Source organism: Xanthomonas sp. 4461, assembly GCF_024806475.1.
Taxonomy (GTDB): domain Bacteria; phylum Pseudomonadota; class Gammaproteobacteria; order Xanthomonadales; family Xanthomonadaceae; genus Xanthomonas; species Xanthomonas arboricola_F.
Window position 1 is genome coordinate 1,654,089 of the sequence record NZ_JANTYV010000001.1, and the last position, 56,815, is coordinate 1,710,903.

Sequence of the window (56,815 nt, forward strand, 5' to 3'; positions counted from 1 at the left end):
TTCTGGTCGCGCTCGGCAGCGCGCGACCATCGGCGTGCTGTCAGAGGCGCGTATGCCATCCGATCTGGCGTTGGCCGGACTGCATGGGTGTCGATACGGAAACTGCCGATCAATGTCAGCTGCGCCCACGACGCACGCACACCCTCTGCCGCATGGACGCATTGGCCGCAGCCTGATCCATCACCAGCATCGTCAGCCCGGCATGCGACCCGCTTGCCGACGTCGCTGGCCCCGCTGGACGCAATGGCCCGGGCCGTACCGCCGGCGTTTCCGGCGCCTACACCGCCCTGCGTGGCAGCCGCGCCAGCAGCTTGTCCAGGGTGATCGGATAGTCGCGCACGCGGATGCCGGTGGCGTTGTAGACCGCATTGGCCAGCGCCGGCGCCACGCCGGTCAACCCCAGCTCGCCCACGCCCTTGGCCTTCAGCGGCGACATGGTGGGGTCCACCTCGTCGATGAAATGCGCTTCCAGGTGCGGGATATCCGCATGCACCGGCACCTCGTACCCGGCCAGATCGTGATTGACGAACAGGCCCAGCCGCGTGTCCACCGCCATCTCTTCCATCAACGCCGCACCCACGCCCATCACCATGCCGCCGATCACCTGACTGCGCGCGGTCTTGGGGTTGAGGATGCGCCCGGCCGCGCAGACCGCCAGCAACCGGCGCACGCGAATTTCTCCGGTATCGGCGTCTACCGCCACCTGCGCAAAGTGCGCGCCGAAGGTCTGCTGCGCGTAGCGCTGCTTGAGCGTGCCGTACTCCATGGCGTCCTCGGCCACCAGCTCGCCGTGCTCGGCCGCCTGCGCCAGCGGAATGGCGCGCGCGCCCACCTGCACCATCCCATCGGCAAAGCGGGCCTGGTCGGCGGCAATACCCAGGCGCTGCGCCACCGCCTCGCGCAGCTGCATGCAGGCGGCATACACGCCGGCGGTCACCGAGGCGGCGCCCTGCTGCCCGCCCGAGCCGGGCGTCTGCGGAAAGCTGGAATCGCCCAGCCGCACCACCACCTGCTGCAGCGGCACACCGAGCAGTTCGGCCGCGGTCTGCGCCACGATGGTGTAGCTGCCGGTACCGATATCGGTCATGTCGGTTTCGATCGTCAGCGTGCCGGTGCGGTCCAGCCGCGCACGCGCACCGGCCTTGGCAATCGGCGCGCCGCGAATGGCGCTGGCCATGCCCATGCCGATCAGCCAACGCCCGTCGCGCACGCTGGCCGGGACGGGATTACGTTGCGACCAACCGAAGCGTTGCGCGCCGCTGCGCAGGCAGGCCACGAACGGCCGCGTGGAGAACCGGCGCTGCGGTTGTTCCGGGTCCACCTGGGTGTCGTTGACGATGCGCAGCTGCACCGGGTCCATGCCCAGGCGTTCGGCCAGTTCGTCCATGGCCACTTCCAGCGCCATCATCCCCGGCGCTTCGCCGGGCGCGCGCATGGCGTTGCCTTCGGCCAGATCCAGCACTGCCAACCGCACGCAGGTCATCCGGTTGGCACCGGCATACAGCGCGCGGGTGGACAAGGTGGTCGGCTCGCTGCGACCGCCACGCAGATTGCCCGACCAGCTCTCATGGCCGATCGCGGTCAGCCGCCCGTCGGCCGTGGCCCCCAGGCGCAGGCGCTGGATGGTGGCGGGCCGGTGGATGGTGCTGTTGAACATCAACGGGCGCTGCAGGGCCAGCTTGACCGGTCGCGCGGTGATGCGTGCGGCCAGCGCAGCCAGCACCAGGTCCGCCTGCGCGGTGCCCTTGCCGCCGAAGCCGCCGCCAATGAACGGCGACAGCAGCCGGATACGCTCCTTCGGCACGCCGAGCGCCTTGCCCAGGTCGCGTGTGCCCCAGTTCATCTGCTGGATGGCGGTGTGGCAGATCAGGTGATCGCCTTCCCAGCGCGCGATGGTGGCGTGCGGCTCCAGCATCGCGTGCGCCTGGTCGGGGGTGCGGTAAGTGGCATCCACGGTGAACGGTGCGGCGGCATAGGCGGCGGCGAAATCGCCTTGCGCAGTCTGTGGCGGTCCACCGAACGGGGCCTGCGGCGCCACCGGAGCGCTGGCCTGCTGGGCGGCCAGGTCGTACTGCCCACGCTCGCGCGCATAGCGCACCCGCACCAGCGCCGCGCCGGCACGGGCCTGCTCGAAGGTCTCTGCCACCACCACTGCCACCGCCTGGTGGTAGTGGTCCACCTGCGGCGCGGCCAGAAACCGCTGCACATAGAACTCGCCGGTGCCCAGCGTGGGCACGTTCTGGTAGGTGAGCACGGCGATCACCCCGGCTGCCGCCAGGGCGGCGGCGGTATCCAGCGCGGTGATGCGGCCCTTGCCGATCGCCGCTCCGACTAGATAGCCATACGCCATCTGCCCGGGCTGGTCGTGCCATTCGTATGCGTAGCGCGCCTGCCCGGTCACCTTGAGCGGCCCGTCCACGCGGTCGACCGGCTGGCCAAGCACCTTGAGTCGGTCGCTGGGGTTGCTGCCTGCGGGGGTGTCGAACTTCATGCGGATGCCTCCTCGAAGAATGCGGGCGAACGGCGCGTCTCGGGGCATCTCGGCCGTGACGCCAGACCCGGCCCCGGCGATCGCCCATGCCGGCGGTGCGTATCGGTTGTAGCAAACCCCGGTGCCGTGCGATGCCATGCAGGCGGCATGCGCTCATGAAACCTGCTCACGAATCGGCGCAAGCGCAGGCACCGCGGGCGATTCACCTTGCCGCACCTGCTTGCCGCACCTGCTTGCCGCACCTGCGCGACCTTGCCGCGGGCCGCCTCGCTGCCGACGCTCCGGCTCGCCAACCGTCCCGCCCCCGACTGCCCTAGGCTCCACCAGTCCCGCCCCACCATGAACGTCACCAGCCACCGCAGCGCCCGCCCCGCCGCACCGGCAGACCCGCTGTCATTCCCGTGTAAAATGCGCGGTCTTTGACCGGAACAATGGCGAAGTCTGCTCCACGGGCGCCCCTCTCGGGCCCGGCGTTCATTCGCCTGCTCGCACGCCTCAGCGATGTCCGCGTCGCCCAGTCCAACCATGCGCTGGCCGACCGGCTGAGCCAGTGGATCGACTGGACACGCGCGGTGGCCGTGTCCAAGGCGCTGGATGGCAAGTTGCCCGACATCGACGACCTTCCAGAACCGCGTCCGCTCGATGCCGAAGCCTGCGCCCGCGTGCGCGCCGGCCTGGCGACCAGCAGCGTGGCCGATCTGGATGCGCTGGTCGCGCGGCTGCGCAGTCAGGCAGGTGACGCCACCGACACGGATGCAGCGCCGCCGGTGCCCGACTACGCACCGTTTCGGCAGCATTACCTGGCGATGCAGCGTGCCATGCGCACTGCCACCGGCGATCTGCGCGGGCGGCTGCGCGACCTGCTGACGCTGGCGTCCGGCGACATGGCACGGCTGGCCGAAGTGGATGCAGTGATGGAGCTGACCCTGAGCCCACGCGAGCAAAGCTTGTTGAACACCGTGCCAGGCCTGCTGGGCACGCATTTCGAACGCCTGCGCGAGGCCGCGTACGCGCACGGCGCGCCAACCGAGCAGGAGATCGCGCCGCGCGCGGTGTCCGATGGTTGGCTGGATGTATTTCGCAAAGACATGCAGAGCGTGTTGCTCGCCGAACTGGATGTTCGTTTTCACCCGATCGAAGGCCTGCTTGCAGCGCTTCGTACCCGCTAACTGGGACGTCATGTTCAAAACTCTTGTACACGTGTGTGTGTTTCTCGTCGGCCTGTTGGCGGTTTGCTGGGTCGGGTTCGGCTATCTGGGCAACAACCCGCTGGGCGCGTGCGTCTCAGCGGTGATCGGCGCGTGTTACCTCGCCGGTGCGCTGGAGCTGTATCGCTACCGCCAGGCCAGCGCCACCCTGGACAGCGCAGTGACCGGGCTCACCGCTGCGCCATCGGCACTGGACGCGTGGCTGGAGCAGTTGCACCCGAGCCTGCGCAATGCGGTGCGTCTGCGCATCCAGGGTGCGCGTGTGGCGCTGCCGGCCCCTGTGCTGACGCCGTATCTGGTCGGTCTGCTGGTGCTGCTGGGCATGCTCGGCACCCTGCTCGGCATGATGGCCACGCTCAAGGGCACCGGGTTTGCGCTGCAGAGCGCCACCGACCTGCAGGCCATTCGCGGTTCGCTGGCCGCACCGGTGGAAGGGCTGGCATTCGCCTTCGGCACCTCCATCGCCGGCGTCGCCACCTCGGCCATGCTGGGCCTGTTGTCGGCGCTGTGCCGCCGCGAACGGCTGCAGGCCGTGCAGCGGCTGGATCTGAAGATCGCATCCGAGTTGCACACGCACTCGGATGCGCACCAACGCAGCGAGGCGTTCAAGCTGCAGCAGCAACAAAGCACATTGATGCCGGCGCTGATCGATCGCCTGCAGGCCTTGATGGGCAGCATCGAGCAGCAGAGCATCGCCGCCGACGCACGTCTGGCCACGCAGCAAGCCGAGTTCCACGCCAGGACCGAAGCGGCGTATGCGCGGCTGGCCACCTCGATGGAGCAATCGCTTCAGGCCGGCGTCGCAGAGAGTGCGCGCGCGGTTGGCGCGGCGTTGCAGCCTGCGATGGAGGCCACCATGGCCAGCATCGCGCGCGACACCGCCGCGCTGCACACACAGCTCACCCAGGCCCTGCAGCAGCAGCTGGACGGCATCAGCAGCGGGTTCGATCGCAGTGCCAGCAGCGCCGCGCAACAATGGACCACCGCGCTCACCGCGCAGGAACACGCACAGCAGGCGCTCAGCACGCAGCTGCAAACCACGCTGGAGCAGATCGCCCAGCACACCGCTGGATTGCAGGAGCGCGTGAGCACCGCGGTGCAGCAGCAACTGCATGGGCTCGACGCCGGCTTCAAGGACAGCGCACGCCTTGCGGCCGAGCACTGGCAGGCGGCGCTGGCCGCACAGGAGCGCGCGCAGCAGGCGCTCAGCGAGCAGATACAGGCCATGCTGGCGCAGGTCGAGCAACGCAGCAGCGCCCTGCAGGACAGCGTCGGCACCGCCGTGCAGCAGCAATTGCATGCACTGGATGACGGCTTTGCGCGCAGCACCGCCGCCAACGCCGAGACCTGGGCATCGGTGCTTGCCGAACAACAACGCGCCACCCACTCGCTCGGCACGCAGTTGCATGCCACGCTGGAACAGCTGGCCCAGCAGACCACCGCCTTGCAGCACGGCGTGCAAGAGGCCGTGCAACAGCAGCTGGACGGGGTGACCAGCGGATTGGAGGCCAGCACCGCCGCCACCGCCGCCAGCTGGACCGCTGCGGTGGCCGAACAGCAACGCGCCAACCATACCCTCACCCACGACCTGCAGAACGCACTGACGCAGTTCGCCAGCACCTTCGATGCGCGCTCCAACGCGCTGGTGGATGCGGTGTCCAGGCGCATGGAGCAATCCAGCAGCGAAACCGCCACTGCCTGGAGCGACGCGCTCGCACAGCAGCAACACGCCAGCGCCGCGTTGGCCACCCAGCACCAGGATGCGCTGGCCGCGGCAACCGCCAGCTTCGACACGCATGCCGCAGGCCTGGTCGACACCCTGCGGCAATCGCATGCCGAGCTGCAGGCCGCACTGGAAGCGCGCGATGCACAGCGTCTTGCCCTGTGGAGCGAGCGCTTTGCCGCGATGAGCGCCACCTTGGCCGCGCAATGGGAACAGACCGGCGAACGCGTCACCCGGCAACAACAGGCAATCTGCGACACCCTGGCCACGACGGCCGGCGAACTGTCCACCCAGGCACAGGCGCAGACCAGCGCCACGATTGCCGAGATCTCGCGCCTGATGCAGATCGCCTCCGAAGCTCCCAAGGCCGCGGCCGATGTGGTGGCCGAGCTGCGCCAGAACCTGTCCGAAAGCATGGTGCGCGACACCGCCATGCTGGAAGAACGCAGCCGCCTGCTGGCCACGCTGGATACCTTGCTCAACGCGGTCAATCACGCCTCCACCGAACAACGCCAAGCCGTCGACGCACTGGTCACCACCTCGGCGGACCTGCTGCAACGTGTGGGCAGCCAGCTCACCGAACAGATCGGCAGCGAAACCGGCAAGCTCGGCGCGGTGGCCGCGCACGTCAGCGGCAGCGCGGTGGAAGTGGCCAGCCTGGGCGAAGCCTTCGGCATGGCGGTGCAGATGTTCAGCACCTCCACCGGCGAGCTCAACGAACGCCTGCAACACGTGGCCACCGCGCTGGATGCGTCGCTGGCACGCAGCGACGACCAGCTGGCGTATTACGTGGCGCAGGCGCGTGAGGTGGTCGACCTCAGCATGCTGTCGCAGAAGCAGATCATCGAAGAACTGCGTCAGCTCGATGGCCAGCGTCGCGATGCTGGCGCAGCGGAGCCGGCATGAGCGACGAGATCGAAAGCGACGGCGAATCGGGCACGCCGATCTGGGCCGCATTCGGCGACCTGATGTCGGTGCTGCTGGGCGCATTCGTGCTGATCCTGGTCGGGGTGATCGGCGTGCAGCTGCAGCTGTCCAGCCGTCTGGATCAGGAGGTCAAACAACGCCAGGCAGAGGCGCAGCGCCGCAAGACGCTGGAACAGGCGCTGGCCGCACCGCTGGCTGCCGGCCGCGTGACGTTGGTCGATGGCCGCATCGGCATTCGCGGCAACGTGCTGTTTGCATTCAATTCCGATGAGCTGCAGCCGGAAGGACGCGAGGTGTTGAAGTCGCTTGCTGCGCCTTTGGCGCAGTACCTGAGCGCGCGCGAGGAACTGCTGATGGTCAGCGGGTTTACCGACGACCGCCCGGTGCTGGGCGGCAACCGCCGTTATGCCGACAACTGGGAGCTGTCCGCGCAGCGCGCGCTCACCGTGACCCGCGCGCTGATCGCCGAGGGCGTGCCGGCCGCATCGGTGTTCGCTGCGGCGTTCGGCTCGCAGCAACCGGTGGATTCCAACGCTGACGAGGCGCGCCGCGCCAAGAATCGCCGGGTGGAAATCGCACCGATCGCACGTCCGTCCGGCGCGCAGCACACGGCCCCCGCGCAGGCCGCCGCCACACGATGAGCACCCCGGCTTCCGCACGCGCGCGCCTGGAGCGTTGGCGCAGCCAGGGCGCCGACCGGCTGGACCCGGTGCGCTTCCATCTGATGCAGACGCTGGCGACGCGTGCCGAAACGCAGGCCGACGCGGTACGTGCGGTGCTGGAAGAAAAGCTTGCCGGCCTGGTCGATGCGTATGCGGCCACCATCAAGAAAACTGCGCGTGGTACGCGTGCCGGCGTCGCATCGCCCGCAGTGCAGCGCAGCCCGCTCGGCGCCCTGACCGATCAGCTGGCAGGCCACGCCGCGCTGATGGAAGTGGACAGCAGAAAGACCGCGGCCGCCGATACGCAGCTGTTTCCGGAGCTGCCGGCGCTTGACGATTTTCGTCGTACCTGGACCACCGTACGCACCGCCAGCCAGGTGCGTCAGTCGCTGCAGGACGCGCCCAAGGATGCCGGGCCACTCAATTCCAGCGTGCTGGTGCATCGCTGCATCTCCTTGATGCGCGAGCGCTCGCCCGGCTATCTGCAGCACTTCCTCGGCTATGTCGATGCGTTGTCGTGGCTGGAGCAGATGCAGCACGGCGGCGTACTGGCCGACGAAACGGCCGCACCGCTGGCCGCCGGCAAGAAGCGCAGCCGTAGCGGCACATCGAAGCGGCGTGGCATTGGGTGATTGCGCCCGCGTAGCAGTCGGTGCAGGCGATACTTGCGACCGCAGCGCGTCATGCGATGCATATGACTCAGCGCCAGAAGCTGTTGCTCGATGCGCTGACCCTTCGACGTGTACGGCTGATAGAGACGCCGGCCGATCGAAAGACCGGAACCAACCGCATCGTTACGCAACGCACAACGCATGCAGACATCGCAGCGACCTCACAGAGCGGCTGAGCATGGTGCGCCGTCCTCGGCTCGGTGTGGGCGGTGCGTTCGGAACCAGAGCGTACCAGTGAGGCACGCCGCGCCGAGCAGCGGCTGCACCCGCCCGATGGTGGGTGCAGTCGTTTCGTCAGCCGCGCTTAGCTGCGCTGCGGCACCGGCGTTGCGGCAGCATCGAAACGTGGCGCACGCTGGAAGTCGTCGCCTGTAAACGGCCGGTCGCGGAACAGGTACCCGTAGTAGAACGCACGCAATGCCTGGTGATAGGCGCGAATGCGATCCTGATAGGCCAGCTGCGCCTGCAGGTCGGTGCGTGCCAGGCGCGTGAGCGCGGCCTGCACTGCCACCGGCGGCAACACACTGGCCACGCGCCAGGCTAACCTTTCCCGGCGCAGCAAACCCTGGCGATAGGCCGCCACCTGCGGGGCGACCTGCTGATCGCCGTTTTCATGGAAGGCGAAATACCACTTGTAGTGAAACGCACCGGTCAGCGCAGGCGAATCTGCCCACTGCGGATCGCTCGCGTAGAACCGCTGCATGGTGGCCTGGCGCGGAATATCCCAGGCGTGGTTCACCGCCTCGCGTTGCAGCCGGGCGATCTCGGCGCCCTGATTGACCGGCACGGCCTGATTGATCGCCACATGTGCCAGGGCCGGCGCCACCAGTGCCAGCACCACCCAACAGGTGGCCAACGTGGTGGCATGCGCGGCAGGTCGCCAATGGAGGCGGCCCACCGCCACTGCCAGCAGCACCCAGAACAGCAGATACAGGCCCGTCAGCGCCAGCACCGCCAGTTGCTGCAGCAACGGTACCGCGTTGAACGTTGCGGCCAGCGCGAACGGCACGCTCAGACAGGCCAGCACCGCAACCGCGCGCACCACCACGCGCCGCACCAGCAATGCGGTGCCGGCACCTGGTAGCGCGGCCAGCATGCGCGCACGCCCGGCCTCGCGCTCGCCGGAGCGCAGGTCGAACAGCAACGCGATCACGAACAGCGGCAGCAGGAACACCAGCACGAAGGCGTAGTCGAAGCGTCCGGCCAGCGCCAGCTCGGGGTTATAGCTGTCGCCATCGTAGATTTGCGCCTCCAGGCCCAGCGCGCGTATCCGCAGGATGTAGGGCGCCACATCGCGCATCCCCACTGCGGCAAAAGCCAGTGACGACGGCGCATCCCAGGTCGGGTGGAAACTGTAGTACGCCGCGCTGCCGGCATCGTTGGAGCGCGCGACATAGGCTTGCACGGCCGCACTGTCTTCCTGCTGCAGCGGGGCGATGCGCGCGATGTTGGCGCGTTGCGCGTCGATGACGTGCTGCCCCGAGACCAGGCTGCACACCGTCAACAGGGTGAGCAGCAGCAACCCCGCCACGGCCGCGCGTGCGCGTAGCAACAACAGCAGTTCGTATTTCCACAGCACCATCAGCGTGCCACTCCCACGCGCCGCCCGGCGGCCAGCAACATGCACCAGGCGGCCAACATCCACGCCGCAATCAGACCCAGCGGCACAGCTGCCGCGCGTACGACCTCGGCATTGGACGCCGGAGTAAAGGTAAACACCGGGATGCGCTGCCAATGCGCCGCAGAGATGCGCTTGCGCTGGTCGGCACCGGCATCCTGCGCGGTGTCGTCGGCCATGCGTACCGCATCGGCCTGCAACTGGTTGAGCCGTTGCACCAGCATGTACCGGTACCGCTCTGCCTGCGCCAGGAAGCGTTCGTGCGCGCGCAGGTCGGTTTCTGCCAAGCTCATCGACACCTCGCGCAATGCCACGGTCGGGCTCAGCACGGCAAACATGCGCACCAGCAGATTCTGGCGCTGCTGGATGCGTGCATCGCGCCCCGCATAGCGCTCGAACAGGCTGGCAGTGAGTCGCTCGCCTTCCAGCGCCAGCAGCCCCTTGTAATTGACCGGCAGGTCTTCCACGCGTTGCACGCGGTAACGCGCCAGCACCTGTTGCTTGAACTGCGCAAAGTGCGGGTCGTCCGGATTGTGGCTGTCGCCTAGCGTGCGCAGATCGCGCTGGATGGCCACGTCGGTCTCCAGCCGCGTGGGCAGCCGGTACGCCGCACTGGCCACATCCGGCGCCACGCGCGGCACCAGCAGGGCCAGCCACACCCATAACGCCAGCGACACCAGCAACGCATCGCGGCCGCGCCGGCACAGCATCGACACCACCAGCACCAGGCCACACCACACCAGCAGATAGATGCCATACGCCAGCACCAGCAACGCCACCAGCACTGCCTGGCCCGGCGACAGCGCGATCGGTATCAGGCCGACCAAGGCCGGTAACAGACACGCGCCGGCCACGGCGGCCAGCGCGAGATATTTGCCGCCGAGCAGTTGCCGGCGCGTGGCGCCCTGCAGCAGCAACACGCGCAGCGTGCCGGTCTCCTGTTCGCGGGCCACGGCGCCATAGCCCAGAAACACCAGCATCAGCGGTGCCAGCACCTGCAGCACGAAGGCCGGTGTCAGTTGACCGAAACGCACCAGCAGCGAGCTCTGACGGACATCGCCAAAATTGGCGGTGTTCTGACGATGGCCTTCCAGAAACATGCTGTTGCCGGTGAAGGCATCCACGCCCGAATCGAATGCAGCCAGGGCCGGCAACGGGCGATAGATGAAATGCCCGTAATGCACCACCCGATGCGGATGACGGTCCGGCTGCGCATCGAACGCCTGCTGGGCAGCCTGTTGCTGGCGCGCACGGAACGCGGTGACCTCACGCTGGTGATGCGCGGCGGTCAACGCCGCCGCCAGGGTCAGCAGCATCAGCAACACCACGCCGATGGCGGCGGAGCGACTGCGTGCCATGAAGCGCAGTTCCTCGCGCGCGACCAGCCACACAGCACTCATGCATGCACGCTCATGCGGCGCGCTCGGGCGGTCGGGCAAAGCGCGCGTGCAGGCTGCGCACATCGAAGCCGCCGTCGCCAGCGCCGATGTCTTCGACGATGCGCCCGTCTTCGAGAAACCCGATCCGGTCGGCCACGTCCACGGCGCCCAGCAGATCGTGGGTGACCATCAGCACCGCGCCGCCGCGCTCGCGCACGCCGTTGACCAACTGGTTGAAGTCGGCAATGGCGCGCGGGTCGAGTCCGGAGGTGGGCTCATCCAGCAGCAGCACCGGCACCTGGCGCAGCGTCGCCACGGCAATGGCCACCTTCTGGCGCATCCCCTTGGAAAAGCCGGCAAGGCGCTGGCTCCATGCCTCGCGCTGCAACCCTGCAGCGGCGAAGGCGTGGCCGATGTCGGCCTGGCTGCAGCGCTGCCCGGCCAGCGCAAGCAGGTAGTCGGCATTTTCCAGCGCGCTCAGATGCTCGTAGAGCGCGACGTTTTCCGGCAAATATGCCAATCGTGCGCGTGCCCTGCCGGGCGCGGCGACCGGATCGATGGCGTCGACCCGCACGCTGCCTGAAGTAGGTTTGACGAAGCCCAGCAGCGCCGACAGCGTGGAGGATTTGCCCGCGCCGTTGCCACCGAGCAGCGCGTACACGCTGCCGGGCGCGATGTGCAGGCTCAGCCCCTTCAACACGGCGCGGCCGTGGTAGGCCACATGCAGGTCGGAAATTGCGATCGCGCAAGGCGTGGGAACGCTGCTGGACATGAAGGCGCAGATGATGACCAATTGATACGTTATCACATTGCTCAAGCAGCCCGGATCCGGTGAGCCAGACAGCGGTGCCCAAGGCGCAGTGGCGATGCGCGTACTGGCTTGCGTCAGGCCTTTTTCGGCGACACCCACATCGAGATGCGTGCGCGTAGCACCAGCGTGCCCGCGACGTCGCTGACCAGCACGTCCACCTGGTACTCACCGGCCTGGTCGAAGCTGGGGTTTGCCACCACTGGCTGCGCAACCGCGACCACCGAGCGCTCGGCCTTTTTCAGATACTCGACCTGCATGCCGCGCGGAATCCAGCGATGGGTGGCCGGAACCGTCACTTCCGTCATCGTGCCGCCGGCCAGCTCGGCCAGGTTGCACATGGCGATCGCATGCACGGTGCCGATGTGGTTCAGAACGCGCCTGCGCTTGCGCAATGCGACTTCGCAAAATCCCGGCCGCAGGGCAACGAACTGCGGCGCGATCGTTCCGAAGTAAGGTGCCTTCAGGCACAGCAGCCGCGAAAACAGCCACTTGCCACCGGGCTTGTCCTGGAGACGGTTCCAGATGTCGATCGTCCGCCGCTTGCCGGCCATGCGCTGTTGTCCGCTGAGTTCTGGAAGCATGACCATACCACCAGGTATGGACGACACCCAACGACTGTCTCCCGGCAAGGTGTTACGCCGTGCCGACCGAAGCACCCTCGTGCAAATGTTATTCTATTACGTATCCACTTCCGCACTTGTGGCGACCCTGCGGGCCGATGCGCGCTCACGCCGTCCCTGCGCACCGGTGCTCAGCGCCGCCGTCGCATCCGTGCCCCATCCATCCGCGCCCGGTGCGCCGGCGCTGTACTCCGGTATCGGCCCAGACCACTGCCCCCATTCGAGATCCTCACGCCCCACATGACTTCCGTTACGCGCCACGTTCTCCCGCACGACACGCTGCATGCGTTCCACCGATACGCTCCCGACAACGCCAACGCCTGCAGCACATCGCGCAGCGCCCGACGCGCTGCCACCACCTTGCTGGCCGCAACGCTGTTGAGCGCCACACCGCTCGGCGCGCAGCCCATCGACACCGCCGCGCTGCTGCCGCCGGTACGCGCATGGCACGGCGCGAGCGAGGCAGCGATCGCCGCGCCGGGCGACCCGTGGCGCACGCCGGTGGAACGCAGCGATTTTGCCAGCACGCCCAGCTATGCGCAGACACGCGCATGGCTGGAGCGCCTGGTCGCCGCCTCGCCGGTGTTGTCGCTGGAAGTGTTCGGCACGACCGGCGAAGGACGCGAGTTGCTGCTGGTCCGTGCGCACAAGGGCAGGCCCGGCAAACCGGTGGTGTTGGCGCAGGCAGGCATCCACGGCGGCGAGATCGACGGCAAGGATGCCGGGCTGATGCTGTTGCGGGATATCGCACAGCATGGCAAGGACCATCTGCTCGACGAGGTGGATTTTGTCTTCGTGCCGATCCTCAACATCGACGGGCACGAACAACGCGGCCCACTGATCGGCGCGGCATTGCGCGGCCCGCAGCAGATGGGCTGGAACAGCACGACACGCGGCATCAACCTCAATCGCGATTACCTCGCTCTGGAAGCGCCGGAAACCCGCGCGATGGTGGCGCTGCTGCACGCGCTCGATCCGGCGCTGTATCTGGATCTGCATGTCAGCGACGGGCTGGATCATCAATACGACATCACCTTTACCTACGCCGGTTGGGGCACCTATGCGCGCTCGCGCGCCACCGCCGACTGGTTGCAGCAGCGTTTTACGCCGGTCGTCAGCGACGCACTGCGCAAGCAGGGCCACTCCCCTGCGATCTATCCCAGCCTGATCGACAAGGACGACCCGCGCTCCGGGCTACGCTACGCGCCGGAAGGCCCGCGCTACTCCACCGGCTACGGCGACTTTGCCGGCATCCCCACCGTGCTGGTGGAAAATCACCATCTGAAGTCGTACCGGCAACGTGTGCTCGGCGATTACGTGCTGCTGGAAGCAGCGCTGCAGTTGGTCGGCCGCGATGCGCACACCATCGACGCAGCCAAGCGGGCAGATCGCGCGGCACGGCCGCATTCGCTGATGGTGGCGTGGGAACGCCTGCCGCAGCCGATCGCGCAGGTGCCGTTCAAGGGCGTGACCTACACACGTGCGCTGTCGCCGGTGTCCGGTCGCCAGGAGCTGCGCTGGGAAGGCCGCGACGAAACCTGGACGATGCCGGTGATCGGATACCGGCAAACGCAGGCGGTGCAGTATCCGCTGGCATGGTGGATTCCACCGGGCACCGACGACGTGGTGGACCTGCTCACGGCGCATGGCATCGCTTACGAACGTCTGTCGCAGCCGCGCACGCGTCTGGTGCAGCAGATCCGTATCGTCACCGACGCCGGCACGCAGCAGCCGCATGCCTACCGCGTGGAAGAAACTTTCCCGGCCGGGAGCATCCGCGTGCCGGCAGATCAACCGATGCGCATGCTGGCGGCCGCATTGCTCGAACCGCGCAGCAGCGACTCGCTGCTCGCCAGCGGACGCTTCCGCACTGCCGGCAGTCCCGACAGCGGCTTATACGGCACCGAGCTGGTGACCTTCACCGAAGGCCTGCTGCGACACGATGCCGCACTGCGTGCCGAGTTCGAACGCAAGCTCGCCAGCGATGACGCTTTCCGCGCCGACGGCGATGCCCGCCTGCAATGGATCTACGCGCGCTCGCCGTTCGCGGCGATCAGCGGCTGGCGCTATCCGGTCCGGCGCGAACCGGCAGAGTGAGGCGATGGGATCGGCCGTGCACTGAACGCGTCGCAGCGCGCGCGCCGAACCCAGCGCGCGCCGGTCAACGCGGCGTCGGGCGCACCACATGCACATGCGCGGCCATCAGCTCGATCACCCAATCGATGAAGACGCGCAGTTTGGCGCTGACATGGCGATTGGGCGCAAACACGATCGACAAGGGTATCGGCTCCAGCTGCCAGTCTTCGAACACCGGTACCAGCTCGCCGCTGGCCACGTGCGCGGCAGCCATGTACACCGGCAGCCACAGCACGCCCATGCCGGCCAGCCCCGCGGCAAGATAGGCATTGCCGTCGTCGGCGGCGACCACATGTCGGCCGTGCACGGTCACCGCGTCGGCGCCACGCCGCATCGCGTAGGGCACCGTGGTGGTGGTGCCCCAACGCATGAAACCGACGCAGCGGTGCCGGGTATTTTCCAGCTCCGACGGGTGCGAAGGCGTACCGAGCCGTTGCAGGTAGCTCGGCGCCGCATACACACCGGTCTTCAGGTCGCCCACCCGGCGCGCGATCAACGCTTGGTCGGCGATGGTGCCGCCGCGCACCACGCAATCCACGTTCTCGCCGATCAGATCCACGCGCCGGTCGCTGACGCCCATATCCAGCTGGATATCCGGATACCGCGCATGAAACGCCGGCACCGCCGGCATCAGGATCAAGCGCGCAAACGGGCTGGGCACATCCACACGCAAGCGTCCGCGCGGCAACGACGCTGCAGCCGACAGGCTGGTTTCGGCATCGTCCATGTCCGCCAGCAGGCGCACCACGCGTTCGTAATAGGCAGCGCCGTCGGCGGTCACGTGCACCCGGCGGGTGGTGCGGTTGAGCAGCCTCACCCGCAGCCGCGCTTCGAGTTGCTGCACCAGCTGCGTCACGCTGGCACGGCTCATCTGCAGCGTGTCGGCCGCCCTGGTGAAGCTGCCGGTCTCAACCACACGCGCAAATGCCTGCATCGCATCGAACCGGTCCATCGCCCCTCCTGCACCAAGATTGTTTGGATTCTACAAATAGTGTTGGTCGCGCCTGCGGATTTATCGCGCACGGCCGGGCGCTTAGGGTGGACGTCCGTTCTGTCGCACTTCGAAGGAGAGTCCCATGACCACACGTGATGTCGTTTTCCCGCCGGCCCGCCATGCGCTGTACGAACGCCATCGTTATTCACCGGCCGTGCGTGCCGATGGCTTGATGTTTGTCGCCGGCCAGGTCGGCAGCCGCGACGACGGCTCGCCCGAGCCGGAACTGGACGCGGAGATCGCCCGTGCCTTCGCCAACCTCGATGCAGTCCTCAGCGCCGCTGGCTGCACCTCGCAGGACGTGGTCGATGTCACCTTGTTCATGGTCAACCCCGAAGTCGTGTTCGAGGCTGCGTGGGAGCGGTGGGCCGGCTACTGGGGCCCGGCGCCCTACCCCGCCGTCACCGCCGTCGGCGTGACCTGGCTGGCCGGCTTCCGCTTCGAGATCAAGGTGGTGGTCAAACTGCCCGGCGCCGATCGGTGATCGCGCCATCGGGTGGCCCCGTGCGCGCCGGGTCCGCAGCCATCGCGCTCGATCGCCGGCCCCGGTAACGCTAGCGAAAACGTCTTAGTACCGTTGGTCGCGTCGCCGGACCGAATCGCCACGTCCGGCTTGCCTGGACGTGGCGATGTTGCTGGCTGCCTCCAGCCCCGTGACGCGGAGGCAGCGCTCTTGTACTGCATCGCAAGCGCAATCTGGTTGTTTTGCATGCACTGATTGCAGCGTACGGCCATCGGCCAAACCATCGGACATGACTGTCCGATGCAATCCGGAAGTGATGCTGGCACGAGTCCGTGAACCGACACGATAGCGCCCATCTATCGTTCATTTACATATTTTCCTGGCAACTTAACCGTTTCACCGGTTTGTAAAAATCTCGCTAAAGCGAGGACACAGGCGGCCGCTACCGGGGATCAGCGCAACGCGACGCGCATCACCGTTCTGCCCGCTGCGCCCTTGGCGCTGCGTCCATCCTCTTTTTAGTCGAGACCGCAATGAAATTGACCGTCAAACTGCTCAGTGGCGCCATCGCCCTGGCCTCGTCGACCTGCGCCTACGCGCAGGAGGATTCGATGTTCACCTTCAGCGGCTTCGGCACGCTGGGCGTGGTCCACTCGACCGAAGACCAAGCCGATTTCACCCCCGACATCCAGACCGTGGAAGGTGCAGGCGCAAGCCACTCCACCTCGGCGCGTCCGGATTCGCGCATCGCCGGCCAGGTCAATGCCAAGTTCACCGACGCCTTTACCGGCGTGTTGCAGGTGACCAGCGAATACGCCGAGCGCGCCGACTACGCGCCCAAGGTGACCCTGGCGCATGTGAAGTACCAGTTCGGCCCGCAGTTCTCTGCCCGCCTGGGCCGCATCACCGCACCGCTGTACATGCTCTCCGAGTACCAGCGCGTGGGTTATGCCACCCCGTGGGTGCGCCCGCCGTACGAGGTCTATAACTACCTGTTGCCGATGGACGGCATCGAAGGCGTGTACACCATCAATGCCGGCGAAAGCGTGGTCAGCGTGCAGGGTTTCTACGGCCGCATCGACTCCAAGAAAGCCGACGTCAATGCGATGCGCGGCCTGGCATTGGGTCTGGAATCGGGCGCGTCGACATTCCGTGCGGCCTACATCGTCGGCACCAGCACCTTCGATACCCCGTCGCTGGACCGCCTGTTCACCGCCTACCAGCGCATCAATCCGGCACTGGCCAATCGCCTGACCACCTATGACGTGGACGGCAGCTTCGCCAGCGTCGGCTACGCCTACGATCCGGGCAACTGGTTCCTGCGCACCGAGGTGATCCAGGCCGATTACTCGCCCTCGCTCAACGGCAAGACCACCTCCGGTTACCTCAGCGTCGGCGGCCGGTTCGGCACCCTGACCCCGTCGGTCACCTACGGCAGCGTCGATCGCAAGGGCCCGACCATCGCGCGCGGCCAGGACCCGGTCGGCATCATGACGCGTGCGCTGGCGCAGGCCGAAAGCGGCCGTCACAGCTTCACCGCATCGCTGCGTTGGGACGCGCGCGAAAGCGTGGCGGTCAAGTTGCAGGCCAGCCATATCGACAACAACGCCGGTTCGTTCGGGTCGTTGAACAACATCCAGCCGGGCTTCCGTCCGGGCGGCAGCTACAACCTGCTGTCGGCGTCCGTCGACTTCGTGTTCTAAGAGAGCCCCCATGAAACTTTCCAAATGTTCCGCAGCTTGCCTGCTTGCGCTGCTGTCGTCGCTTGCGTTCTCGGCCAATGCCGATGTGGTGGTGGTGATGTCTGCCAAGGGCGGCCCCGACAGCCTGAGCGCGGCGCAGGTGTCGCAGATCTTTCTGGCCAAGTCCAACAGCCTGCCCGGCGGCGGTGCAGCCGTGCCGATCGATCAGGAAGAAGGCGTTGCAGTGCGCGATGAGTTCTACAAGAAGGTCGCCTCGCGCGACTCGGCGCAGCTGAAGTCGTACTGGTCGCAGTTGATGTTCACCGGCAAGGCGCAGCGTCCGAAGCGTGTGAGCGGCGACGATGCAGTCAAGAAAGCCGTGACCGCCACGCCGGGCGCGATCGGTTACATCAGTGCCGCCGCCGTGGATGCCAGCGTCAAGGTCGTCCTGAAGCCGTGATCCGCCCCCTGCTCGAGAGCCACATCATGCGCCGCATTCTGTCGTTACCGTTGTTCTGGAAAATCCTGATGCCGGCAGCGGTGGCAATCATTTGCCTATCGGGCTATGTGGCTTTCAGCACGCTGGTGTTTCACCGCAACAACGATCGTCTGGAAGCGGTGCGCGACGTGCATTTTCCGATGCTCGACGCGATGACCCGTAATGTGGCCGCGCTGGACAAGCTAATCAATGGGCTCAACGGCGCGGCCGCCGCAGGCGATGCCGACATGTTGGCGGCCACCAAACCGGTGGCCGACGACATCCACACCTCCTACGTGAAATTGCAGAAGGCCGACCCGGCCAATGCGAAGGAGCTGGCGCAGCTGGGCAAGCAGTTCGACGATTACTACCGCCTGGCCCATGGCGTGGCGGCAGCCTTCGTGGAGCAGCGCGAACCCGATGCGCAACAGATGAGCGCCATGGCACCGGCGCTGGAGACCTATCGCACCACGCTGACCGCGATGCAGAAGCGCGCCGACGCGCGTTTCCGCGGCACCGTGCAGGAAGCGGTGGACAGCTCGGTCGCCGCCAGCATCGGTGGCCTGGTGCTCGGCCTGGTCGGTGCGGTGGTGTGCATCGGGTTCGGCTGGATCGTGGCACGCGCCATCACCCAGCCGCTCAATCGCGCCGTGGGCATCGCACATGCGGTGTCGTCGGGCAAACTGGACAATGCCATCTCGATCGACCGCAACGACGAGGTCGGCCAGTTGCTGCAGGCAATGGACAGCATGCAGCGTCAGCTGCGTCGGGTGATCCAGGCGCAGACCGAGATGGGCGACAAGCACGAGGCCGGCATCGTCAGCCACCGCATCGCCGAGCAGGAGTTCCCGGGCGAGTTCGGCACCATGGTGCGTGCCAGCAACACGCTGGTGTCCAGCCATATCGCGGTGACCATGCAGATCGTGGCCTTGACCGAGCGCTACGCCGCCGGCGATCTGTCGCAGCAGCTGGCGCCCTTGCCGGGCGAAAAAGTGGTGATCAGCCAGTCGATCAACGATGTGCGCGCCAGCCTGTTGTCGGTCAATGGCGAGATCAAGCGCCTGGCCGCAGCCGCAGCGGCGGGCGACTTCAGCGCGCGTGGCGACGAAACCGCGTACGAGCACGACTTCCGCCAGATCGTGGTCGACCTCAATCAGCTGATGAGCACCGCCGACAACAACCTGGGCGAGTTGTCGCAGTTGCTGCGCGCCATTGCCGGCGGCGACCTGACCACACGCATGCACGGACACGCGGCAGGCGTGTTCGCCCGCATGCGCGAGGATGCCAACACCACGGTGGACCGTCTGACCGACATCGTCGGGCGCATCCAGTACTCGTCGGCGGAGATCGATACCGCTGCCGGCGAAATCGCCGCCGGCAATCAGGATCTGTCGCGGCGTACCGAGCAGCAGGCAGCCAATCTGGAAGAAACCGCTGCATCGATGGAAGAACTCACCTCCACCGTCAAGCAGAATGCCGAACACGCCCTGCAGGCCAACGCCCTGGCGCGCAGCGCCGCCGATGTGGCGTCCAAGGGCGGCGAGGTGGTCAGCCAGGTGGTCGGCACCATGAGCGGCATCGAAGCCTCCTCCAGGAAGATCGCCGAGATCATCAGCGTCATCGACGGCATTGCGTTCCAGACCAATATCCTTGCATTGAATGCGGCGGTGGAAGCGGCGCGTGCCGGCGAGCAGGGCCGCGGATTCGCCGTGGTGGCCTCGGAGGTGCGCACGCTGGCGCAGCGCTCGTCCGGTGCGGCCAAGGAGATCAAGGAATTGATCGATGCCTCGGTGGGCAAGGTTGCCGAAGGCTCGGTGCTGGTGCACAAGGCCGGCACCACCATGACCGAGATCGTGGCCAGCGTGAACCGAGTCACCGACATCATGGGCCAGATCACCGCCGCCTCCACCGAGCAGTCGGCCGGCATCGAGCAGGTCAACCAGACGGTCATCCAGATGGACGAAACCACCCAGCAAAACGCCGCGTTGGTGGAAGAAGCCATGGCCGCAGCGCGTGCGATGGAAAAGCAGTCCAGCACCCTGACCCAGCTGGTGTCGCTGTTCCAGCTGGAGCCTGCAAGCGTGCAGCAGCTGGACAGAGACGTCGCATAGTCGAGCGATCGGCTCACCGCCAACCGCTTGCCCCCCTTCCGCACGGACTGCGGATTGGGGGTTTTTTGTATCCGCTGTCGGCGAGCGCAGCGGACATCGAGCAGCGATGTGCGGGCGTGACGCGCGAGACTGGCATCGACGGCCATTCCCAAGCCGCTCCCGGTCGCAGGCCCACCGTGCAGGCGGAGGCTGGCGTCCCCCCGACCACCAACGATGGTGATTTCCGGCAGCAGCGACTCCCACGCTGCCGATACCGCCGCGCACGCTCGCAACAGGCGTGCCCTGCAGCCGCATTCGCGCGCGCCAGGCATAACCTTGCGCTTATCGCGCAGTGGCCGCACACAGTGAATCTGCGAAACGCACCACATTTTTATCGAAAAAAATGGTGCAACCGCACATTCCTCACGCATACGTCACCAACACGCAACATTTGCGTGCGATAGCTGTCGCGCTCGCTACATACCGAGCCAACTGTCCCCCTTCCAGCGCTCGTTCCGCTGAGCGTCGGTCTGCTTATCCGCAGCCGGCGGTGGCGTCGTGCGTCCGATTGATTTCCAGGAGATTCACTCCCATGCGCTTCCGGACCTTGTTTGTCGTTCTGCTTCTTGCCGCTGTCAGTGCCACTGCCAATGCCCAGGTCGTCACCCTCAACAAGGGCGGCTACACGCTGCGCTACGACTGCACCAACCACACCGCGCTGCGCTACGAGTACGTACTGCAGGCCGACACCGGATCGGCTGCGCGCCCCTCCAGCTTCAACCTGGACACCGAGCTGCCCAGCGGCTGCGGCGGCCAGACCTCCACCGCCTCGTACGCCAGCGTGCGCAGCGGCTACGACCGCGGCCACCTGGTGACCTCCAACCACATGGATTACAACGCGACCTATATCCGTCGCGCCAACCTGATGTCCAACATCGTGCCGCAGGTCTCCAGCTTCAACCAGGGCATCTGGGTGCGCGCAGAAAACGTGGCCGAGTGCTATCGCGATATCGCCAGCGTGCAGGTGTATGGCGGCGTGATCTACAGCGACACCAGCAACGACTATTTCCTGAGCAGCCACGGCATTCGCACGCCCGACTTCTTCTGGAAGACCATCATCACCGCCAACCCGGGCGGCGGCACGCGCGCCATCAGCTGGCTGATTCCCAACAGCGCCAACCTGGGTTCGCTGGACAGCTACATCGTCAGCATCGACGAGCTTGAAGACCTGTACGGCGCCAGCACCATCGGCATCACCGCACCGGCCGCCGTCAAGGCGATGCTGCCCGCCACCACCTGGCCGCAGCCGAGCAACTGCGACCTGGGCTGAGTCGCCTAGGCAGACAGCAACGGCCCAGCCCGGCAGCGTCGCGCTGGGCCGATGCAACTGGTCGCGGTCATCCGTCCGGGCGCTTGCATGCCCATAGGCTCTTGAGAAGCCCGCCACGCGGGATGTGCGCACTCCCCTGCGGCGCCGCATCGCGGCGGTTTCGCCGCATCTGGTGTTGATCGTTCTCTGCAGCATGCTGCTGCACGCACGCTAATGCGCAGCGTCCAGACCAGCAAACCAGTCGGCATATGGCGTGTTCTTGACCAGATGCCGATTGAGATCGTCGGCACCGTCGGTCCACCACACCGGGCCGCGTTCTCCCAACGCGATCTTTGCTGCATCGACCTTGGCGCGTGCGCTCGCCAGCTGCCGCGCATCGTCGAGGCGCTTGGCCGCCTTGACCGCACGGCGTGCATCCATCAGCTCGCCGACCAGGGCCAGGCGGACCTCTGCACTCAGATGCGGATTGGACGTGCGCCACAGCCGGCCACGTACGATGAGGTAGCGCCCATCGGGCGTGGTGAGCGGCGCGTTGGCGGTGCTCACGGCCGTCTTACCGGACAACTGAAAGCGGATGCGACGGCACGCGCCGATCACGCCACAGGCGCGAAGCGCGGCCGCATCACGCCATCCACGTCCACCTGTTCCATGAACATCGCCAAAGGCCGCACCCACAGGCCGATCTCGCTGTCCAGCGGCCGATACAACACCAGCGGCTCCAGGGTTTCGCTGTTGCGCACGACGCCCAGCACCTCGTAACGGCCGCCCTTGAAGTGGCGATACTCGCCCAGCGTAATGGTCGGTAATGGCGGCAGCGTATCCATGGCATTCAACGGTATTGGTGGCTGTGCAGTTTAGGATGGGCGCTGCCTGCCGACGAGCCGGGCGCGCGCATGGATGTGCCGTATCGGCGCTCCCGCACCTTGTAGAGCAGCGCCGCGCCACACGGGAGACGGCAGACGCAAGACAGACGGGCATGCCGGCCAATCGCGGCGGCTGGATGATCGGCGCGATATCCCGCCACGGCAGCATGCCCCCAGCGCGGCGCGGCATTGCGCTTGCTCACGATGCCGTGCGGCTGGCCCGACCGGGCTACTCGTCTTCGTCGATGTCGCCTTCGATGCTGTCGTCGTCATCGATCTCGCTGTCCTGCGCCGGGCCATCCTGCAGCAGGTCCTCGTTCTTGCCGGGGGCCTTGACCCCGTTGGGCGGGCGGGGCTCGTCGATCCGCTCGTTGCCGTTTTCCTGGGTGCGCATGCTCGTCTCCTGCGGCAGAAGGCCGCCTTGTCACCCTCCTCCCGGTGCCGTGATATGCATGTGTGGCTTGGCGCTTGGCTGCGCGCAGCGTCATCACCGCACGGACACGCTGAAGCTGCGGTCGGTTACGGATGTCTGGCGGGAGACACGGCCAAAGGAACCCCCGCCGGGTGGCGACGGCGACGCGCGCATTTGGCGGCGACTTGCCAGGCTGGGTCGTCAGGTAACTGAGTCAGCCTGCAGCATAGCGGCCTTGCATCCGAACGCTGTCTGCCGCCGTAAGTACGCCAAGCCCATCGAGAAACGCCTATGCCGAGCCTGCTCTGCGATCTGGAAGACCTGCTCGTCGCCTGGAAGGCGGAAGCGCACACCTTCGACGCCTGCAACATGCCGGCGTCCGCGCTTGCCGTGCGCGATTGCCACCGACGGCTCACCGCCCTGGTGGGCGCGCATGCGCTTGCACCAAGCGCATCAAGCACCGCCGCGACCCGCAACGAGAACGCCGGCTCGGGCGCTGCCGTTGAGAGCGGCTAGCAGAACGTAGCGAACGGCCGCCTGCGATGAGCGTCGTTTTTGTGTCAGCCGCATCTTGGTGGATACGGTCAGCCGTCCAGGTCAAACGCTGAGCGGGTCGAGGGCGCGATGCTCTCACCGCTCGCGGGACGCGCCGTGAACCCACCCCCGGGAGCGATTGCCGCACCCATGCCGCCATCGCTCCCGCAAGCGGCGAGGACAACACAACAGACAGTTTGCGGACTGTTTTTCGAAGCATGCACACCGACCATCTCGACTGGTCCTTGCCCGCCCACCGTCGCGGGACCTTACGCGGCATGGATGCCGCGTAAGAGCTTACAAGGACGTACTTGCAGCGTGTCCCGCGACGGTGGGCGGGCAAGGACCCTGCAGCCAAGCCACAGATCAAGCCGCAACTCAGCAGCCTGTAGCCCTATAGCCCTGCAACCAAGCCGCAGACCAGCCGCCCCGCAGTAGATCGGCATGAAGGAGTTTTGTCAGACGCTCCTCGTCGCACACGCGTCGTCGCATTTGTGTAGCGGCGAAATCGCTGCTCGGCGCATGCCGCGCAGCCGGCGATACCGTGTATCGCTCCACGGTTGCGCGCACGCCGGCAACCTGCGGCACATCGCGTCCGGATAGACGGCCTCAGTCGTCGCCGCTGGCCCGCTCGCCCATCAGTTCGCGCTCGCGCTTTTCCAGCTCTTCGGCGTAGCGCTTGCGCACGAACCCTTCGGACAACACGCCCAGTACCCGGCGGTCGGTATCGATCACCGCCAGCTCGTCGGCCTGCGTCGCATCGAACACCTTCATGATCGCCACGATATCGGTGTCTGCCAGCAATGCCGCGTCGCGATGTCTGGCGTAGTCGCTCACCGGCGCATCCGGCTGCACGTTGTCGGCATACAGCACTGCCAGCGGCACCACACCGGCATAGTGACCGGCCGCATCCTCCAGCACCACGCGCTGGGTCGACCCTAGCGGGAAACGGCGCCGGAACTCGCCCACGCTGATGTCCTGCGCGGTGTGGTTGGCATCCTTGCGCATCATCTTGCCGGCCGACAGATTGCGCACCCAGCCCACATCGCGTGCGCTGCGGATGTTTTCGCCACGCAGATGCAGCCGCCAGGTCGAGAACGAATAGCCGAACACCTGCCGCACCACGGTATTGGCCACCAACACTGCCACCATCACCGCGCTGGCCAGTACAAAGTCGTGCGTGCCCTCCAGGATCAGCATCGCCATGGTCATCGGTGCGCCCACGATCGCTGCCGCCAGTGCGGCCATACCCACCAGCGATGCACTGGTGGCATCCACCACCGCCGCGCCCAGCAACAGGTTCACACACACGGCGAACAGGCTGCCGACCAACGAGCCCATGAACAGGGACGCGAAGAACAGCCCGCCACGGAAGCCGAAACCCAGCGAAATGCCCGAGGCAATGCACTTGAGCACCAACAGGGTGGCCAGCACCTGCAAGGTGGTGCTGCTGGTCATATCCAGATGCAGGGCGCCATGGCCAGACGACAGCACCTGCGGCGAATACATCGCCAACGGAATCAGCAGCAACCCGCCGATGACCGGGCGGCCCCATAGCGGCAGATTGATGCGCCCCACGCCGCGTTCGATGCCGGCCACCAGGCGCATCACGGCAATGCCGATCAACGCACACACCAGCCCCAGCGCGACGTAGATCGCGTAGTCGCGTGGCTGCAACTGGTAGGCCACCGCCGCCGGCAACGAGTACGGCGCTGCGCCAAGCGCGCTGGCCATGAACGCGCCGGCCAAGGCCGCAGCCGCCACTGGCGCCAACGCCGACGGCGTGTAGGCGCCGATCACGATCTCGAACGCGTAGAACGCACCCGCCAGCGGTGCACCGAAGGCGCCGGCGATGGCGCCCGCCGCACCGGCGCCGACCAGCGTGCGCATATCCGCACGGCGCACCCGCAGGATGCGACCGAGCTGCGAACCGGCACCGGACCCCATCTGCGTATACGTCGCCTCCAACCCGACCGATGCGCCGAAGCCGTTGGACAGCAAGGTCTGCACCGCAACGATCAGGTTGTCGCGCATCGACATGCGCCCGCCGTGCAACGCATTGGCTTCCACCGCGTCCACCAGGGGCCGCTTGCGCCGTCGCGCCATCAACGCCACCAGACCTACCAGCAGCCCACCCAGCGGTAGCACCAGCAACTGCGTGGGAGTGATCGAGGTTGCCGTGCTGAGCCGCGCATCCGGCCCCAACCGGTACAGCCAGGCCTGCAACCCGTGCGCGATGCCGGCCTGCAATACCATCAATGCGGCGGCGACCAACCCGACCAGCGCAGCCAGACCGATAAACCACAGGTCGTTGGCACGCAACTGCCGACGCAACCAGTCGACGGGGCGACGCAGCTGCGCGGCAGTGGACGGCTGCGCAGGAAGGACATGGTGAGACGGTGGCTGCATGGCGCTAAGCGGGACTGGATCAGCACGCTGGAAGTGGCGACGTCGGCTGTGGAAGCTAGTGTGCATCAGCTCTGCTGACCTGATCCAATCCGCCAGCGACAGCGCCGCCGTCTGCGGCGTCCTGGATGCGTGACGGCCCTGCGCCGCACGCTGGATTGCTAGAGTCGGCGCTGGCAGCGCGTGGCGACGATCATGCCGACGCCCTGCAGCAGTGTTCGCCAGACAACAAGGAGCCTCGATGTTCAAGCTGCTGCTGGTCGTGATGGTGATCGAAGGCGTTCTGTCGATCAGCTGGAACCGCCTGTACTTCGGATGGGGACTGCCGGTGTTCCGGCGCCGGATTCCGGCAAGCCGTCAGGCGCTGGACTGTTTTTCACTGGCGCAGGTGGAACATGCGCTCGAGCAGTCGCGCTGGCCGGAGCTGAGATTCCATCCGTTATCCGAGCAGGTCTACGCGTTTCGCGAGACGTTTCTGGTCATCGTCGGCCCGGTGTACCCACCGATCATGCGCGGGCGCATCGCGGTCGACCGCAGACAGCGCGAAATCACGATCACCGGCGACTGCAGCTGGACCGTGGTGTATGCGGCGGTTGGAATCCTGGTTCCCGCAGCCATCGTCATGCCGGGCGTGACACTGATGTTCGTGGCCCTGCTCGGGGTGGCGTATCTGCTCCAACGCAGACGTTTCATCGGTGTCGAAACCGCCGTACGGACGCTGCTGCAGAACACCACCAGTGCGCTCATCCCACGCGCACCCGACGCGTCCAGGCGCGCATCGCGGCAATGACAGCTGCCGCGCGCAGCGCCTTGCCGTGCATCACTCCACCGGGCACAGCGGCGTTTCGTCGGGCCGTAGCGTGAGCACACGCACGCCGCTGCGGGTCACCGCCACCGTGTGCTCGAACTGCGCCGACAACTTGCCATCGCGGGTGTATACCGGCCACTGATCAGGCTGCGAACGGATCGCCGCACGGCCCTGATTGATCATCGGTTCAATGGTGAACACCATGCCTTCCTGCAGCGCCAGGCCGGTGCCTGCATGGCCGTAATGCAGGATCTGCGGATCTTCATGCATCTCACGGCCGATCCCGTGGCCGCAGTACTCCTTGACCACACTGTAGCCGTGGTCGCGCGCATGCCGCGCAATCGCATGCCCGATATCGCCCAGCCGCGCACCCGGCCGTACTGCGGCAATGCCTTTCCACATTGCCTGATACGCGGTCTGCACCAGCCGTCGCGCCGGGTAGGTCACCTCGCCCACCAGATACGTCGTGCTGGAGTCGGCGATAAAGCCATTCTTTTCCAGCGTGATATCCAGATTGACGATCTGCCCGCTGCGCAACACATCGTCCGCCGACGGCACACCGTGGCAGACCACATCGTCGATCGAGGCATTGAGCACGAACTCGAACCCGTATTGCCCCTTGCTCGCGGGCCGTGCGGCGAGCTCATCGACAATCATGCGTTCGACAAAGGCATTGAGCTCCAGCGTACTGCGCCCTTCCAGCGGCAGCCGATCCAGCGCATGGAACACCTGCGCAAGAAGCCGCCCGGAGACCGCCATCAATGCGATCTCATCCGGGCGCTTGATCATGCGCGCCCTGGTTTTGCGGTGTGCGGTTTCAAGGCTTGCGGCCTCACCCCCGCCGCTCGCAGCTCCTGCGCCACGATGTCCTGGAACGAGGAGTCCGGATGCATCTCGCACAACATGCCCACCTTGATCCAGAAGTTGGCCTGCGCATTGATCGACCGGCTGGTGACGGTACAGGCGCGCCGCAGTTGATCGTGCAGGTCGTCATCGATATTGACGATGCCCATGGTGGCTCCTGGCGTGTTGCGGGATATACACATCGTATACGAACCGTATATTCGACGACAAGCGGCCGGTAGCACACGCAGGCGGTGCAGCTTGCTGGCGCCGCTCCGGCCACCCACTGCCCGCTGGCAGATTGGTCGATGTGCGCACTGCTGGCTGTTTCAGGCTTGCAGCCGTCGGTGCCTCAATCGTTGCAACCGCGCCAGCCATCGCCCGCACCTGCGCACGGCGCCTTGGCGCGACGCACAACGCCGACTCAGGACTTGGCGAGCGGACAGCCAGCCGCAATCTCCCGCATGCTCATTGCAACGCCATCCTTGGGTTGCGTCACCGCGACGGTTTCCACTGGCACCGACTCGCCCCATTCGCGCAAGGCATCGAAGACGCCGCGCAGCCCTTCACCCAATGGCGTGAGTTCATAGACCACGCGCGGCGGCATCTGCGCATACGCGGTGCGCACCACCAGACCGGAAGCCTCAAACTGCCGCAGGCGGCTGGTCAACGTATGGGCGCTGATGCCCTGCAACGCCTGCCGAAGTTCGCTGAACCGGCGCGGCCCCGCAAGCAGCTCGCGCACGATCAGCGACGCCCATGGCCCCTCCAGCAGCTGGAAAAAACGCGCGACACCACAACACGGAGCGTTTGACGTTTCCATTGGCTAGCTGATCCTGGCAGTGAACGGCCGGTGGCCGCATCGAACGTGGTGGTGCTGGCGCATTGATTTTCCACTGAGGCGATTTGGAGAATACCGACAACACGACTGTGCTCACCGCCAGGTGGGCGCGGCCGGTGCCCGGTGCGGCATGTACCACGCGTACACGCCGGTTCCGCCACGCCGCCCACAGCCACCGGACGACTGCGCGCGACGCTTTGTTAGCCGCTCTCAGTGCATATGCCGGTCATGCGATTGCGCATCGGGCGCCGATGCGCCCATCGGACGAACGTCGAAATGCACCTCGACGCGCGGCGCATGCTCGAACACCAGCGTGGCCACCACCGGCTTGCCTTGTTCGAATGGCGCAGCCGGCGCGATGAACATCAAATGCGTCCCGCCGGTCCCCAGCACCACGTCCTTGCCCGGCGGCAAGACCAGCCCCTGCTCGAGATGGCGCATCTTCATGACGCCAGCATCCATCGTCATCTCATGGATTTCGACCTGTGCGCTGGCCGGCGATTCCACCGCCACCAGACGATCCGGCGTTGCCGCCTGGTTGCGCAAGGTGAGGTAGCCGCCCGCCACCGGCGCGCCCGGCGGCGTTGCGCGCGACCACGCCCCGCTCGCCACCACCACAGGAGCAGCAGCCGGCGCCACGGTCGAAACAGAGGCCGCGGCCGCCGGCGCCGGGTTGGCCTCGGGCGCAGGCGTGCGCTCGCAAGCCACCATCGACAAGGCAGACAACGCACTCACCAGCAGCAGATGCAATTTCATGTCGTTCTCCTTGGGTCGAGCCGTGCGGGCGCCACGGCGCCGTGCATAGCGGTCATCGACGTTGATCATCGGGAAGCCGGCAGCGCGCTCTGAGGTCAGTCAGAGCACCTGCCGGATATCGTGCACAACCGAGTCCACCGTCTGCTCGTGGGCCAGGCCCACGCGCAGCTGTCCATCGCGATCGAAGAGAAAACTGCGCGTGGAGTGATCGATGGTGTACGTCGGCCCCATCGGCACCTTCGCATAGCTCACTTTCAAATTGCCCGCCGCCACCCGGATATCGCCTTCGCTACCGGTCAAGCCGATAAAGTCCGGATCGAACGCCTTCACGTAGGTCCTGAGCACGTTGGGTGTATCGCGTTGCGGGTCCAGCGTGGCGAACGCGAACTGTACCTTGGCGGCATCCGCACCCAGCTTGCGCTTGACCTGCGCCGCACGCGCCAGCGTCGTCGGGCACACATCCGGGCAATGGGTGAAACCGAAGAACAGCACCAGGGCCTTGCCACGGAAACTGCGTAACGGCCGCGGCGCGCCTTCGGTGTCGTAGAGGTAAAAATCCATTCCGCGCGCCATCGGGCTGAGGTCTGCGCCATCGGGAGCGAACCCGCTGCCCCGTTGCCCACAGCCCGCCAGCACGCAGACCAGGCACCCCAGCATCACCTGCGACAGTCCTCGCTTCCACACCGATCGCAGCGTTTGCATGCGGACTCCCATCCTTCCGCGCGGAGTGGCATTGCGCATGCCGTTCACCGCTGATCCTGCAGTTGTACGCCAACTGCCTGATCGCAGCTGTCCAGGTTCGATGCGTCATCGCTCGAAACGGCTCGACACCGGTATTGCGGTTCGCCCGCCGCAAGCCTGCGCATCTGCGCGGGGGTCATCAGCGCCAGTGTCGGCACCAGCGTCACAAGGGCAAGGCAAGGCGTCGCCGCCGCGCGGGGCGGCAAGGCTAAGTACGTCATCTACACGCTCCAGAACATCTAACGTCACACCCGCTGACGGATGCGGCTCCACACACGATGTTTCAGGCCAATCGCGGTGGACCGCGTGGCGCGTGTGCCCACCAGCGTGCCGCGATGGGAGACGCAACGGCAAGGCGCTCGACCGCAAGCCGGCTCCGACTCAGCGCCCGGAGCAGGCAGGCCATCAGCAGCCAGGGCAGCAGCCGCGCGGCGAGCAGGCAGTAATCGCAGGCGAACCCATCGCCACCATCGGCATGGCGCAGGTCCTGCCTGTCGCCCAGCCATCGCTCGGCTGTCGCGGCCTGCACGTCTGCCGAGAGCTGCGCCGCGTGTGCCTTGTCACCCACGGCATCGAGCGCCTCGCCAGCTTGCCAGGGACGGCTATGGCAAAGCGGCCCCTCCAGGAAGCCGGAGGCGTTCTCGAGCGTGCGGCTTACCAACGGCGCGATCAGCAACAGCAGCAGCGCCAGGCAAGCCAGGCGCTGCATCATGCTGAACAAGGGCGAGGAAGGTAAGCGCATCGGCAAAGTGTAATGAAAAAACGCCACGCCACCTGCGACGCTTCGTCGCAGCCGGACACCCGGGTTCGCGCGGTGATGCGCTGCATGTAGTGCGCACCGCATCCGGGCCAGGCGCAGCCCGCGCAGCAATCGGCCTGCACCATCAGTACCTGTCGCCAGATGCCCGCCGCTGGCTCACTGACCCTGCAGGTACTCGCGCGTGGATCGCACCGCCGCATAGCCAAACTCAAACGCGGCCATCATTGCCGCGTGCACGTGGGCCGCCGGCACCTTGGTGCCATCGAAGTGCAGATCCATCGTGGCGCAGGCATCGTGCAGCACCGTCACCGTATAGCCCAGGTCGGCGGCAGCGCGCACGCAGGCATCCACGCACATGTGGCTCATCGCACCGACAATCACCACGTCCGTCACGCCGTGCTGCTGCAGCTGCTGCGCAAGCGGCGTCTCGCGAAAGGCGTTGACGTGCCGCTTGACGATGACCGCTTCGCCGTCCTGTGGCGCAACCGCATCATGGAGCTGCGCGCCTTGCGAACCGACCGCCAGGAACGGGGCATCCGCAGCCGCCTCGTGACGCACATGCAGTACCGCAACGCCCGTGTCGCGCGCATTGGCGATCACCGCCAATGCATTCGCTGCGGCGGCCTCGATGCCGCTCAACGGCAGCTTGCCGCCGGGGAAATAGTCGTTCTGCAGATCGATGACGATGACCGCCTTGCGCATGGTGCTTCTCGTGTTGAATGCCATGCATCAGCATGCGCCGGCACTGTCGTCACGACGAGTGGCGCCGCCGACATCACCGGTCCTGCAGCGACATTCCACCACCGCCAGGCGTGTTGGCCGCGTCCCGGAGAAGAAGATGACCGGCAAGTTCAGGTCACCCCGGCACGGCTTGCACCCGCAAAGCGCTGCCGATAGTCGCTGGGCGACAGCCCAAGAATGCGCTTGAATACCTTGCGAAATGCCGCCGCATCCTGGTAGCCGACCTCCCAGGCAATCGCGTCGATGGTCATGGCATCGGCTTCCAGCAACGCACGCGCCCGGCCGACACGAAGCCGCTGGCCATACTCGGTGCTGGTCATGCCGGTGGCCTTCTGGAAGCGACGCAAAAAGGTGCGCGTCTCCAACCCCGCCAGTGCCGCCAGACTGCTCAGCGCCACCTGCTGCGCACCGGTCTCCTGCAGCCAGTGCTGTACCCGCAGGATGGCCGCATCGCCATGCGTCAATCGCGGCGAAAACACGCTGTAGTAACGCTGCTGCCGGCCCGGCGGGTCGACCAGCAGCACCCGCGCGGTTTCCAGCATGATCGCCGGCCCCAGCAGGCAGTCCACCAGCCGCAGGCCCAGATCGGTCCACGACATCACGCCACCGGCGGACATGACATCGCCCTCGTCGATCAGCATCTGGTCCGAGTCCACCTGGATCGCCGGAAAGCGCTGCTGCAGCGCCGCTGCATGCAGCCAGTGGGTGGTCATGCGACGTCCGTCCATGATGCCGGTGCCGGCCAGCAGAAACGCCCCCGCGCATACCGAGCACAGCATCGCGCCCTGCGCATGCTGTACGCGCAGCCAATCGATCAGGCTGGCGTTGCGCTCGTGGGCCGGCGCATCGCCCAGGCTGGGCGGCAGGATCAACGCACACAGGCGCGCACCGGCATGCGTATCGCTCTCGAACACACGCGACGGCACGGCGGTGGGCGTTGCCTGCCGCCAATGCGTGACCCGGATCGCCGCGCCCTCCGCTGCACCGCTGGCGTCCGCGAGCCGGTTGGCCACCGCAAACAGATCGGTCAGGCCAAGCACGGCCGCCTGCTGCGCATCGGCATACAGCACCACGCCCACCTCGATCCCCTGCCTGGACGTCATCTCGTTCTCCACGCCGATCTGCATTCAGCGCCATGCCATTAGTGCAGTTGAAGTAACCGAAGCACGCCGCCCATGCTCCTGCGCCTCAGCTTCCCCCTTACCTCCACAGGAGTATGCCAATGACTTACATCATCCATGGTGCCACCGGCGCACAAGGCGCCCCGCTGCTCAACGTGCTGTTGCAGGCCGGCAAGCACGCCGTGGCCGCAGTCCGCAACGCCGATGGAGCCACCGGCCCTTCGGTGCAGATCGATAACGGCTCGGTCCAGTCGTTGGTCGACGCCTATCGCGGCGCGCATGGCGTCTTCGTGCACCTGCCTCAGGCGCCCGAAGACCTGCGCGTGGCCTACGCCACCAACATCGTCCAGGCCATCGATGCCGCAAGACCAGCGCGCGTGCTGATTTCCACCAGCGGCAGCATCGTCGACGACCCGGGCAACCCGCTGCAGGCAGCGCCCGATTCGGCCATCGCCTTGCTGATCGATGGCGTGCAGCGCAGTGGCGTTTCCAGCGCCGTCATCGCTCCGCGTCTGTATCTGGAAAACCTGCTGTTGCCCATGGTCATCGGCGGCGTGCACGGCGATGGCGTCCTCGGTTACCCGGTCCGGGAAGATTTCCCGGTGTCCTGGAGCTCGCACCTGGACATCGCCGACGTCGCTGCGCAGCTGTTCGATCGACCGGCCATCACCGGCGTGGTCGGCGTCGGCCAGTTACCGGGCCTGCTGGGCGCAGACCTCGCCGCTGCAATGACCAACCACTTCAAGCGCGGTGTCCAGTTTCAGCGCGTGCAACCCGAAGCCTTCGGCAAGCAACTGCAACCCTTGCTCGGCCCCGCCGCCATGGCCGTCGCCGGGTTCTACCAGGCCCTTTGGCAAACCCCTGCCAATACCATCCACTTCGCCACCAGCGCCCAGCAATTGCTCGGCAGCACACCGCGCAGCGTTGAGCAGTGGCTGAAGGATCTGGCCATCAGCGGATCCGGCGCTGCGGCGCCAATCCTTGGGTGATCTCCCGCTCATCGGTCGCAACGTAACTGACCTCATCCCTATGACGTGGCCCCGCCAGAACCAGAACCTTCGGCGACACTCAGGCCCAAGGAGGCCCGTCGACGCTGGCGTCCTAGTTCGCGCGCCACCAGGCCACCCGAACGTTCGAGTCCGCCAAACCGGATCGTCAGGTCGGTGCCTTCCTGGGCCGGGTCGATCAGATGGTCGTTGAAGGAGAGCGTGTAGTGGAGGTCGGGATGCGCTGCGCCGATACCAAGCAGGATCGGCAACATGACGTGGCGGCTGAACGATGACGGCATGTCGTTATCGCCCTGCACTAACGCGTGCACAACTAGTGGGCAATGGGCGAAAACGCTGGGTGGCTCACGGCCCTGGCAACGATGACCGCCATGGCCATGCACTGACGGCGGCAACATCGCCAACACGCAGCCAACTTCCAGGCAACCTCAAGTCAACAACTACAGATCGCTGAGCCGGTTGTAGAGCATCACGCTATCCAGGCGCGTGGTTCTTGCCACCATGCGCAGCGATGAACAACGCGACAGCCGACCTGCAATAGGACTCGATTTCCTTGCTGTCCTCCGCTCTCGGCGCATCGAAGCGCGCGATGATCAGCAGGTCAGCTCCTTTGAAAAGCGCCGCAAACAAGCGCGCGGACCCGTGAGGATCGGGCACGTCCAGCATTTCCCGCTCATGCAACCGACGTAACAACGCCTCGATTTGGGCAATGACATAGGCGGGGCCGCCCTCGTAGTGAAGCCTGCTCAAGGATGTCTGGTTTGTCTTGTCGGCCATGACCATGGCTTCAACGCTGCGGACATCCGGGCTCAACAGGGTGCGCAGCAGCGATGATCCAACGGCCATCAGTTGATCTTCAACCGAGCCGTCGACGCTTTCAGAGAACATCTGCGGAGCAAATTGATGGCAGCGGTCCGCGATGGCCGCGCTGAACAGCGCCTCCTTGCTCTCGAAGTGCCGGTAGATGCTGAGCTTGGAGATCTTCGCCCGCTGGGCGACCTTGTCCAATGTGGTCGCCTGGAAGCCCAGTTCCACAAAAAGCGCATAGGCGGCGTCGACGATCGTTTGACCAAGCGCCTCATTGGTTGGCCGGCCGCGCCGGCTTCGGCTGTTTTGGGCCATTGTAATTTGAGTCCTTGACAGTATCCTAATTCTGTATTTAGGATACTCATCAGTACCAAAAAGCGCAAGCCGCGGGCTCAACAGGTCCTTGCTGCGGCGCCTCGCCACGCACGTGCCTCTCTCCTTCAACTCGGTACCTAATCCTATGGATGACGTCATCATCATCGGCGGCAGCTTTGCAGGTCTTGCCGCCGCCCTGCAGCTCGGCCGTGCCCGCCGCAAGGTCACTGTCCTGGACACCGGCCGGCCGCGTAACCGCTTTGCCGGACATTCGCATGGCGTGCTCGGCCACGATCACAAGCCACCGCTGCACATCCTGGCCGAGGCGCGGCAGCAACTGACGCGCTATCCGACCATCAGGCTGATCAATGCGCGGGCCGAGCGTGTGTCAGGTGCAATCGACGATTTCTGCGTTGTCACCGACGATCACGAACGCCTGAAGGCACGTCGCCTGATCCTGAGCTATGGCGTTGTCGACCAGATGCCGGCGGTGCCGGGCTATACCGAAAACTGGGGGACATCCATCGTGCCCTGCCCCTATTGCGATGGCTTCGAAGTCGCCTCGCAGCACTGGGGCCTGGTCTGGTCCGGCCCGCAGTCGATGAACCAGGTCCGGTTGTTCCGCGATTGGACTGACAGGCTGACGGTCTTTGCCGATGGCCATGCCATTGCACCCGATCTACGCGCCGATCTGGCAAGCCGCAACGTGCCCGTAGCCGATGGCCGGATGACCGGGATTGCCCGTCACGGGGACCACGGTGCCACCATCAGCCTCGATGACGGCTCCGACGTTGCGGTCGACATCCTGTTCGCGCATCCGCGCACCACGCCATCGGCAAGCCTGCATGAATCGCTGGGCCTGGCCACGGTCAACACGCCAACCGGCATAGCCCTCAAGGTCGACGAGCGCCGCGAAACCAGCATGCCCGGCATCTACGCCGCAGGCGACCTCGCCAACCCCGGAATAGCCTCGGTCACCACCGCATCATGGCAAGGCGCGACGGCGGCTATCTCCGCCCAGCAATCGATGCTCGTTTAAGCCACGTCGACTAACTTCGAGCACATCACGACACGCAGTGCCGGAGATTCTCGAAATTAGCGCAGCCGACTCCCGCGCTTCCCGTTGACAGGCGCCAAGAGCCGGAGCGAGTATGCGTGCGTCGCCGCATATTCGGCGACCGGGATTGGTCTCCCGATTACTCAGGCGCACCAGCGCCCATCGATCGATGCAAGGCGCTTTTTTGTTGCCCAGCATCGCGCGGGGTGCGTGCTTGCCATCTTTATGGCGGGCGGTACGCGGGGGGCTTCGGCCCCGCCGGTCCCTGAGTCCGGTAGACCAACCCGTGCCGTCCGCCACCCCGCTTGGTCTCGGGTTGGTGGGCTCCAATTTACTCAGGAGTCCTGCATGTTTTACGACACCCAAGAAGCGCCCGCACTTGCGGCGCGCGAGATCACCCACCATGTCGGCCTGATCGCCACTACCTTGGAATCCAGCCATGCCGCATGGCTGAGCCTGATGGCGCACCTCGCAAGTGCACGCAAAGCCATCCACACCTTCACGTTTGCCGACGGTGATGCAGCAATCGTTGCCGTCGATGCCTTGTTTGCGCAGGTGCGGCGATGAGCACGCGCAAACAGTTCCGCGTTTGCACAGGCGTCTCCCTCAGCTTCGAGATCATGCAGGGCTATGTGCTGGCCATGCTGTATTCCCACGCGCAGCCTGATCTGCCTCCGGTCCTGATCGCCTGCGAAGCCACTGGCTTTGATGACGTCTTGCCAGGCGGCGATGCGCAGAGCGTGGTGTTGGGCCGGCTGCATGTATGCATGCATGAGGACCCGGCCGTTGATGTCCTCACTTGGTTGCGCAGGCAAGCGCACCGTAACGGAGCGCAACGATGATTGCGGCGCATGCAATCGCTTATCCAGAAAACGCGGACTGCGCGATCAGCGATGAAGAAGACGTTTCTCGATAGTTTGGCGAGGCAACAAAAAAGGCACTTGGACACGAGTCCAAGTGCCTGCTTTTTATTGGCCCACCAGCACACGAATAACCAATGCATCCACTTGTTTTTACTGGACTTTCCTTGAACAAACTAGAACATCGACTCACTTTTTGACTCACTTTTAAGTCGACGTGAATCGGACATCATTGGACGACCTCAGACAGTTTGAGGGCAAAGCTGCCTACGACCAAGCACGCCAGTGCCGCTCGTGTCTACTCTGCAAGCTCTACGGAAACAGCACCCGCCTCCCAAGCCCGAGCATCTAGGCTCTTGGCCGACTCTCACGCGCGCACCGATGGGATTGATCACCAAGACCGATCCGCCGGGAGCGCCGGCCGACGCTGGACGGTTGACCTAGAGAATGGCGGCTTTCGGCCAGCTGCCATCGTTCGCCCCACGGGAGCAACTGTCAGGTCCAGACTCGCTGCCGTCGGCGGCTTCCCGTCTGCGAAGTCGGAGGTGTCCGTGACCGGACTCCCAGCAACCGGCACGCTGGTCAAGCGTTGTTGGCAAGGGAACGAGCCGCCTAATCCCCGGCCCGACGGCCACGCTGACACGCCGTGGGCGGCTAACATCGATCCTAGGAGTCGACTGAACATCACAAGACGGGGCGGGCAAATGAATCGGACAAAGGCATGGCGCAGCGCGCCGACGATCAGCAGCATGACCCGCCGGCCAATCCCGGCGTTCGACCGATGAGCGGCCCGTCACCCACCGCGGGCGGCCGGGCAACGGAAGCTGGCATGTCCTTTCAGGCGAGCGTTGCCGCTTGGTTCGCCGCCCATCTTGTTGCGGACATGCCGGTTGGCGAGAAGGTCGGCATGGCTGGTGACACACGCCTTGTCGAACTTCAGTGCGAGACCGCCGACCCCATGGATGACGTCGTTGCCCGTCTGGCCAACGGCGGCAAGATCTACGTTCAGTGCAAAACGCAGGCCGGGTTGGCAAGAACGCACGACAGCGCCCTCGGGCGCACGATTTCCCAGCTCGTCGGCCTGTATCTCGATGTCGCTCAGGCCGTGGGGACCGCGCAAATCGTCGCCGTGCTCGCAGTACAGGAATCGGCGCCGCGCTCGCTCGACAATCTGGAAGGGGCATGCCGTATGTTCGATGCCGGCGGGACATGGCCCGCCGTCTTGGCTCTGCTGTCGGCGGCGCAACGCGAAGCGCTGGCTTTGTTCGAGGACCACGTTCGCGCTGCGTGGGCGAAGCGGAAGCCCGTCGGGCCGAGCGACGACGACTTGGTGGCGATGGCGCGGCTATTCCGCATCGCGCGTTTTTCTGAGCCCGGAGAAGGGGCGGAATGGCGTCTCGCCAGTCATCTGCTGGGCGGACGGCTGTACGGCAGTGCTGACAAAGGCGAGCAGCCGATGCTCGCTCTACTCGACATCAGCCGACGTGCCATCAGGTCGGGCGCGCCGCAGGATCGCAACGGGCTGCTTCGCAGCCTCCGGTCCGCGGGCCACTTGGAAGTCGCCGCCCCTGGGTTCGACGAAGACATCGCGACCGTCCTCGCCTACTCAACGCATGAGCGGGAGCGGCTAAAGAAGCACACGGTGCTACCGCTCGACGGCATCGCGCCGCTTGAGCGGGACTGCCTGAAACCACTACTGGACGCTGCCAGGGATGGAGGCCTGCTGGTCACCGGCGAGCCTGGTGCCGGCAAAACAGGGGTCCTGCTGCGCTTGGCAGATCTGGCTGAGCAAGAGTCTGGCCCGGTATTGTTTCTTTCCGTCGAGCGGTTCTCAGGATTCACGCACCGACGCAACTTCCGGGACGAGCTCGGCATCGTCCACGACCTCCTGGACGTGCTGGCTGCATGGCCGGGCGACACACCGGGGCTACTCATCATTGACGCCCTGGACGCCTCGCGAGGCGGCCCGTCAGAGCAGGTGCTGGCGACCTTCATTGCCGATGCGGTGGCGAAAATCGGCGTGCGTTGGTCCATCGTCGCCTCGATCCGCAGTTTCGACCTCCGCAATGGGCGGCGATTCCGTGACCTGATGCGGGGCAGCCCGCCGGACCAGAGGTTCATGGAGAAGGAGTTGGCCGACGTACGGCATTTCCACGTCGCGCGCTTGTCTGCTCGCGAACTCGCTGCCATCGCTGCAGGATCGCCTGAACTGAAGGACCTTGAGTCGACCGCGCCGGATAAGGTCAAGGAGTTGCTGCGCAACATCTTCAACCTGTCGCTTGCCGCAGAACTGCTCGCCTCAGGGGTGGAGGCGGAAGCAATACGCCATCTCGCAACGCAGTCGGAGCTGATCTCGCGATATGAGGACGTGCGACTGACAGGACACCGGATGCAACGCGCCGCGAAGGCCGCCGTGACGCAGATGATCCAGCGGCGCCGGCTGATCGTGCCGTCCACTGCTATTGAGCATGATGCAGTAGACGATGTTCGCGCGTCCGGAGTATTGGTATCCGCCGGGCGCGATCACGTTGCCTTCGCGCACCACGTTCTGTTCGACCATATCGCCGGCCGGTTCTATCTGGACGCGAGCGACCCCGAGGCGTTGCGCGGACAGCTGCCGAGCGACGCAGCCATGGGGCTGTTGCTTGGTCCGGCGCTGCGCTTCGCGCTTGAGCGACTATGGAAGGAAGGTGGCGCCAGCCATGGCAGCACCTGGCTGTTTCTGCTGAACCTCGCTTCTGAAGACAAAGCTGACCCCGTGCTCCTCAGTACGGCACTGCGGACCGCTGCCGAACAGGTAGTGGTGCCATCGGACATCGACGGGCTGCTCTTGGCGCTGAAGGCCTCTGAGCATGCAACGGCGCGCGGCAAACTGCTTGGACAGCTCTCGCGGTTTGTGGGAATGACAACTGGTCAGGTTCCACCGGACGAGGCAGCGGCGCCGGCCGCGCTAGCCTGGATGCGCGTGGCGAGATTCGCCGCGTCGTCGACAGATCCGCAAGCCGTTGATGCCGCGCGCATGTTGCTCATGGCGTACTTCGACCGGATCGAGCTAAACGATGCGTCGGTTCTCGCGGAGTTCGGTGAGGCCGCGCGGACGCTGCTCAGCGCCGCATGGTCAACCTACGTGACACATCCCGCGATGGCGTCTGCAGCCATTCGCTTCGTGACGCGCTCGTACGGGGCCGATTGCGCGGCGTCGCGCGCCTTGCTTGAGCGAATTCTGGAAGACCGGTTTGAACAGCACGCGTCAAACGAGGCCCCGTGGCTCGCCGATGGCGTGCGCAGCATCTATCCCCACGACCCAGACTTTGTGGTTCACATTTATGGCGCTCTGTTCGAGCGGGACGTAACGGACCAGAGCAAGACATGGATGGGTGGAACCGCGAGTCGCATCCTCCCACTGACGTCCACCCATCGCCAGAACTACCAACACGCCCGCTGGCAGCTTGGCCAGTCGCTGCCGCCGTTCCTGAACGACCATCCAGCCGCAGCAACCCGCGCGGTCATCAGTGCAGTGCGGGGGCTGAACCTGGAGCGCCGCAGCGGACACGACCAGACGCCGCCGGCGGTCACCGACGTTGACGTTGATGGTCGGCTCGTCAAGGTCGTCGACGACTACCTGACGCTGCAGGACTGGCGTGCGAGGAAGTCGTACGACTCCGAAGTTCTCACCAGCTTTGTCAGCTTCCTCAAGGATTGCTCCGACGCGGCATTCCGCACGGTCGTCGAGGTGGCCCTGCAGGAAGCCACCAACGCGGCGGTCTGGTCGCGGATATTAGGCACCGCCGCCGATCGTGGGCCGGTCGCAGACAACCTCCTCGCACCGCTCGTCCTGCAGCCCCGGTTTCTCGAGATGTCGGGCGTGACGCGAGACGCCATCATGTTCTTGGTCGCCGTCTACCCCAGGCTGGCGCAGGAACAACGCCGAGCGCTGGAGGAGTATTTCCTGCAGGACCGCTTCCTTGATGACGAGCGCCAAGCTCGTCTGCTGAGCCGATTGCTTTCGGACGTGCCCGCCGAACAACTGGCAACGGAGGCCATGCGGGCGCAGCGCGCAACGTTTGACATGGCTGGTCGTCTGATGGGGAACCGGCCCGCGATGGAGATGTCGTTTGGTTGGGCACCGGCTGACGATATTGTCGACAACATGCTGCAGCATAGCGGCGCGAATCTGGAGCAAAGTCCAGACCGAGAAATCCGAGCCGCAAGCCGGCTGGTCGAGGACGCTGTAAAGAGGTTGCCGGAGGACGCTGATGCATCGACTCTCGTCATCCTTTGGGAACATACAGCCAGCCTATCTCGGTTGCTTGATGCGGCAACTACGCCGCCCCCTCACCCTCAGCTGGCTCATTCGAGTTGGGGAGCGCTGGGCAACGCTGTTGAGAAGCTTGCCGCCAGCAAAGCCTATGAACCTGGCACCAGCGGCTTGCCGGAACTGAACGAACTAATTGACCTGATTGATCGTTTGTCTGCGAGCCCATACCCGGAGTCTGCCAAAGACACGTCAATGGGCATGGGCTGGGGAAATTGGGATGTGCGCGTGTACGCAGCAGAGAGCATCACGTCACTCGCGCCTCGATTCGCTTTGGACTGCCCAGAGTTGCTAGACAGGATGGAGCGCTGCCTCGATGACCCGGCGCCCACAGTCAGACACCAGGTATCAGGCCACCTGAACGTGCTTTGGGATGTGGCACCTGACCGCATGTGGCACTTGGTCGATAAGGTCGTGGAGCACGAAACCCATCGAGCTGCCCTGGCGTTTTTTGTGTCTGGCCCTTTGTGGCCCATGGCTCGCAAATATCCGGACCGCACCGCGCAGATTCTTTTGCGGTTGCTGAGCAAGAACTGGCCAACGATCGAGGCTGGCACTCCCGAAGGGCGCGATGAGTTCGCCGACGCTGCGGCGGACCTGATCGCGTTCCTGTACGTGGCCCATGACAGTGACGTCGCTTGGCAATGGATCGAGCGCTGGGTGACGGATCTGCCGCGGGGCGCAATGTTCCTCACGGCGATGTTGCACGGTCTGCGGGAGGTATTCTTCTTCACCTACAGACCAGCGCCAAGCGCAGAGGATCTGCAGATGGTGCAGCGGCTTCAGCGACTGATCCACGCTGCAGCCAAGTCTGCGGCTGCCGGCCACGATGCAGCGCGGCCGCACCTTCTCATCGCCTCCACGGGCGAGGCCGAACGCTGGCGGCTCCTGTTTGATGCTGCAGATAAGGTGCTCGACCAGATATGCAATCAACTCTACTTTGGGGCTGGTGCGTTCGATCCTGGAAACCGGGGCGAGAAGGAACAACCCGGTCTTCCCAGCCCCGAGTCCAAGAAGCGATTCATCGCCGACTACGCGCCCATCCTCGACATCCTCGATCGCTATTCCCAAGCCTGCACTACCTACAACCTGGTTGGCCTGTACGGCTTCCTTGCAGAAGGAGATCCGCGCGCGATCTTCGATCGCGTGGCAACGCTGCTGCTCGGTGCCGGCGCCCAGGATGGGTATCACTACGAATACCTGGGATCCGAGAGCTTGGTCAAACTGGTCAGACGCTACCTGGCCGACTACCGCGGCATCTTTGATGACCCGCAGAGGCGCGCCAAACTGATCGAGATATTGGAGCTGTTCTCCGAGGCTGGCTGGCCCGAGGCACTTCGCCTGATGTTCGAGCTTCCGGACGTGTTGCGATGAGCGGCACTGACCAGTCAGCCTTCCGGCGAGCCTGGCGCGAGTCCGTAGATCGTTTTCGCGCGGAAGAGCCGATTCTTCGAAGCTCCTATGCAGGAGAACTCAGCACTGGCCAAGTGACGATCGAAGAACTGCTAGAGCGTCCAACGCGCCGGTTTCTGATAGACGGCCTTTTGAAGGCGCTGGACTGGAATCCAGACATTCCGGACCAGATCGTTGAAGAGGTGCGCAGCCGCGAGAAGGATAGCGGGCAACCGCTCTTCTTCGACTACCTCGGCCGGGCGTATGACAGATCACCTGCCATGCTGGTGGAAGCAAAGCGCTTTGACGCCGATCTTCCTCGACGCCCCAGAGGCGAAGTTCCGCCGAGCCACGAGATGGGACGCCTCATCTGCGAAGGGCTGAACCTGCTGAAGACCGGCAGGAACGAGCTTGAGATCCTTTCATCCTGGAAAGGCTGGCTGACTGACGTGATTGGTTATGTCAGGTCGCTTTCAGAGAGCGAGCAGAAGGGGCTCGCGCGTGTCGTCATCACGGCCGGACAGTGGCTCATTGTCTTCAAACGGCCGTATTCGAGCTTTGTCGCCGACGCGGTTCTGGACCCGGATGACGTCGTCTGCTTCAGTTCATTCGAAGAAATGGAGACTAGGTCGAACGAAATCTTCGACCTGCTAAACCGTGCGCGTCTCATCGATACCCTGCCACTGACGATGGATATCGGCGAGGCGCTTGCGGTGATCCAGCCAGGCGACATCCAGGCCATGTTCCGTGGTGTCGTCGTATCAACGCAGCGAGTGGGACCAAAACGCGCCAGCTACCCGCACAGAACGGTGATTCCTGCCATCACATTTTTAGTTGGCAACCGGGAATTTGCGGTCACCCGATACGGCGGTGAGCCCGTGGTGGAGCCCATCACTATCAACGGATTAGGTGACTTTCTCCAACGGCTCGCGACCGAGGGCGGTGCTTTCGAAGCCGCAGTGTTACGGGATTTCGGTCGCGAGGATCTCCGTCCCTCTCCTGTGACTCTTTTTCCACTGACAGCCAGAGCGTTTGTGGAGTCGGCGCATCCGCCGCTCATCGCGTCAACTGCGGCCCGGGCGGCCGCCAATCAACCCAAGCGGCCAACACTGGTGATGGAAATCGATGAATCTGGGGGAGCGGCCGACTTCCTTGCGATCACGGGGGACGTGTGGTTCTACAAGGCCCCAGCGCCGTTTACCGGCGATTGCCAGTTCCATAACTACCCAGCAGCAAGGAAAGCAGGCTTTGCTAGTCAAATTGCAAGCATGGGCGAACGGCCCGATTCCTACACAGCGTCAGGAGATCTTCACCACTGCGAGCACCAGATGCTACTGTCTCAGCGCAGGCAAGAGGGCCGTTGTCAGCTAAAAACGTTGGAGACTCACCTGTGCTGCCGGGCCTGCGTCTTTCACAACGTCTGCTGGAAGCCGGAAGAGTTGCCGCGGCTGCCCTGCGAGTAACTTTCCGCGAATCCGTAGGTTTCCGGTTGCCGAGACATTGTGGCGATGACCGTGAGTTCGCATTCGGACAGCGACTGACACCTTACGCTGCACAGCTGTCTTTCAGATTGGCGGAGCGAACGGCAGCAACGGGTCGCTTTCTGACGGTCGGGCCGCTGCCGGCTTCTGGCAATTTGGTAACCCACGATGGTCAATACCAACGCCGATCCCGGTCAGCTCCGCTGGCAATCGCTGGTCAGTTGGCTGGCAATATGCAACTGGTGTTGCCGTGTTGCTATCATGTTGGACCTGCTGCCTTAAACGCTTACTTCATGAGCCCAGAGTAGGCGCGCCAAGACGAAGTGCTTTCCAGTCGAGCATCTTTCCGGTGTTTTCGGACCTAGCCACTAGACTAGCCCGAAGGGGTCAGGTTCACTTCTGGAAACTACTCATCCTCAAACGTGCGCAACATCCATCGTGGATGCGCGTGGTGGGCCCACCAGGATTCGAACCTGGAACCAAAGGATTATGAGTCCTCTGCTCTAACCGTTGAGCTATAGGCCCTGCTGCACAGCGCTCGCTGGTGCCGCATGGATACGTCGGGCCCGCAGGAGTGAAGCAAGTTTACCTGTCTGTCAGCGAGCTTGTCTGCTGCATGTCAGGCACACCAACCACGCCTCACGCATCGGCAGTCTGTCGTTGCCTGTCGATCAGCTGGCGGCCCGCACGGAAGCCCTGCGCGATGGCGTCCTGATAGGTCTCCCAGGTCTGGTGCTGGTCGCTGATGCGCGGCAGCCGCGTGCTGCCGTTGTTGGCATAGACATCGACCCATAGCGTCCACCTGGCGGTCGGTGACGCCTGCTCGGCGCGTACGCGGATCTCGTGATCGCGGTAGGTGGTGGTCTCGAAGCGGCTTTGCCTGCTCATTGGACGGTCTCGTTTCCATTCGGGCCCCAACGTAGAAGTGCCGGTTGGAACATCAGGTGAGATTGAAGGAAACATCCACTTAATAGTGCGGTGCGGTCCGGTTTCGTCGCCGCAACGTGAAGCTGCGTAGCCTGGCCTGCGCTGTTCCCGGCAGCGCATGCGGCAGGCGTCGCCCTACCGGGCCCCACAACGCAACAGCCCCGCATGTGCGGGGCTGTTGTGTGATCAGCTGAGCATGGCGACCGACAAATCAGTCAATGTCCAGGAACGAACGCAGCTGCTCCGAACGGCTCGGGTGACGCAGCTTGCGCAACGCCTTGGCCTCTATCTGACGAATCCGCTCGCGGGTGACGTCGAACTGCTTGCCCACTTCTTCCAGCGTGTGATCGGTATTCATGTCGATACCGAAGCGCATCCGCAGCACCTTGGCCTCGCGCGGGGTCAGCCCGGCCAGCACATCACGCACCGTCTCGGAGAGATTGATGTTGGTGGTGTTGTCGATCGGGGACTCCACGTTGGTGTCCTCGATGAAGTCGCCCAGATGCGAATCCTCGTCGTCGCCGATCGGGGTTTCCATCGAGATCGGCTCCTTGGCGATCTTCATCACCTTGCGGATCTTGTCCTCGGGCATGTCCATTTCCTTGGCCAGCTCCTCCGGCGTGGCCTCGCGGCCGAACTGCTGGAGCATCTGGCGGGAAATGCGGTTCAACTTGTTGATCGTTTCGATCATGTGCACCGGAATACGGATGGTGCGCGCCTGATCGGCGATCGAACGGGTGATGGCCTGGCGGATCCACCACGTTGCATACGTCGAGAACTTGTAACCACGACGGTATTCGAACTTGTCCACGGCCTTCATCAGGCCGATGTTGCCTTCCTGGATCAGGTCGAGGAACTGCAGGCCGCGGTTGGTGTACTTCTTGGCGATGGAGATGACCAGGCGCAGGTTGGCCTCGACCATTTCCTTCTTGGCCTTGCGTGCCTTGGCTTCGCCATAGGCCATCGCGCGGCTGATTTCCTTGATCTCGCCCAGGGTCAGGTAGTTGGCCTTTTCCATCTCGATCGAGCCTTGCTGCTCGGAGACGATCTGGTCCTTGACGTCGCGCAGCGCCGACGACCACTTCTGCTTGCGCTTGAGTGCGTCTTCCACCCATTCCAGGTTGGTCTGGTTGCCTTCCCAGGAGCGGATGAAATCCTTGCGCGGCATGCGTGCCACGGTGGTGGCCAGGTGCAGCACCTTGCGCTCGTGATCCTTGATGCCGTTGACCACGCCACGCAGCTGGGTGACCAGTGCATCGGTCAGCGGCAGCGGCAGCTTGAGCGTGGTGAAGATGGCGGCCATGTCCTCGCGCGCCTTGACCACCAGCTTGTGCTCGGCGCCGTTCTTGGCATAGATCTTCTTGAACTTGGCGTATTCGTTGGCCAGGTTCTCCATGCGCGTGGCCACTTCCACCGGGTCCGGACCGGTCGGGCCGGCCTCTTCCTCGGCAGCGTCGTCATCGCCGTCTTCGTCGTCGTCTTCATCGACGGCGTCTTCGTCCACGGCCACCGGGCCGGCAGCGGCCAGTGCAGCGGCGGCAGCGTCGGCTTCTTCGATCAGGTCGTTGAAGCCGACCACGATCTCGGCCAGACGCTTCTTGCCTTCCTTGTGCGCTTCGTAATCGGCCAGCAGCATTTCGGTCGACAGCGGGAACACACCCAGTGCTGCCTGGACCTGGCTCAGGCCTTCTTCGATACGCTTGGCGATGGCGATTTCGCCTTCGCGGGTCAGCAGCTCGACCGTGCCCATTTCGCGCATGTACATGCGCACCGGGTCGGTGGTGCGGCCACCTTCGGTGTCGAGCGCGGTCAGCGCGGCGGCAGCTTCTTCGGCTGCGGTGTCGTCAACCTCGCGGTTGCCGGTGTTGCCATCGTTGAGCAACAGGGTTTCAGCATCGGGCGCAACTTCATGGACATCGATGCCCATGCCGTTGATCATGCTGATGATGTCTTCGATCTGCTCCGGGTCGACTAGGTCGTCGGGCAGATGGTCATTGACTTCGGCGTAGGTCAGATAGCCCTGTTCCAGGCCCTTGCTGATCAGTAGCTTGATGTCGGATTGCTGGGCAGGACGTTCGTTGGCCATGAGTGCTCGCGCCACCGGCTTTGAGATTGGAAAGAGAACCTAGCATTATACCAGCGTGAAGCCCGGTCTGCCGGAATCAAGACGGGACCGCTGGTAGAACTGCGCTGGCTAGGGTCTGAGAAGGAAGGTCACCGGGCCATCGTTGACCAGGTCGACAACCATATGGGCACCGAAGCGCCCGGTTTCCACCCCGCCGCGATGTTTTTCGCGGCAGATCGCCACCAATTGATTGAACGCCCGTTCAGCCTCCTGCGGCGGCGCGGCGGTACTGAAGCCCGGCCGGTTGCCGGAGCTGGTGTCGGCCGCGAGCGTGAACTGGCTGACCAGCAGCAGACCGCCGCCGGTATCGGTGAGTGAGCGATTCATCTTGCCGGCGTCGTCGCCGAATACCCGGTAGCTGAGCAGGCGCTCGGCCAGGCGCCGGATCTGCGCATCGTTGTCGCCGGGCTCCACGCCGACCAGCGCCAGTAGCCCGGGGCCGATCTGCCCGACAATCCGCGCATCGACGGTGACCGAGGCCCGGGTGACGCGCTGGATCAGGGCGAGCATGCAAAGTCCTGGGTAGCAAAGTGTGCCGCGCAGCATGCCCAGCGCTGCCCGCCCTGTCACCTGCGGGCCTTCGCCGGCCACGCTGTTTAGAATTGCGCGGATGACACCTGATCTTCGCGCTCGCCTGCTCTATGCCACCGCGGCCACCGTGGGCCGCCTGCCGTGGCCGCTGCTCAAACGCATGGCCGATGCGCTGGCCTGGAGCTGGCGCAAGCTCAACGCGCGCGAAGCCCGCGTGGCACGCCGCAACCTGGAACTGGCCTACCCGGAATTGCCGGCAGAGCAGCGCGCGCAGTTGCACGCACAGATCCTGCGCTCGACCGCGCGGCAGACGCTGGAAGTGCTGCGAACCTGGACCCGCCCGCCGGCCGAAAATCTGGCCCGCCTGCAGCGCAATGGCCAGGACCTCTACGACGCGGCGCTGGCCTCCGGGCGTGGCGTGATCGTGGCGGCGCCGCACTTCGGCAACTGGGAATTGCTCAACCAGTGGCTGTCCGAACGTGGCCCGATCGCCATCGTGTACCGGCCGCCCGAGTCCGAAGCGGTAGACGGGTTTCTGCAACTGGCGCGCGGCGGCGACAACGTGCGCCAAGTGCGTGCCGAAGGCCCGGCGGTGCGGCAGTTGTTCAAGGTACTCAAGGACGGTGGCGCGGTCGGCATCCTGCCCGACCAGCAACCGAAGATGGGCGATGGCGTGTTTGCGCCGTTCTTCGGCATCCCGGCCTTGACCATGACTCTGGTCAACCGACTTGCCGAGCGCACCGGCGCGATCGTGCTGTACGGCTGGTGCGAGCGCGCCGGTGGCGACCTGCAATTTGCCTTGCACGTGCAGCCGGCCGACCCGGCGGTGGCCGACCCCGATCCGGTACGTGCAGCCAGCGCACTCAACGCCGGCATCGAACAGATCGCCCGGCGCGACCCGGCGCAATACCAGTGGACCTACAAGCGCTACACGCTGCGCCCGCCGGACAGCGGCGAGGCCAACCCGTACGCCACCGAGCGGCATCCGCACTGATCGCCACACCGCGCATGCCTGATCGCGCGCGGCAGCCAGGTCGGGGCATCAATCGTCGTGCGGGTCTGCAGGCGTCGCCAGAATGCGTTGATAGAACGCCAGATCCAGCCAGCGACCGAACTTGAAGCCGGCCTCGCGCACGGTGCCGGCATGGGTGAAGCCGAACTGTTCGTGCAGCGCAATGCTGGCCTGGTTGCTGGCGTCGATGCCACCGACCAGCACGTGCACGCCACGCTGCTCTGCCGCAGCGATCAGCGCCTGCAGCAATACCCGCCCCAGGCCTTTGCCGCGGTGGTCCTGATGCACATAGATCGAATGCTCGACGCTGTACTTGAACGCCGGCCAGGCGCGAAAGGTGCCGTAACTGGCAAAGCCCATCAGGGTGCCATCGGCATCTTCGACGCCGATCACCGGAAATCCGCCCGCGCGCTTGGTGGCAAACCAGCCGACCATGCTCTCCGGCTGACGCGGCCGGTAGTCGTACAACGCGGTCGAGTTGGCGATGGCCTCGTTGAAGATGTCCAGGATCGCGCTGGCGTGACGCGACTCATTGCAGTCGATAAGGCGCATGGGGTCTGCTGAACGGAAAGATCGCCTGATTAGAAAGCATTGCCGGGCGCTGAACAACGCGGGCGGCGCACAACCAATCGGCGCCTGTGCTGTCACTCAAACGCAGCCACTGGATGCAGCGTTCCACCCGCTGCAGGCAACCGGCCGTTGCCAAGCACGCGACAATGGCGGCATGCGGCCGGCACTGGCGCGGTGGCGGCCGCCTTGAAGCGGCCGTGGCAATCCCCATCTGGAGTCGTGCATGAGCAGCCCCGTCCCCTCCCCCAGCGCACAGGCCTTCGGCGATCCGGCAGCCATCCGCTGTGAGCGCGCCGCCTCCGAGTTGCGTGCTGGCCGGCCGGTGCTGCTCACCGCCGCGGGCGGGCAGTCGCGCGCCGTGCTGGCGCTCGATAGCAGCACGGCGCAGTCGTATGCCGCGTTCGCGCGCGCGGCGCAGGGCCGCCACTATCTGTTCGTCACGCCCACGCGCGCGCAGGTGCTGGGGCTGACCGCGCCGCAGGGCGCACGCGTCGCGCTGGCCGATTACAGCTACGACCAGCTCGCCGCCCTGGCCTATCTGCGCGACACCCCGGTACCGGCGCACTGGGCCGCGGGCGATGCGCTGGATGCCGGCGGCGTGGAGATTGCCCGGCTGGGGCTGCTGCTGCCGGCGCTGCTGGCGGTGGACCTGCGCGACGTGCACGACCATGCCGCCTTCGCGGGCTGCCAATCGCTGGCGCTGGACGACCTGGGCAGCGGTTGCGCCAAGTCGGCCGCGGCCGGCTACGAGCTGGTCACCCGCACGCCGGTGCCGCTGCGCGGCCTGGGCATGAGCGAATTCGTGGTGTTCCGTGGCGGCGTCGCGCAGCGCGACCAGGTGGCGATCGTGGTGGGACAGCCCGACCTGTCGGCGGCGGTGCCGGTGCGCGTGCACTCGTCCTGCCTGACCGGCGACCTGTTCGGCTCGCTCAAGTGCGACTGCGGCGACCAGCTGCGGCACGGCCTGGCCAAGTTGAAGGACCTGGGCGGCGGCGTGCTGCTGTATCTGGATCAGGAAGGCCGCGGCACCGGCATCGCCGCCAAGATGCGCGCCTACGGGTATCAACATGCGGGGCTGGATACCATCGATGCCGATGCGCAGCTGGGCTTCGGCCCGGACGAGCGCCGCTACGGCAGCGCGGTGGCGATGTTGCGCGGCTTGGGGATCGGCCGCGTACGGCTGCTGACCAACAACCCGGCCAAGGCCGAACGCTTGCGCGCCGCCGGGATCGCGGTGGAAGACCGCATCCCGGTCACCGGCGATATCACCCCCGAAAACGAGCAGTATCTGCGCACCAAGGCCGCGCGCGCCGGGCATGCGCTGGATGTGGATGCGCTGATTCTGGCCGCGCAGTAAGCGCGGGCAGCGGGGCTGCCTGATCGACGGCGGCGGCACGCAGGCGCGCTGTGTGGCGTCGGCGCATTCACTGCAGATGCCTGGAGCTGACCACTGCGGGCGTCTGCCCGGCCAAGGCTTGGTGTCGATGGCCATCGCTGCGCGCCATCGGCGTGGCCGTCGGTCCGGGTATTCCAATGCGTGGCGCATCCGCGCGCGGTGATGAAGACCGCCTTCGACCACACAACGTATCCGCCCAGGCCTGCGGCGGCACCTGTCGGCCGTCCAATCCGGCTCCTCGCGACCCACGGCCATGCCGGATGCGTCCTGACCGGGTGCCCGGCTATGCTTGCGCACCGCTTCTGCAGGCCCGCCTCGTGCACGACGCTCCACCGCCGCACCCCGACATCCTGGTCCGCGCCGCGTCTGCCCAGCCACTGCCCGTGGACCACGCGCACTGGCAGCAATTGCCTCGCCGGGGCGCCTACGTGGCGGCGGTCAACGGCGCACTTGGCGGTGGCTGTGCCGGCCTGATCGCGGCCGGCGTCACTGTCACCGTGCTGCACGCCTGGCACTACTGGCCGGCGGTGCTGGGGGTGACAGTGGCGATGGCGGTGCTGTGCGCATGGCTGGCAGTCAAACGGCACCGGCTCACGCTGTGGAAACTCGACCAGCACGGCCTGGCGCTGCAACGCGGGCACCTGTGGCAGAGCGACACCCGCGTGCCGATCTCGCGTGTGCAGCACGTGGATCTGCGCCGCGGCCCGATCGAACGCGCCACGCACCTGACCACGCTGGTGGTGCACACCGCCGGTAGCCGTCTCAACGCGGTAGCGCTGTCCGGGCTGGACCAGGCCGATGCCGAGCATCTGCGCGACCGCCTGGCCCGCCAGCTCGATCACCACGACGACGCGCTGTGAGCGCCATCGAACACCCCGGCCACGACGAGCAGCGCCTGCACCCGCTGTCGTGGGTGTTCGTGCTGCTGCAGCAGATCCGCCAGTTCCTGATCCCGTTGGTCGCCCTGGCCGTGTTCGGCAGCCGCGACGGCAGCCGCGATTTCACCGACCACATCGCCACCGCTGCGGTGATCGCGGTGCTGGTGGCGATTTCGGTGCTGCGTTACTTCACCTATCGCTATCGGATCGGGCAAGACAGTGTGGCGATCCGCAGCGGCCTGCTGGAGCGCAGCCGACGCGATATTCCGTTCGCGCGTATCCACAACGTGGTGGTGCATCAATCGCTGCTGCACCGGCTGGCCGGCGTGGCGGAAGTGCGGCTGGAGTCGGCCGGCGGGCACAAGCCCGAGGCGGAAATGCGCGTGCTGCGGCTGGACCAGGCCCTGGCGCTGGAAGATCTGATACGGCGCCGCGCCCACCACGTCGATGCGGCGGTGGTGCAGGACGACGACCGCACCACCTTGCTGCGTCTTCCGCTGGGCGAAGTGATCCGGCTGGGCCTGATCTCCAACCGCGGCATGGTGGTGGTGGCTGCCAGTTTCGGCGTGATCTATCAGATGATTCCGCGCCGCGTGGCATCCAGCTTTATCGAGACCAATGGCGAGCTCGCCTACCGCTATGTCAGCCAGGTCCATCCGGGCGCGGCGGTGACCACGGTCCTGGTGGCGATCGCTGCCATGGCGGTGCTGCTGGCCATGCGTGCGCTGTCGGTGGCCCTGGCGGTGGCGCAATACCACGGCTTTCATCTCAGCGAATCGGAGCGACGCCTCACCGTGGAGCGCGGTCTGCTGACGCGGATCCGCAGCAGCGTGGCGCTGCGGCGGATCCAGTCGTGGACGGTGTACGAAAGCCGCCTGCATCGCCTGTTCGGCCGCCGCCAGCTGCGCGTGGACACCGCCGTGGCCAGCGCCGGCGACAACCGCGACAGCGCGTTGAAGGAACTGGCACCGATCGCCGAGCCGCAGCGCTGCGATGCCTTGCTGCAGCATCTGCTGCCCGGCATTGCCTGGCCGCCGGCGCAGTGGCAGGCGATCGCAACGCATTGCTGGTGGCGGCTGAGCCTGCCGACGCTGCTGATGTTGCTGCCGCTGGTTGCCGGGCTGGCGTGGCAGTTCGGCAGCCAGGCGGCGTGGTTGCTGCTGTGGCTGCCGTGGAGCGCCTTCAAGGCGCATCGCCAGGTGCAGCGCATGGGCTATGCAGTGGATGCGCGCTACGTGGCGGTGCGCGGCGGCTGGTGGAAGCGCTGGTGGCGACTGGCCGAACTGGACAAGCTGCAGGCGCTGCAGTTGCAACGCTCGCCGCTGGATCGCCTGACCGGCACCGCCACGCTGTGGCTGGACACCGCCGGTGCCAGCACCACCGGCCCGGCGCTGCGCCTGCGCTTTGTGCCCTTGGCGCAGGCGCAGGCGCTGCAGACGCAACTGGGCGCCGCACTGGCACGGCGCAAGCTGCGCTGGTGATTGGGAATCGGGATTGGGTGGATGTTGCTGTTGGCAGCGCTATCTCGTCAGCGATCGACCGGCAGCAATCAATGCTGCGCCGGGCCCCAGTATCCAAGCTCGCGGCGGATCTGAAGGCCTCGCCACAAGGCGCCCAGCGGCTTGCGTCGCAGCGTGCCGAGCTTGCCGGCAATGAACGCGTCGGTGGCGGCGATCACCCGTTCGGACGAATGCCCGTCGCGATACGGGTGGATCGCATCGGCATAGGCGGCCAGTGCGCTGCGCAACGCGGCATCCGGCGCCAGCGCGCGCGCCAGCTGCTGCGGCAACTGCGCCGGCTGCTGAAAGTCGAGCATATGCGGCTGCGGCACGCGGTTGCGGAAGGTCACCACCGGTTTGTGCTGCACCACGAACTCGGAGACGATCGATGAGGTATCGGAGACCAGCACATCGGCCGCACGCTGCGCCGCCACGACCTCTTCGGGCTCGACAAACCGCGCATTGGCACCGGCCAGCGCGCGATAGCGGTCGAACAGCTCCGGCGCGCATTTGGGATGCAGGGTGAGCAGCCAGTAGTGCGCACCGCGGCCGATATCGGCAGCGATTTCCTCGTACAACGCAGGTGCCGCGCTGAGCCGCTCGGTAAAGGTGGAACCGAACAGGATCACCGGCCGCCCGTTGGCGGGCGTACGCAGTGCGGCGCTGTGCCCGCCGTCATCGCGGAACACCGGGTCGAGCTTGGGCCAGCCGGTTTCCACCACCGCAAAATGGCCTTCGCGCGTCGCCAGCGCACGAAACGGCGCAGTGGTGGCCGGGCCTTGCGTGCAGTACAGATCGAACAAGCCGCGCACGCGAAAGTGGCCACGATTGTCCTCGCGCTTTTGCACGTTGAAGCCGTGGAAGAGCTGCACCTTGGCGCCGGAGACAAACGGCGGCACCCAGTTGGCCGCACTGAATACCGCGCGCGGACGCAGCGCCAGCGCCTCGCGCAACCCCACTTCGCGCACGTCCGGCAGCACCAGCCCGCGCGCGCCGCCCTCGTACCAGGCGGCAACGGTGTCGCCGCGGGCCTGTAATGCCTGCGCCAATGGCGCCAGAATAGGCAACGCGTAACGCTCCGTTGCGAACAGCAGGTAATCGGCCATCACATGTCCTCTTCGACCGCACCCGACGAACGGCCTCGCATCAGCGCCTGCATTATCGCGTTCAACGAGGCCGATCGCCTACGCGACTGTCTGACTTCGCTGGCGTTCTGCGATGAGATCGTGGTGGTGGACTCCGGTTCCACCGACGCCACTGCAGACATCGCCGGCGCGCACGGCGCGCGCGTGCTGCAGCGCGCCTTCGACGGCTACCGCAGCCAGAAGGCGTATTGCGTGGCGCAGGCCAGTCACGACTGGGTGCTGTGCCTGGATGCGGACGAGCGCATCAGCGACGGCCTGCGTGCAGCGATCCTCGCCGCGCGCGATGCCGGCTTTGCCGACGCGGCCGGCTACCGTTTTGCGCGGCTCTCCGAGTATTTCGGCCGCTTCCTGCGCCACGGCAATGCGTACCCGGACCGCGTGCTGCGCCTGTTCGACCGACGCCGCGGCGGCTGGCGCGGCAAGCGCGAGATCCATGAGGCGGCCAGTGTCGATGGTGCTGTGGCCACCTTGCGCGGCGACCTGATCCACTACCCCTACCGATCGCTGATGCAGCAGCTGGCCAAGACCCAGCGCTACGCGCAGATGATGGCCGAGCACGACTACGCCCGCGGCAAGCGTGCGACCTGGAGCAAGCTGGTGTTGGCGCCGGCCTGGCGCTTCTGGCGCGGCTATCTGCTGCGCGGCGGGTTTCGCGATGGCTGGCATGGGCTGATCTACGCCTATGTGCGCGCCAATTACGTGCGCCAGAAGACCATCATGCTGTGGCTGCTGCAGCGCAACCAGCCGGTGCAGGACCCGCCACGCGCCGTGGATCGACGCAGCGACCGGGCTTAGCCGGCACTACAACTGCGCCACTGTCAGGCGGGGCGACCGGTGGTGCCGATTGGCATGCCCGTACTACGCATGGGGCACTTCGCATGGGCGGCCAGTTGCTCGACCGCTTGCCAGGGATATGGGCCGCTACCAGGCAACCAGGCTCGCAATTCGCTAAGCGCCCACCCGACCGCTCATGACGGGTTGCTGACCGCCTTCGGCATCGCTGGCTGCGCCTGGCGCGCTGCCAGACCTACCAGAACACCTACCAGCGCCGAATAGAAGCTCGCCGACACCTGGTGCGCGAACATCGACTGGGTCAACCCGCACAGGGCATAACTGATCACCAGCATCACCCCGGCCGCCGCCGGCCCGCGGAACTGCACGTGCCCGCTACGCCGATGCAAGCGCACGAATACCCACAGCGGCACCCCATACACCGCAATCAGCAGCAACAGGCCCGGCACGCCCTGGGTTGCGGCCCATTCGGCCACATCGTTGTGCGCGTGGCCCAGATGACAGCGGAGCAGCGCGTTATCCGCAGCACACACCGGCAGCTCATGCATCGCATCGTCGAAACGGCCTACGCCGACGCCGGTCAAAGGATGCGCAAGCAAGGTGTCCCAGGCCACATGCAGACGCTCGATACGGGCACCGGCGGACGAATCGCTGTCGCCGACTTCGTAGCGCTGCAGATCGCTTTGCAATTCGCCCAGGCGCATTTGATCGGTCAACGCAGGCACGCTGGCGACCACGCCCACCGCCAGTACCGCACCGCCGACGAAGGTCAGCAGCCGCATGCGCGCGCTATGCCACGGCGCGCCCCAGGCCAGCACGCCCACGGTGGCCAGCAACGCCAGCCACACGCCGCGACTGCCGCTCAGCACGATGACCAGCAGCGTGGCGAGCGCCGCGCCCACCAGCCAGCGCACGCCGCCGGTTGGCCGGCAGAACGCCACCACCACCAGCAACATCATTGCGATATCGGCGAAGACAATCGCGTTGGTAAAGCCTTCCGCACGGTCGGCACCCTTCACCACCTGCAGCAATGCGATCAGCATGGCTGCAAACACACCGGTCAATGCACCTCGCCACAGCCAGACCTGGCGCGGCTGCAACGCATAGGCCCATAGCGCCGCCCAGGGCAGCACCAGAAACCGCGAGCGGTTGCCCACATCGCGCAGGCCGTGCTCGAACAAGACGATCGACAGCAGCGACATCGCAATCACCGCCACCGTCAGCCAGCCCACCGCGCGCAACGCGCCGCTGCGAGCCGCGATACCGGCACGCAGGCTACGCCAGCCGACCAGCGAGCCAAGCAACAGGCACAGGCCGAACGGCAGCAACCCGCTGGGCATGCTCACCACCAGCGCGGTCAGCGTAAACACGCCCAGCTCGGCAATGCCCACGCCCGCGCGCGATGCGACGGGTACGGATTGCGGAAGCGATGCGGGCTGGGTGCGCAATGAATTCATCGAAAGATCGGTGGCGAAAGGAGACAGGACAGGCACGGCGCGTCGGCGACGCGGGCCAAGCTAACGATGTCCCGCATGAATGCCTGCTAGACAACAGCCGGCCACTGCTTTGGGGTGATGCGGGCAGGACCTGGAATGCGCGCGTGAAGGACTCATTCGACGTCCAGGTTGCCCTGCTCCTTTTCCTCGACCGCCTTCTCCGTGGAACTGGCCACGCAGTCGCCCTGAACGGCATCGGCCGGCACCAGCCACCAGCGCCGCCGGTTGGCCACACCGACCAGCTGGCTGCGGCTGCGGTCCACGCAGCCCAGCAGCGCCGTCTCCTGAGCAAGCAGCCAACGCTGGCCCGGTTGCGCTGACTGCCAGGCCACGCCACGTCGCAACTGTTCTTCCCATGGCACCTTGAAGCCAAAGGTCTGCGCCGGGCGGTCGGCCATCAGCAGGTTCTGCTCCTTCCAGGCCACCAGGCCGAGCTGGGCCTCCGGGCCGATACGGCGCCCGGCCTCGCGCATCACCGCGCCGGCCGAACTGGACTCGTTGAAGATCGGGTAGCAGACCAGCCCGAACGCCACCCACCACGCGCCCAGCAGCGACACCACCGCCAGCGCGGAGCGGCGCACGCGCAACAGCAGCAGGCTGGCCACGCCCCAGGTGCCTACCGCCAGCAGCAGCCAGCCCAGCGGGTCGGTGGCTTCGCTGCCGACGCCGCGGCTGTCCATGATCTTTTGCTCGAATCCTGGGTGGCCGATCAGCATCGCCGCCCCGCCTGCGGCAAATGCAACAGTCAACAGCAGCGCAAAACCGAACAGCACCCGCTGCAGCCCGGCCCGACGCAGCAGGCCCGCAGCCAGCGGCGCCAGCGCCAGGCAGAACATCGGCAGCGCCGGCAGGATGTAGACATCGCGCTTGCCGCTGGGGATGGTGAAGAACACCAGTACCAGCAGCCACCACGCCAACGGCAGCAGGTAGCGCGCATCGCGCCGGCGCAACCGCCTCCGCCACGCCGGAATCGCCCACGGCAACAGCAGGATGGTGGGCATCCACATCGTGGCCATGCTTTGCAGGTGGTACCAGACCGGCTGCGCGTGGTCCCAGGAACTGGCGTAGCGCTTGGCGGTCTGGCGCAGCAGGATGTCGTTG

At 65.7% G+C, this 56,815-nt stretch carries 51 protein-coding genes, 1 tRNA gene and 1 other RNA gene (1 of these 53 running past the window's edge); 24 read left to right on the forward strand and 29 right to left on the reverse strand.

Annotation, left to right across the window (positions count from 1 at the left end):
* Positions 1–277: 277 nt before the first annotated feature.
* A complete protein-coding gene (paoC, locus tag FHY19_RS07115; protein WP_259163237.1) occupies positions 278–2,491 on the reverse strand; it encodes an aldehyde oxidoreductase molybdenum-binding subunit PaoC in 2,214 nt (737 codons plus the stop codon).
* A 431-nt stretch (positions 2,492–2,922) separates the two neighbouring features.
* Between paoC and FHY19_RS07120 the strand changes: the two genes are divergently transcribed.
* The 4 genes from FHY19_RS07120 to FHY19_RS07135 are packed head-to-tail and all read left to right on the forward strand — an operon-like array spanning position 2,923 to position 7,643.
* Positions 2,923–3,660 (forward strand): DUF3348 domain-containing protein, encoded by a 738-nt coding sequence (locus FHY19_RS07120; RefSeq protein ID WP_259163238.1) that lies wholly within the window; start codon positions 2,923–2,925, stop codon positions 3,658–3,660.
* Between the two features lie 10 nt (positions 3,661–3,670).
* A complete protein-coding gene (locus FHY19_RS07125; RefSeq protein ID WP_259163239.1) occupies positions 3,671–6,328 on the forward strand; it encodes a DUF802 domain-containing protein in 2,658 nt (885 codons plus the stop codon).
* Entirely contained in the window at positions 6,325–6,990 is a 666-nt protein-coding gene (locus FHY19_RS07130; protein WP_259163241.1) for an OmpA family protein, read from the forward strand. Before FHY19_RS07125 ends, FHY19_RS07130 begins: the two co-directional genes overlap by 4 nt.
* Positions 6,987–7,643, forward strand: coding sequence for a DUF2894 domain-containing protein (locus FHY19_RS07135; protein WP_259163243.1), 657 nt, complete (start codon positions 6,987–6,989; stop codon positions 7,641–7,643). Before FHY19_RS07130 ends, FHY19_RS07135 begins: the two co-directional genes overlap by 4 nt.
* A gap of 343 nt (positions 7,644–7,986) precedes the next feature.
* Here FHY19_RS07135 and FHY19_RS07140 read toward each other — a convergent pair whose 3' ends face one another.
* The 4 genes from FHY19_RS07140 to FHY19_RS07155 all read right to left on the reverse strand — a co-directional run bounded on the left by FHY19_RS07140 (position 7,987) and on the right by FHY19_RS07155 (position 12,041).
* Positions 7,987–9,264 carry a DUF3526 domain-containing protein gene (locus FHY19_RS07140; protein WP_259163254.1) on the reverse strand — a complete coding sequence of 426 codons (1,278 nt, stop codon included), beginning with the start codon at positions 9,262–9,264 and terminating at the stop codon, positions 7,987–7,989.
* Positions 9,264–10,700, reverse strand: coding sequence for a DUF3526 domain-containing protein (locus tag FHY19_RS07145; RefSeq protein ID WP_259163255.1), 1,437 nt, complete (start codon positions 10,698–10,700; stop codon positions 9,264–9,266). Before FHY19_RS07145 ends, FHY19_RS07140 begins: the two co-directional genes overlap by 1 nt.
* A 10-nt stretch (positions 10,701–10,710) precedes the next feature.
* Entirely contained in the window at positions 10,711–11,451 is a 741-nt protein-coding gene (locus tag FHY19_RS07150) for an ATP-binding cassette domain-containing protein (RefSeq protein WP_259164094.1), read from the reverse strand.
* 113 nt (positions 11,452–11,564) lie between these two features.
* Positions 11,565–12,041, reverse strand: a complete 477-nt coding sequence (locus FHY19_RS07155) for a hotdog fold domain-containing protein (RefSeq protein ID WP_259164096.1) — start codon at positions 12,039–12,041, stop codon at positions 11,565–11,567.
* Between the two features lie 309 nt (positions 12,042–12,350).
* On the opposite strand from FHY19_RS07155, the gene FHY19_RS07160 reads away from it, so the two are divergent.
* The gene (locus tag FHY19_RS07160) at positions 12,351–14,207 is read left to right on the forward strand and encodes a M14 family metallopeptidase (protein WP_259163256.1); all 1,857 of its coding nucleotides are present in this window, start codon (positions 12,351–12,353) and stop codon (positions 14,205–14,207) included.
* 64 nt (positions 14,208–14,271) lie between these two features.
* Here FHY19_RS07160 and FHY19_RS07165 read toward each other — a convergent pair whose 3' ends face one another.
* On the reverse strand, positions 14,272–15,198 hold the full coding sequence (locus tag FHY19_RS07165; protein WP_259156792.1) for a LysR family transcriptional regulator: 927 nt from the start codon (positions 15,196–15,198) through the stop codon (positions 14,272–14,274).
* 124 nt (positions 15,199–15,322) lie between these two features.
* On the opposite strand from FHY19_RS07165, the gene FHY19_RS07170 reads away from it, so the two are divergent.
* The 5 genes from FHY19_RS07170 (at position 15,323) to FHY19_RS07190 (ending at position 21,283) form a co-directional block, all read left to right on the forward strand.
* A complete protein-coding gene (locus tag FHY19_RS07170) occupies positions 15,323–15,724 on the forward strand; it encodes a Rid family hydrolase (RefSeq protein ID WP_259163265.1) in 402 nt (133 codons plus the stop codon).
* Positions 15,725–16,236: 512 nt separating this feature from the next.
* The gene (locus FHY19_RS07175) at positions 16,237–17,406 is read left to right on the forward strand and encodes a hypothetical protein (RefSeq protein WP_259156794.1); all 1,170 of its coding nucleotides are present in this window, start codon (positions 16,237–16,239) and stop codon (positions 17,404–17,406) included.
* A gap of 10 nt (positions 17,407–17,416) precedes the next feature.
* Positions 17,417–17,845, forward strand: coding sequence for a phosphate ABC transporter substrate-binding protein (locus FHY19_RS07180; protein WP_259156795.1), 429 nt, complete (start codon positions 17,417–17,419; stop codon positions 17,843–17,845).
* On the forward strand, positions 17,842–19,974 hold the full coding sequence (locus tag FHY19_RS07185; protein ID WP_259163273.1) for a methyl-accepting chemotaxis protein: 2,133 nt from the start codon (positions 17,842–17,844) through the stop codon (positions 19,972–19,974). Before FHY19_RS07180 ends, FHY19_RS07185 begins: the two co-directional genes overlap by 4 nt.
* Positions 19,975–20,545: 571 nt before the next feature.
* Positions 20,546–21,283, forward strand: coding sequence for a DNA/RNA non-specific endonuclease (locus tag FHY19_RS07190; protein ID WP_259156798.1), 738 nt, complete (start codon positions 20,546–20,548; stop codon positions 21,281–21,283).
* A 210-nt stretch (positions 21,284–21,493) separates the two neighbouring features.
* Here the strand turns inward: FHY19_RS07190 and FHY19_RS07195 are convergent, their stop codons facing one another.
* From FHY19_RS07195 to FHY19_RS07205, 3 genes are all read right to left on the reverse strand, one after another.
* Positions 21,494–21,829: a hypothetical protein gene (locus FHY19_RS07195; RefSeq protein ID WP_259156799.1), complete on the reverse strand. Its 336-nt coding sequence runs from the start codon at positions 21,827–21,829 to the stop codon at positions 21,494–21,496.
* Positions 21,830–21,876: 47 nt separating this feature from the next.
* A complete protein-coding gene (locus FHY19_RS07200) occupies positions 21,877–22,107 on the reverse strand; it encodes a DUF1653 domain-containing protein (protein WP_259163274.1) in 231 nt (76 codons plus the stop codon).
* 268 nt (positions 22,108–22,375) lie between these two features.
* Positions 22,376–22,540, reverse strand: a complete 165-nt coding sequence (locus tag FHY19_RS07205; protein ID WP_259163275.1) for a hypothetical protein — start codon at positions 22,538–22,540, stop codon at positions 22,376–22,378.
* A gap of 309 nt (positions 22,541–22,849) precedes the next feature.
* Between FHY19_RS07205 and FHY19_RS07210 the strand changes: the two genes are divergently transcribed.
* Positions 22,850–23,074 (forward strand): hypothetical protein, encoded by a 225-nt coding sequence (locus tag FHY19_RS07210; RefSeq protein ID WP_259163277.1) that lies wholly within the window; start codon positions 22,850–22,852, stop codon positions 23,072–23,074.
* A 627-nt stretch (positions 23,075–23,701) separates the two neighbouring features.
* On the opposite strand, the gene FHY19_RS07215 is transcribed toward FHY19_RS07210, so the two are convergent.
* Complete coding sequence (locus FHY19_RS07215; RefSeq protein ID WP_259163279.1) at positions 23,702–25,501, reverse strand: chloride channel protein; 1,800 nt, start codon at positions 25,499–25,501, stop codon at positions 23,702–23,704.
* A gap of 238 nt (positions 25,502–25,739) precedes the next feature.
* Here FHY19_RS07215 and FHY19_RS07220 point away from each other — a divergent pair, with 238 nt between their 5' ends.
* The gene (locus FHY19_RS07220; protein ID WP_259163281.1) at positions 25,740–26,288 is read left to right on the forward strand and encodes a hypothetical protein; all 549 of its coding nucleotides are present in this window, start codon (positions 25,740–25,742) and stop codon (positions 26,286–26,288) included.
* A gap of 30 nt (positions 26,289–26,318) precedes the next feature.
* Here FHY19_RS07220 and map read toward each other — a convergent pair whose 3' ends face one another.
* The 3 genes from map to FHY19_RS07235 form a co-directional block, all read right to left on the reverse strand.
* Positions 26,319–27,095 (reverse strand): type I methionyl aminopeptidase, encoded by a 777-nt coding sequence (map, locus tag FHY19_RS07225; RefSeq protein WP_259163287.1) that lies wholly within the window; start codon positions 27,093–27,095, stop codon positions 26,319–26,321.
* Positions 27,092–27,319: a ParD-like family protein gene (locus FHY19_RS07230; RefSeq protein ID WP_259163290.1), complete on the reverse strand. Its 228-nt coding sequence runs from the start codon at positions 27,317–27,319 to the stop codon at positions 27,092–27,094. Before FHY19_RS07230 ends, map begins: the two co-directional genes overlap by 4 nt.
* Before the next feature lie 254 nt (positions 27,320–27,573).
* Positions 27,574–27,972: a helix-turn-helix domain-containing protein gene (locus tag FHY19_RS07235; RefSeq protein WP_259163291.1), complete on the reverse strand. Its 399-nt coding sequence runs from the start codon at positions 27,970–27,972 to the stop codon at positions 27,574–27,576.
* A gap of 148 nt (positions 27,973–28,120) precedes the next feature.
* Here FHY19_RS07235 and FHY19_RS07240 point away from each other — a divergent pair.
* A non-coding RNA gene (locus FHY19_RS07240) (sX9 sRNA) lies at positions 28,121–28,196 on the forward strand.
* A 4-nt stretch (positions 28,197–28,200) separates the two neighbouring features.
* On the opposite strand, the gene FHY19_RS07245 is transcribed toward FHY19_RS07240, so the two are convergent.
* The 6 genes from FHY19_RS07245 to FHY19_RS07270 form a co-directional block, all read right to left on the reverse strand.
* Positions 28,201–28,746: a copper chaperone PCu(A)C gene (locus tag FHY19_RS07245; protein ID WP_259163293.1), complete on the reverse strand. Its 546-nt coding sequence runs from the start codon at positions 28,744–28,746 to the stop codon at positions 28,201–28,203.
* 99 nt (positions 28,747–28,845) lie between these two features.
* A complete protein-coding gene (locus FHY19_RS07250; protein WP_259163295.1) occupies positions 28,846–29,448 on the reverse strand; it encodes an SCO family protein in 603 nt (200 codons plus the stop codon).
* A 44-nt stretch (positions 29,449–29,492) separates the two neighbouring features.
* Positions 29,493–29,708 carry a hypothetical protein gene (locus tag FHY19_RS07255; RefSeq protein ID WP_259163296.1) on the reverse strand — a complete coding sequence of 72 codons (216 nt, stop codon included), beginning with the start codon at positions 29,706–29,708 and terminating at the stop codon, positions 29,493–29,495.
* A 62-nt stretch (positions 29,709–29,770) separates the two neighbouring features.
* Positions 29,771–30,256: a DUF2946 family protein gene (locus FHY19_RS07260; protein ID WP_259163298.1), complete on the reverse strand. Its 486-nt coding sequence runs from the start codon at positions 30,254–30,256 to the stop codon at positions 29,771–29,773.
* 147 nt (positions 30,257–30,403) lie between these two features.
* Entirely contained in the window at positions 30,404–30,949 is a 546-nt protein-coding gene (locus tag FHY19_RS07265; protein ID WP_259163301.1) for a cysteine hydrolase family protein, read from the reverse strand.
* 149 nt (positions 30,950–31,098) lie between these two features.
* Positions 31,099–32,091 carry a GlxA family transcriptional regulator gene (locus tag FHY19_RS07270; protein WP_259163303.1) on the reverse strand — a complete coding sequence of 331 codons (993 nt, stop codon included), beginning with the start codon at positions 32,089–32,091 and terminating at the stop codon, positions 31,099–31,101.
* Positions 32,092–32,210: 119 nt separating this feature from the next.
* Here FHY19_RS07270 and FHY19_RS07275 point away from each other — a divergent pair, with 119 nt between their 5' ends.
* A complete protein-coding gene (locus tag FHY19_RS07275) occupies positions 32,211–33,098 on the forward strand; it encodes an NmrA family NAD(P)-binding protein (RefSeq protein WP_259163309.1) in 888 nt (295 codons plus the stop codon).
* A gap of 38 nt (positions 33,099–33,136) precedes the next feature.
* Here the strand turns inward: FHY19_RS07275 and FHY19_RS07280 are convergent, their stop codons facing one another.
* Positions 33,137–33,397 (reverse strand): LysR substrate-binding domain-containing protein, encoded by a 261-nt coding sequence (locus tag FHY19_RS07280; protein ID WP_259163317.1) that lies wholly within the window; start codon positions 33,395–33,397, stop codon positions 33,137–33,139.
* A gap of 193 nt (positions 33,398–33,590) precedes the next feature.
* Positions 33,591–34,238, reverse strand: coding sequence for a TetR/AcrR family transcriptional regulator (locus FHY19_RS07285; RefSeq protein ID WP_259163319.1), 648 nt, complete (start codon positions 34,236–34,238; stop codon positions 33,591–33,593).
* An 88-nt stretch (positions 34,239–34,326) separates the two neighbouring features.
* Here FHY19_RS07285 and FHY19_RS07290 point away from each other — a divergent pair, with 88 nt between their 5' ends.
* From FHY19_RS07290 to FHY19_RS07310, 5 genes are all read left to right on the forward strand, one after another.
* Positions 34,327–35,277, forward strand: coding sequence for an NAD(P)/FAD-dependent oxidoreductase (locus FHY19_RS07290; RefSeq protein WP_259163321.1), 951 nt, complete (start codon positions 34,327–34,329; stop codon positions 35,275–35,277).
* 366 nt (positions 35,278–35,643) lie between these two features.
* Positions 35,644–35,862 (forward strand): hypothetical protein, encoded by a 219-nt coding sequence (locus FHY19_RS07295; protein WP_259163322.1) that lies wholly within the window; start codon positions 35,644–35,646, stop codon positions 35,860–35,862.
* Complete coding sequence (locus FHY19_RS07300; protein WP_259163324.1) at positions 35,859–36,137, forward strand: hypothetical protein; 279 nt, start codon at positions 35,859–35,861, stop codon at positions 36,135–36,137. Before FHY19_RS07295 ends, FHY19_RS07300 begins: the two co-directional genes overlap by 4 nt.
* Before the next feature lie 739 nt (positions 36,138–36,876).
* On the forward strand, positions 36,877–41,844 hold the full coding sequence (locus FHY19_RS07305; RefSeq protein ID WP_259163326.1) for a hypothetical protein: 4,968 nt from the start codon (positions 36,877–36,879) through the stop codon (positions 41,842–41,844).
* Positions 41,841–43,325: a hypothetical protein gene (locus tag FHY19_RS07310; protein ID WP_259163327.1), complete on the forward strand. Its 1,485-nt coding sequence runs from the start codon at positions 41,841–41,843 to the stop codon at positions 43,323–43,325. Before FHY19_RS07305 ends, FHY19_RS07310 begins: the two co-directional genes overlap by 4 nt.
* A 467-nt stretch (positions 43,326–43,792) precedes the next feature.
* Here the strand turns inward: FHY19_RS07310 and FHY19_RS07315 are convergent.
* From FHY19_RS07315 to dtd, 4 genes are all read right to left on the reverse strand, one after another.
* Positions 43,793–43,868 (reverse strand) — tRNA-Ile (locus tag FHY19_RS07315).
* Between the two features lie 114 nt (positions 43,869–43,982).
* On the reverse strand, positions 43,983–44,306 hold the full coding sequence (locus FHY19_RS07320) for a DUF6566 family protein (protein WP_259163331.1): 324 nt from the start codon (positions 44,304–44,306) through the stop codon (positions 43,983–43,985).
* Between the two features lie 175 nt (positions 44,307–44,481).
* A complete protein-coding gene (rpoD, locus tag FHY19_RS07325; RefSeq protein ID WP_016902493.1) occupies positions 44,482–46,356 on the reverse strand; it encodes an RNA polymerase sigma factor RpoD in 1,875 nt (624 codons plus the stop codon).
* 108 nt (positions 46,357–46,464) lie between these two features.
* On the reverse strand, positions 46,465–46,905 hold the full coding sequence (gene dtd / locus FHY19_RS07330) for a D-aminoacyl-tRNA deacylase (RefSeq protein WP_259163350.1): 441 nt from the start codon (positions 46,903–46,905) through the stop codon (positions 46,465–46,467).
* 100 nt (positions 46,906–47,005) lie between these two features.
* Here dtd and FHY19_RS07335 point away from each other — a divergent pair, with 100 nt between their 5' ends.
* Complete coding sequence (locus tag FHY19_RS07335) at positions 47,006–47,920, forward strand: lauroyl acyltransferase (protein WP_326521112.1); 915 nt, start codon at positions 47,006–47,008, stop codon at positions 47,918–47,920.
* A 48-nt stretch (positions 47,921–47,968) separates the two neighbouring features.
* Here FHY19_RS07335 and FHY19_RS07340 read toward each other — a convergent pair whose 3' ends face one another.
* Positions 47,969–48,490, reverse strand: a complete 522-nt coding sequence (locus FHY19_RS07340) for a GNAT family N-acetyltransferase (protein ID WP_259156834.1) — start codon at positions 48,488–48,490, stop codon at positions 47,969–47,971.
* 241 nt (positions 48,491–48,731) lie between these two features.
* Between FHY19_RS07340 and ribA the strand changes: the two genes are divergently transcribed.
* From ribA to FHY19_RS07355, 3 genes are all read left to right on the forward strand, one after another.
* Entirely contained in the window at positions 48,732–49,865 is a 1,134-nt protein-coding gene (gene ribA, locus FHY19_RS07345; RefSeq protein ID WP_259163376.1) for a GTP cyclohydrolase II RibA, read from the forward strand.
* A 299-nt stretch (positions 49,866–50,164) separates the two neighbouring features.
* Positions 50,165–50,764: a PH domain-containing protein gene (locus tag FHY19_RS07350; protein ID WP_259156836.1), complete on the forward strand. Its 600-nt coding sequence runs from the start codon at positions 50,165–50,167 to the stop codon at positions 50,762–50,764.
* Complete coding sequence (locus FHY19_RS07355; RefSeq protein ID WP_259163386.1) at positions 50,761–52,263, forward strand: PH domain-containing protein; 1,503 nt, start codon at positions 50,761–50,763, stop codon at positions 52,261–52,263. Before FHY19_RS07350 ends, FHY19_RS07355 begins: the two co-directional genes overlap by 4 nt.
* Before the next feature lie 68 nt (positions 52,264–52,331).
* Here FHY19_RS07355 and FHY19_RS07360 read toward each other — a convergent pair whose 3' ends face one another.
* Complete coding sequence (locus FHY19_RS07360) at positions 52,332–53,390, reverse strand: CDP-glycerol glycerophosphotransferase family protein (RefSeq protein ID WP_259163393.1); 1,059 nt, start codon at positions 53,388–53,390, stop codon at positions 52,332–52,334.
* On the opposite strand from FHY19_RS07360, the gene FHY19_RS07365 reads away from it, so the two are divergent.
* A complete protein-coding gene (locus tag FHY19_RS07365) occupies positions 53,391–54,221 on the forward strand; it encodes a glycosyltransferase family 2 protein (protein ID WP_259163395.1) in 831 nt (276 codons plus the stop codon). It begins immediately after the preceding gene.
* Between the two features lie 173 nt (positions 54,222–54,394).
* Here the strand turns inward: FHY19_RS07365 and FHY19_RS07370 are convergent, their stop codons facing one another.
* Both FHY19_RS07370 and FHY19_RS07375 read right to left on the reverse strand, forming a co-directional pair.
* Positions 54,395–55,675 carry an O-antigen ligase gene (locus FHY19_RS07370; RefSeq protein WP_259163396.1) on the reverse strand — a complete coding sequence of 427 codons (1,281 nt, stop codon included), beginning with the start codon at positions 55,673–55,675 and terminating at the stop codon, positions 54,395–54,397.
* A 152-nt stretch (positions 55,676–55,827) separates the two neighbouring features.
* Positions 55,828–56,815: the 3' portion of a glycosyltransferase family 39 protein gene (locus FHY19_RS07375; RefSeq protein WP_259163397.1), read on the reverse strand. It continues 734 nt past the right edge of the window; the window shows 988 of its 1,722 coding nt (coding positions 735–1,722); its start codon lies off the right edge, out of view; its stop codon occupies positions 55,828–55,830.

Coding starts and splice junctions, on each gene's coding strand:
- paoC (WP_259163237.1), bottom strand. CDS start 2,491: ATGAAGTTCGACACCCCCGCAGGCAGCAACCCCAGCGACCGACTCAAG.
- FHY19_RS07120 (WP_259163238.1), top strand. CDS start 2,923: ATGGCGAAGTCTGCTCCACGGGCGCCCCTCTCGGGCCCGGCGTTCATT.
- FHY19_RS07125 (WP_259163239.1), top strand. CDS start 3,671: ATGTTCAAAACTCTTGTACACGTGTGTGTGTTTCTCGTCGGCCTGTTG.
- FHY19_RS07130 (WP_259163241.1), top strand. CDS start 6,325: ATGAGCGACGAGATCGAAAGCGACGGCGAATCGGGCACGCCGATCTGG.
- FHY19_RS07135 (WP_259163243.1), top strand. CDS start 6,987: ATGAGCACCCCGGCTTCCGCACGCGCGCGCCTGGAGCGTTGGCGCAGC.
- FHY19_RS07140 (WP_259163254.1), bottom strand. CDS start 9,264: ATGGTGCTGTGGAAATACGAACTGCTGTTGTTGCTACGCGCACGCGCG.
- FHY19_RS07145 (WP_259163255.1), bottom strand. CDS start 10,700: ATGAGTGCTGTGTGGCTGGTCGCGCGCGAGGAACTGCGCTTCATGGCA.
- FHY19_RS07150 (WP_259164094.1), bottom strand. CDS start 11,451: ATGTCCAGCAGCGTTCCCACGCCTTGCGCGATCGCAATTTCCGACCTG.
- FHY19_RS07155 (WP_259164096.1), bottom strand. CDS start 12,041: ATGGCCGGCAAGCGGCGGACGATCGACATCTGGAACCGTCTCCAGGAC.
- FHY19_RS07160 (WP_259163256.1), top strand. CDS start 12,351: ATGACTTCCGTTACGCGCCACGTTCTCCCGCACGACACGCTGCATGCG.
- FHY19_RS07165 (WP_259156792.1), bottom strand. CDS start 15,198: ATGGACCGGTTCGATGCGATGCAGGCATTTGCGCGTGTGGTTGAGACC.
- FHY19_RS07170 (WP_259163265.1), top strand. CDS start 15,323: ATGACCACACGTGATGTCGTTTTCCCGCCGGCCCGCCATGCGCTGTAC.
- FHY19_RS07175 (WP_259156794.1), top strand. CDS start 16,237: ATGAAATTGACCGTCAAACTGCTCAGTGGCGCCATCGCCCTGGCCTCG.
- FHY19_RS07180 (WP_259156795.1), top strand. CDS start 17,417: ATGAAACTTTCCAAATGTTCCGCAGCTTGCCTGCTTGCGCTGCTGTCG.
- FHY19_RS07190 (WP_259156798.1), top strand. CDS start 20,546: ATGCGCTTCCGGACCTTGTTTGTCGTTCTGCTTCTTGCCGCTGTCAGT.
- FHY19_RS07200 (WP_259163274.1), bottom strand. CDS start 22,107: ATGGATACGCTGCCGCCATTACCGACCATTACGCTGGGCGAGTATCGC.
- FHY19_RS07205 (WP_259163275.1), bottom strand. CDS start 22,540: ATGCGCACCCAGGAAAACGGCAACGAGCGGATCGACGAGCCCCGCCCG.
- FHY19_RS07210 (WP_259163277.1), top strand. CDS start 22,850: ATGCCGAGCCTGCTCTGCGATCTGGAAGACCTGCTCGTCGCCTGGAAG.
- FHY19_RS07215 (WP_259163279.1), bottom strand. CDS start 25,501: ATGCAGCCACCGTCTCACCATGTCCTTCCTGCGCAGCCGTCCACTGCC.
- FHY19_RS07220 (WP_259163281.1), top strand. CDS start 25,740: ATGTTCAAGCTGCTGCTGGTCGTGATGGTGATCGAAGGCGTTCTGTCG.
- map (WP_259163287.1), bottom strand. CDS start 27,095: ATGATCAAGCGCCCGGATGAGATCGCATTGATGGCGGTCTCCGGGCGG.
- FHY19_RS07230 (WP_259163290.1), bottom strand. CDS start 27,319: ATGGGCATCGTCAATATCGATGACGACCTGCACGATCAACTGCGGCGC.
- FHY19_RS07235 (WP_259163291.1), bottom strand. CDS start 27,972: ATGGAAACGTCAAACGCTCCGTGTTGTGGTGTCGCGCGTTTTTTCCAG.
- FHY19_RS07245 (WP_259163293.1), bottom strand. CDS start 28,746: ATGAAATTGCATCTGCTGCTGGTGAGTGCGTTGTCTGCCTTGTCGATG.
- FHY19_RS07250 (WP_259163295.1), bottom strand. CDS start 29,448: ATGCAAACGCTGCGATCGGTGTGGAAGCGAGGACTGTCGCAGGTGATG.
- FHY19_RS07255 (WP_259163296.1), bottom strand. CDS start 29,708: ATGACGTACTTAGCCTTGCCGCCCCGCGCGGCGGCGACGCCTTGCCTT.
- FHY19_RS07265 (WP_259163301.1), bottom strand. CDS start 30,949: ATGCGCAAGGCGGTCATCGTCATCGATCTGCAGAACGACTATTTCCCC.
- FHY19_RS07270 (WP_259163303.1), bottom strand. CDS start 32,091: ATGACGTCCAGGCAGGGGATCGAGGTGGGCGTGGTGCTGTATGCCGAT.
- FHY19_RS07275 (WP_259163309.1), top strand. CDS start 32,211: ATGACTTACATCATCCATGGTGCCACCGGCGCACAAGGCGCCCCGCTG.
- FHY19_RS07280 (WP_259163317.1), bottom strand. CDS start 33,397: ATGCCGTCATCGTTCAGCCGCCACGTCATGTTGCCGATCCTGCTTGGT.
- FHY19_RS07285 (WP_259163319.1), bottom strand. CDS start 34,238: ATGGCCCAAAACAGCCGAAGCCGGCGCGGCCGGCCAACCAATGAGGCG.
- FHY19_RS07295 (WP_259163322.1), top strand. CDS start 35,644: ATGTTTTACGACACCCAAGAAGCGCCCGCACTTGCGGCGCGCGAGATC.
- FHY19_RS07300 (WP_259163324.1), top strand. CDS start 35,859: ATGAGCACGCGCAAACAGTTCCGCGTTTGCACAGGCGTCTCCCTCAGC.
- FHY19_RS07305 (WP_259163326.1), top strand. CDS start 36,877: ATGGCGCAGCGCGCCGACGATCAGCAGCATGACCCGCCGGCCAATCCC.
- FHY19_RS07310 (WP_259163327.1), top strand. CDS start 41,841: ATGAGCGGCACTGACCAGTCAGCCTTCCGGCGAGCCTGGCGCGAGTCC.
- FHY19_RS07320 (WP_259163331.1), bottom strand. CDS start 44,306: ATGTTTCCTTCAATCTCACCTGATGTTCCAACCGGCACTTCTACGTTG.
- rpoD (WP_016902493.1), bottom strand. CDS start 46,356: ATGGCCAACGAACGTCCTGCCCAGCAATCCGACATCAAGCTACTGATC.
- dtd (WP_259163350.1), bottom strand. CDS start 46,905: ATGCTCGCCCTGATCCAGCGCGTCACCCGGGCCTCGGTCACCGTCGAT.
- FHY19_RS07335 (WP_326521112.1), top strand. CDS start 47,006: ATGACACCTGATCTTCGCGCTCGCCTGCTCTATGCCACCGCGGCCACC.
- FHY19_RS07340 (WP_259156834.1), bottom strand. CDS start 48,490: ATGCGCCTTATCGACTGCAATGAGTCGCGTCACGCCAGCGCGATCCTG.
- ribA (WP_259163376.1), top strand. CDS start 48,732: ATGAGCAGCCCCGTCCCCTCCCCCAGCGCACAGGCCTTCGGCGATCCG.
- FHY19_RS07350 (WP_259156836.1), top strand. CDS start 50,165: ATGCGTCCTGACCGGGTGCCCGGCTATGCTTGCGCACCGCTTCTGCAG.
- FHY19_RS07365 (WP_259163395.1), top strand. CDS start 53,391: ATGTCCTCTTCGACCGCACCCGACGAACGGCCTCGCATCAGCGCCTGC.
- FHY19_RS07370 (WP_259163396.1), bottom strand. CDS start 55,675: ATGAATTCATTGCGCACCCAGCCCGCATCGCTTCCGCAATCCGTACCC.